Below are 56105 nucleotides of genomic sequence, written 5' to 3'. Positions count from 1 at the left end.
AACAGCAGGTACAATCCGCAAAAAATAAAATTGATGATGATGGCAAAAGGATTAGTTCGCCAATGATTTACGATTGTTTCCTGTACTACGATGAAGATATGCTTCTTGAGCTGCGTTTAAATACACTTTATGAGCATGTTGACCGCTTTGTCATCGTTGAGTCTCTCTATACTTTCACGGGCAAGCGACGAGAAAAACTTAATTTCAATATTGACCGGTTCGCCGCGTTTCGCGAAAAGATCATCTATGTGATAAATGATTCCGTTCCCACCATTTATCAACATGAATTCCTGTCCGGCAGTTCTGTGGTGAAAGCCGGGGAATCCGATCCGTGGGAAAATGAAACCATTGCGCGTAACAGCATTATGCATGGTCTGCGCCATGCTCAGGACGACGATATCATCATCATTTCCGACGTTGATGAAATTCCTCACCCTGCTGCCCTCACGCAGTTCAGTCGCCGTCATCTGTGCACGACGCTGTATCAGAACTTTTTTAACTATAAATTTAATGTTCAGGTACTCAACGATGATGGCTCGGCGCGCTTATGTCGCCTGCCGAAAATGACGACGATGAAAAACCTTAAGGGCTTTTTTCAGGGACAGCCAGAGTTGTTACGCAACGTGAAGCGTAAAGGCACCCCAATACGGGATAGCTGGTGGCGCTGGAGACTTCTTAAAATGCGCACCCGGATTGTCATGAACGCGGGCTGGCATTTTTCCTGGGTAATGACCGATGCACGCATCAGCGAGAAGATGGAGACAATTTCCCATACAGAAAATAATCTTCCCGAGTTCAATAATCCGGATCACATCCGGCGCTGTGTTGATAAAAATATAGATATCTGGAACCGGCCAAGGAAGATGGTCATCCGGCCTATTGATTATGAATATATGCCGGCCTGGCTGGTAGATAATCAGGAAAAATTCGAAGAGTTTATAAAACGATAAGACCTTTAACCTGACAGCCCGCTTTGAGCGGGCTGTTTTATCGCAACAACCAGCCAAAGGTGGCCGTTTCCAATGGCCTGAATCGTCGCGTTGCTCAGTATACTACTCTGACGCGAACTCAACGCTGAGTTTGCCGCAATCCAGCATGCCGTACTGCTTTCTGCCCGTAACGCGTTCTGCATAAAAAGGGACCAGCCATTGCTCAGCCGGGCCGCTTATCTCTGCGTCAATGAACCGTATGCCCTTCTGGCGGGCGACTTCGGCTGCTTCATGCCAGTTTTGCCAGTCGTTGGGCTGTCTCAGCCAGGCACTCAGCACGGTCTGTTTTGCCTGCTCAACCGTGTAATGTTTGCACGCCGCAAGGTTTTCCTCACTGTAGTACTGGTCACCCGTTTTCAGATAGATCAGCGTTCCTGTCCCTGTCAGGGCCAGCAGAACAAGCCCCGTAAAACCGAACACTGTACCCTTCACAACACTTCTGATCATAACGCCACGCATTGATTGATTTTAAGCAGCCACTCTCTGAGCAGGCGATAGGGGCATTACACCAGCAACTCTTCCAGGAACTGTGCCAGCGCTTTACGCGGATCATCCTCTTCCGAGACGATCACTTCGATCCCCCACTGCCCCAGCACCTCTTTTGCCACCGGGTTGTTGCGGTTGGTAAACAGGTACGATTTTGGCCGGGCCGTTGCCAGCCCGGTGCGGCCCCACATTTTCGTCAGGCGGTAAAAGAGCAGGCGAATGTTGAAGTCACTGATGCTGTAGCCGACAAACAGCACCGAATTGCCCATCACGTCGTGGGTGAGTTTGATGTCGAGCGGCGAGTCGAAATAGAGACGCTCAAAATAGCTGCTCTCATCCAGCACGATGGAGGTATCGTCGTCGAAATCGCCGTGAAGTTTGATGATGTGTCGCTTCTCTTCGGTCAGCGACACCAGATCGGCGGCATTCGCCACTTTATAATAGGGAACCCCGTGCGCCTCGTGCGCCGCTTCCAGCCAGCGATCGTAGTTAGTGGTGTAGATACGCGAGAAATTACCCTGCGTAATCATGGTGTGAATTTCAGAAGAGCGGACATCAATATCGGGCCGGTGCCATTCGCGATCCATCCAGCTGCGCAGCGGACCCAGCGAGCCTTTTTTCTGTTTGTAATACTCCGCCAGCGACAGATGCGTGCCGTAAGTATTGAAGATTTTAGGATCGTAGCCCAGTTCATGCGCGAGGTGCGCAATCAGCTCATGCCACTCCGGCAGGCCGAAATTGCGTGAGATACCGGCACCGGCAAACAGGATCAGTTTGCCGGAATCATAGGCGCGTTTGAGTTCAGGTTTCATGCCACTCCCCGGGCGGTTTTCAAAAAGGTGGCGAAGCGATCCAGCGCGATACGCCGCATGGAGATCTCATTCTTGAGCTCACCCATTTCGGCAAAGGTCTGCTCATAGCCTTCGGGAATAAAGACGCAGTCCCACTGAAAGCCGCGCGTGCCGGCGGGTTTTGCCGCGATGGTGCCGCGCAGCTCGCCTGAAAACTGATACATCTTGCGGCCGTCACAGTAACCCAGCACCGTTTTGGCCGTGACGGCCTGGCTGTCGAGTCCCTGCACCAGCGCCGTAAAGCGCTCAGCGTCGAGGCGATTCCAGAAGATGCGGGTCAGACCCGCGGGCAACCCATTCAGGCCATCCAGATAGAGGCCGGTGTGCTCAACAAACAGCGGCCGCCCGATCAGCGCGAAAGCCTTGGTCAGCTTGTCACGCACCAGGTCAAGCTCGTTTTCTGTCTGTATTTCTTCGATGCGACGGGCGATGGGCAGCACTTCGACTCCGACAGGTTCGAGTATCTTGCGCACCTCCGCCAGCTTTTGCTCATTGGCAGAAAGGAATCTGATTTTCATGGGCTTCCAGGGCTGGTACTCCGCCACACAACAGAATTTTTTATGAGTTTGAGGGGGCAGGATAAAACAGTCACGCCGGAGAGTGTAGTGCAATTATCGGGTTATCAGCATGCCGTGCACCAGACCGGTTAGCGCAGTGCAACCGGTCTGGCGGTGTCAGTAAACGATACCCGGCGGGTTTATCAGGGAGTGGTCGACGGCCTCATCCTGTTCACCCCAGCGGGCCAGCACCTGCTGATACTGGCCGCCCGCGATGGTGCCATCCAGCGCAGTCTGGAGTGCCGGGGCCAGGCCATTGCCCTTTTTGGTGGTGACGGCGACCCAGGCACGGAACGGCCCGTTGCCTACCAGTCGGGTCTGGCCGCGCGACGCGGCTTTCCAGGCGGCCATGGAGTGCGGGCCAAACAGGGCGTCGGCCCGTCCCGACAGCAGCGTCAGCGTCGCAGAGGCATCATCGGTCAGATAGATTGGCGTCACGGCAGGCAGGCCTTTTGCCCGGTTCTGCGCATCCCAGCTCAGCAGGATCCGCTCCTGATTGGTGCCGGACGACACGATAATGCGCTTCCCGGCAATATCAGCCGGAGCACTGATCTGTCTGATCGGACTCTCCTTTTTCACCGCGAAAGCGTGGTTGTCAGCACGATAGGTGGCAAAGTCGAACTTCTTCTTACGCTCTTCGGTGACGGCAATATTAAACATCGCCACATCATAGCGTCCGGCGCTGATCCCCAGCGGCCAGTCCTCCCAGGAGGCCGGCACCAGCTTCAGCTTTAACCCCAGACTGTCAGCCAGCAGCCTGGCGATGTCGGGATCGCTGCCGATGCGGGTCACGTTGTCAGAGGCCAGCAGCGCCAGCGGCGGCGAGTTTGTGGCTGAGGTCGCCACGGTCAGGGTACCCGGCTCGATAAAGTGATAGTTCACCGGAATTTTAGCGATCGCCAGCGGATTAGCCGGAGCATGGATGGGCGTTTCGTTGCGGCGGATGTCGGGCTTTTCCGGGGCGGCCATGGAGAGCGCCGGGATCAGCCCCGCGAAAGCCAGCGCCAGGGGCGTCAGGCGCCTCATAAGACGCGCGCCAGGAAGCGACGGGTGCGCTCGTGACGCGGATTGCTGAGCACCTGCTGGGTCGTGCCCTGCTCCACAATCCGGCCATCCACCATAAAGACCACATGGTCAGCCACTTCGCGGGCAAACCCGATCTCGTGCGTCACAATGACCAGCGTGGTGCCGGAGCGCGCCAGCTTCTTGATCACATCGAGCACTTCGCCGACCAGTTCCGGGTCCAGCGCCGAGGTGGGTTCATCGAACAGCATCACCCTGGGATTGAGCATCAGCGCCCGCGCGATAGCGATGCGCTGCTGCTGCCCGCCTGACAGGTGGCGCGGCCAGGCATCGGCTTTGTGGCGCAGGCCGACAATGTCCAGCAGTTCACCGGCCCGCTGAATCGCCGCCTGCCGGGAGAGCTGGCGATGCGCAATCGGTGCTTCAATCAGGTTATCCAGCACGCTCAGGTGCGGGAACAGGTTAAAGTTCTGGAAGACGTAGCCGACGTTTATGCGCTGCCGCAGAATCGCCTGCTCCTTCAGCTCATAGAGCTTGTTGCCGCGCTGCTGATAGCCGATATAGTCGCCATCAATCTGAATAAAGCCTTCATCGACCCGCTCCAGATGATTGATGGTGCGCAGCAGGGTGGATTTACCGGAGCCGGAGGGGCCGAGAATCACCGTGACCGAGCCAGGCGGCAGGGAGAGCGAGACATTATCCAGCGCTTTATGTTTGCCAAAACGTTTGCTGACGCCGGTGATGCTGATGGCCCCGCTGGTGTGAGAAAGACGATAATCAATGGCTTCGGACATGGCTGATCTCCTCGGTCGGTTGAAGTGGCGAGACGCGGTTGCGCCATTGACGCCAGCGAGAGGGTTGCGGTTCACGCGTTACGCTGCGGGCCATCCAGCGTTCTGCGTTGTACTGAATGACGGAGAGCACGGTGGTGATAATCAGATACCACGCAGCACCCACCATCAGCAGCGGGATGACCTCCTGATTGCGGTTATAGATCATCTGAATGGTGTAAAAGAGCTCCGGCATGGCCAGCACATAAACCATCGCCGTGCCTTTCGCCAGGCTGATGATCTCGTTGAACGTGGTCGGAATAATGGTGCGCAGCGCCTGCGGCAGAATAATGCGGAAGGTGCGGCGCGTGGCAGAGAGGCCGAGCGCCGAAGCCGCCTCCACCTGCCCCTGATCGACACCGAGAATACCGCCGCGAATGATCTCCGCGCTGTAGGCCGCCTGCACCAGTGTCAGGCCGATGACCGCGGCCGGAAATTGTCCCAGCACATTGATGGTCTGAAACGCGCCCCACGACAGGCCGGTAAACGGAATCCCTATCGAGAGCGTTTCATAGAGATAGGAGAAGTTGTAAAGAATAATCAGCACGACGATCAGCGGCAGTGAACGGAACAGCCAGATGTAGCCCCATGCCAGCGTGCTCAGCAGCCAGGAGGAGGAGAGGCGCGCCAGAGCCAGCAGACCGCCAGCCAGCAGGCTGAAGATCGTCCCCAGCAGGGTGAGCAGCAGCGTCTGTCCCAGACCGTGCAGGATCACCGGATCAAAGAACCAGCGTGCAAACACCCCCCACTCCCAGCGCGGATTAAAGGCCACCGACTGCACGACGCCTGCCAGGATAAACAGCGCAACGATTGCGCCAGCGGTGCGTGCCGGATAACGGGCCGGCACCACCTGTAACTGTTGATGCTGAGGTTTACTCATCGTCGATCCTTAACTCGCTTCCGCGACGTTATACACGCCAATCACTTTAATAAAACGCAGTCGCCCGTCGTGGGGCGGCTGACCGTAACGCTCCAGATCGCCGCTGAGGTCGAACTGAGGCTGATAACCGTGACCGGTGTAGAGCCGGACGGCCTCAGGCTGACGGAAGCCGGTGGTGAGAAACAGCCGCTGGTAGCCCGCCTGCAGGGCCCGACGCTCCAGCTCCTGCAGAATCACCAGCGCCAGACCCTGACGGCGCAGATCGCTGCGGGTCCAGATGCGCTTCAGCTCGGCGGTCTGCGGGTCATAAGGTTTGTAGGCACCCATCGCGATGATCTCGCCGTCGCGCTCCAGCACAATAAACAGCCCCTGCGGCGGCAGATACCACTCTGTCAGCTCCTGCTCCTTAAGCCGGGCAAAGTAGTCGCCATAGCGAGCGGCATATTCACCGAACAGGCCGCCCAGGATCGGTTGCAGCTCTGGCGCCTCAGGTGACACCTCGCGAAACGTTAATTCACTCATCTCAGCTCCTTAATCGCCCAGTCCGGCGGGATTAACTTCAGAATGACCAATCTGTTCAACGCCCTCGCCCCAGCGGTTAAGCACCTTCTGATAGTCGCCATTGCCGATCACGCCATTCAGCGCCGTGCTGATCGGTTCGGCCAGACCGCTGCCTTTTTTCACCGTCACCGCAATGTGAGCCGCTTTTGGCCAACCCCCATCCACACTCCCCACCAGCCGGGTTTTCCCGGTCAAAGCCGCCTTCCAGGCCCCGATCACATTCGGACCGAAATAGGCGTCTGCCCGACCCGACTGGAGCGCCAGCGTCTGCGCGGCATCATCTTTGGCATAGATCGGCGTAAAGGGTTTCAGGCCCTTAGCCTGATTCTCTTTATCCCACGCCAGCAGGATCGCCTCCTGATTGGTGCCGGATCCCACGATGATCCGCAGCCCGGCAATCTCCTCCGCTTTGGTCAGCGACTGAATCGGGCTGCCGGTCCGGACATAAAAGCCCAGCGAGTCTTTGCGGTAGGTTGCGAAGTCGAACTTCTCTTTACGTGGCTTCGTCACGGTGATGTTCGAAATCGCCGCGTCATACTTGCCCGAGGCGACGCCGAGCGGCCAGTCCTCCCAGGAGGTCGGGACAACATTCAGCTTCAGTCCCAGGCTGTCGGCGACCAGCCGGGCGATATCCACCTCGCTGCCGAGCAGGGTTTTGTTGTCGTCAGAAAAGACCGTAAGCGGCGGAGAGTTAAGCGCGGCCACCGCCACGGTAAACGCGCCCGGCACCACAAAATGGTGACCGGCGGGCAGCTGCGCGATGGCCTCCGCATTTTTCGCGGTGTTGATCGGCGCTTTATTGGCTTCCACGCTGACACGCTGGCCGTTGTAGGAGACGCTGGTGCCCTCTGCCAGAGCGTGGCTGCTGGCGGCCAGCATAAGCAGAGCGATGAGACGTAAGGGTTTTTGCATGATCCGGACTCTTATTGTGAGGTGAACTGATTAACGGGGGATTTCAGGGCGAAGCTGTCGCGCAGGGTGGTGCCCGGATAGTCACGGCGCGTCAGGCCGCGTGCCTGCAGAATCGGCACCACCCGATCGACAAAGCGTTCAAAGGTGTCAGGCGTGCCGCCATTGATGATAAAGCCGTCAGTGGCGTGGGTTTCAAACCAGAGCTGCAGGCCATCCGCCACCTCTTCAGGCGTGCCGTGAAACAGGGGGCGCGGGGTGGCCGCTTCCAGTGCCGCCTGACGCAGGGTGTGCCCCTGCTCTTTTGCTTTGCGTTTGATCTCGTCGGTGGTGCTGCGGAAGCTGTTCTGTCCGATGTCGCCGATATCGGGGAACGGCTGATCCAGCGGGTACTGAGAAAAGTCGTGATGGTCAAAGAAGCGTCCAAGGTAGTTCAGCGCATCAGTCACCGAAACCAGCGCCGCAGTGGTCTGGTACTGCTGTTCGACGTCATCGGCGTTATCGCCCACAATCACGCTGACACCCTGAAAGATGTGCAGATCTTCCGGCTGACGGCCATTGGCCACCAGTTGCTGCTTCACATCCTGATAGAAGGCCTGCGCCTCTTCGCGCGTCGGCTGATGGGTAAAGATGGCGTCGGCATGGCGCGCCGCCAGCTTTTTGCCGTCTGCAGATGCGCCCGCCTGGAAGATAATCGGACGCCCCTGCGGGGTGCGGCCGATATTCAGCGGTCCCTGCACCTGGAAGAAGTCACCGTGATGATCCAGGGTGTGCAGCTTCGCCGGATCGAAAAACTGCCCGCTCGCTTTGTCCCGCACAAACGCATCCTGCTCCCACGAATCCCACAGCCCTTTCACCACCTGCAGATACTCATCGGCAATGCGGTAGCGCAGCGCATGTTCCGGATGCTGCTGACGGGAGAAGTTTTTTGCCGATCCTTCCAGCGGTGACGTCACCACGTTCCAGCCTGCACGCCCGCCGCTGAGATGATCGAGGCTGGCGAACTGACGCGCCACGGTGAACGGCTCGCTGTAGGAGGTGGAGACGGTGCCGACCAGCCCCAGGTGCTCCGTGACACCGGCCAGCGCCGAGAGCAGCGTCAGCGGCTCAAAGCGGTTAAGAAAATGGGGAATCGATTTCTCATTGATAAACAACCCGTCGGCGACAAACAGAAAATCGAGTTTGCCCTGCTCCGCCTTACGGGCGATTTTTCTGGCGTAATCCAGGCTGATGCTGGCATCGGCCTGGGCCGCCGGATGGCGCCAGGCGGACATGTTGCCTGAGGCGCCATGCAGAATGGTGCCCAGCCGAAGTTGTCTTATGGTCATGATGTTCTCTCTTTTTTAGTCGTCGCGGTGCCTGACGACGCTGTTCAGCACCGTCGTGCGGTTACGGCAGCAGATAAAAGCTATTCAGAGTGGAAGGGACGCCTGACATCGCGCACTGAGATGTTGCAGCGCCTGGCGAGCCAGTTGAGCGAAGTAGTCAGCGGCGGGCGCAATCAGCGCCTCGTCGGGGGTAAAGCTGGCGTGATGCAGGCCAAACTCGCTGGCGCTGCCGATGCTGACAAAGGCGCCGGGCACCTGCTGCAGATAAAAAGCAAAGTCTTCACCCAGCAGATGCAGTTCGGCGGTCTGCACCCGGTAACCCGCCTGACGGGCCACATCGCTGCAGAATTCTGCCCAGTGGGGATCGTTGATCAGCACCGGCGGGCCAGGCTGCCAGGTCAGGGTCGCCTGCGCGCCATTAGCCGCGGCAAACTGCTCAACCAGGGTACGCACCCGCTGCTCCAGGTCGGCGCGCACCTGCAGATCGTGCGTACGCGCCGTGCCGCCAAACTCCACCCCGCCCGGCAACACATTCCAGCTTTTGCCGCCGTCGATGCGGGTGATGCTGAGCACCAGGCTGTCGAAGGCGTTAAAACTGCGGCTGGTGAGCCCCTGCAGTGCCTGAATAATCTGGCTGGCCGTCACGATGCTGTCGACGCCCTGCTCCGGGTAGGCGGCATGCGCACCTTTGCCGGTCACGCGGATGATGAATTTGTCGGCATTGGCGTAGAACGCGCCGCTGCGGGTGGCAAACGTACCAAGCGGCAGCGAAGGTTCGTTGTGCATCCCGAAGATAGCCTGCACCTCATCCAGCACGCCCGCCCCGATGAACTGCCGGGCACCACGCGCAATCTCCTCGGCGGGCTGAAACAGGATGCGCACCCGTCCGGACAGGGTGTCGGCCTGAGCGTGAAGCTGCAGGGCCGCGCCCAGCATCACCGCGCTGTGCAGGTCGTGACCGCAGGCGTGCATCACGCCGGGATGCCGGGAGTGAAAACGCACCCCGCTCGCCTCATGGATCGGCAGCGCGTCAATGTCGGCGCGCAGAGCAATCACCGTTTCACCCTGGCCGATTTCAGCAACCACGCCGGTTTCCAGCGGGTAATCGCGCAGCCGGATGCCTGCGGCCTGCAGCCAGTCGCGCAGCCGTGCGGTCGTCGCAAACTCCTGACCGGACAGCTCCGGCCAGGTGTGCAGTTCGCGTCGCCATTCAATCAGTTGTGATTCAGGGTACATGATGACTCTCCGCTGGCTGGGGATCAGGCCGCAATCAGATGGTGGGTGGCCAGCAGTTCCAGCGAGCGCTGGCGGGCAACCGGATCGGTGACGGGCGTATCGATGACGAACTCGTCGATAGCAAAGTGATGATGCAGGGCGTCCAGCTGAGCATGCACCTGCGCCGCCGTGCCTTTCAGCAGTGACGGGGTGCGAGGTTCAATCTGATAGTCGCGATAGCCCCCCTGACGCACGAAGCGCTCCGCCTGCTCCAGGCTGGCGACGTTCACACCCGGGCCCCCTTTCACCGCCACATGATAGTGGCGCAGAGAGGCAACCAGCAGGTCAGCTTCGGCGGGCGAGTCAGCCACCACCACCTGAACCGCAACCAGCGCGCGCTGACCGTGACTCAGGCGGGTGTAGGTACTCAGCGCATGCTCAAGCAACGCGCGGTCACCATTCAGATGCGCCGCAAAGACAAACTGCCAGCCCAGCGAGGCAGCCAGCCGAGCGCTCTCTTCGCTGGCCCCAAGCAGAAAACGGCTAGCCGGACGCGCAGGCAGCGGTGTCGCCGCCAGCCCCTCTTCATCCGGTTTCGGCTGATCCGGTTTCAGCCAGCTATCCAGCAGCTGAAGCTGTTCGGCAAAGCTGCCTTTGCTGGCGGTATCAATACCCCGCTGCAGCGCCTGGGTGGAGAGTGGTAATCCGCCTGGCGCTTTCCCGACGCCGAGATCGATGCGCCCCGGCGCCAGCGAGGCGAGCAGGTTGAAGTTTTCGGCCACTTTATAGGGGCTGTAGTGCTGCAACATCACGCCGCCCGATCCGACCCGGATATGGCGGGTCTGTGCAATGATCCAGGCGATCAGAAGCTCCGGTGAAGGGCTGGCAAGCTGTGCAGTGTTGTGATGTTCCGCCAGCCAGAAGCGGTGATAGCCCCACGCCTCTGCCCGCTGCGCCAGTTGCAGCGTGCGCTGAAGCGCCGCAGTGGGCGTCTCGCCCTGCAGGATGGGCGCTTTGTCTAACAGACTTAATTGATATGCCATTCACCTGGTCCTTATTGATTCCGGTTGCTGACCAGTGTGCTGCGCAGGCGATTATTGGTAAAACATCATATTGTTTTATGCTTTATTGAATTCGTCATATTGGCGGGGCGCGGCGAAATAAAAGACAAATAAGCGACGAAAGCCCCGAGGCCGGGCCTGTTATCGCCTTATCAGGGCGGGTTCAGAGTGAATAAAACGTGCAGAGTGGCAAAGGATTGCACAAAATCGTCTTATGTGAAGCGCTGAATTACCCGCTTTATTCAGGGGCGCTGAGAGTTCTGCTTCAGTGGAAAAAAGCGGGTGTTGATAATCGCCACATTAACCTCGCAGGGAACGCCATCATCGAGAAAAACCGTCTCATTAATCTGGATAACCGCATCCCCTGCCCCTAATTTCAGTAATGCCAGCGTCTCAGCCTGCGTCAGGTTAATGGCCGTTAAATGCTGGTCGCGCAGCTGCACTTTTTTTCCGGTCACTTCCTCGATATAGGCATATTTCGACACTTCCAGCTTGCTGAACTCCATGCTGTTAAACATATTCACCGGCAGATGAATATGTTCCAGCGCCACCGGCGTCTCATCGAAGCACATCAGTCGTAATATTTTGTAGATCGGATCGCTGGTTTTAATGCGCAGCGCCTGCGCCATCTCTGCCGATGGCACCCGGATAATGCTGGCAGAGATAATTTTACGGACGCCTTTGTGTCCGTTTCTCTGCGCCTGATAATCAAACGGGGAAAGCACGTGATATCGGTGAGCCTGGCTACTGATCTCCGTCGCACCCACAAATATCCCCGATCCCTTCACCCGATAAATACGCTGCTGCTCCACCAGAATTCGGGTCGCTTCACGCACCGTTGTGCGGGTGATACCGAGGCACTTTGCGATGGCTATTTCCGTATCCAGCTTTTCACCGGGTTGAAGGCCGTCATCTTTAATCCGGGTGAGGATGTAATCGACCACCTCTTTCTGCTTTTCAGTCATGCCATCAGCCATCGACGTTCTTCCCATTTGCGTGAAGGAGAGACTCCCTGTATCCGTGCCACTCCCTTTCTGCCTGACATTGCCGGAGAAGTACTACTCCGGTCAGGTGAATATGTGACCAACCTATCAAATTGGCACAGATGTTAAGCCTGTGTAGCCATATTTTAATTTTAGCGGTTGTGTCCCTACACGTCGAAGGACATCATCAGGATGACTAGACATCTTTAACCTGTACAGATGTGTTGCCGGGTCACTCATCCACCGGCTGGCCCCCTCACTGCGGGAAGTCGTCAGGGCGAATCTCCGGAAAGTGTCTGTACAGGTTCAGGGAGAGTTAACGAACGCAGCCATGCCGATGAGCGCGGCGACGCGCAAACGGCATCTGCGTGGCGTTAACTTTGAACGCGCAACGAGAGACAGGATTACAGCGATGTCACATCTGGCGAATTGGTTGAATAGCGAGCGAATTCAGTACGTGGAGCGCGTGGCTGACTGGCAGGAAGCGATTGTGCTGGCAGGGCGTCCTCTGCTCAGCGAAGGCGTCATCTCACAGGCTTACATTGATGCCATCATCCAGCAAAAGAAGGCGATCGGTCCCTTTTTTGTTATCGCTCCGCAGATTGCCATGCCTCACGCTCGTCCGGAACAGGGCGCGCTCGGACTGGGGCTGTCGGTGCTGCTGCTAGGAACGGCGGTGAAATTTGATTCTGAAGAGAACGATCCGGTGAAAGTGCTTTTTATGTTTGCCGCACCGGACAGTAACAGCCATATCGAAATGATTTCCCAACTGGCGGAAGTCCTCTCCGATGAGAACATCATGGCGCAGGTCTTTAATGCAGACAGCCATGAAGCGCTGCTGGCAATTTTGTCAGGCGTCTGATTTACCCGTTAACACGTTAATTTTGATCACCAGAGAATGAGGTCGGATATGAAGATGATGGCAGTGTGTGGTTCAGGTCTGGGCAGCAGTTTCATGATGGAAATGAACATCAAAAAAGTGCTGAAGACATTAGGGGTGGAGGCTGAGGTTGAACATTCCGATCTCGGCTCGGTAACGCCCGACGTGGCGGATATTTTTGTGATGGCAAAAGATATTGCCTACAGCGCCAATCTTCCGGAAGAGAAAATCATCATCATTAATAACATTATTGACCTGAAAGAGATTGAGCAAAAAATACGAGACTATTTTGAGAAAAACGGACAGTTATAAGCCGATAAACACTTACCCTCGAGGTTAATATGTTTACTCAAAATCTTTTGCAGTTCGTCGTCGACGTGCTGAAAGTGCCCTCTATATTAGTCGGACTGGTGGCATTTTTCGGCCTGGTTGCGCAGAAGAAACCCTTCCCGGATGTCATTAAGGGCACGGTAAAAACGATTCTGGGCTTCCTGGTGCTGGCCGGTGGCGCGACCGTTCTGGTCGGTTCCCTGACGCCGCTTGGCGATATTTTTAAACATGCGTTCAATGTTCAGGGCATTATCCCGAATAATGAGGCGATGGTCTCTATCGCACTGGCAAAATATGGTGCGCCGACCACGATGATTATGGCCTTTGGTATGGTCGCCAATATCCTCGTCGCCAGGTTCACCCGGCTTAAATATATTTACCTGTCAGGGCATGTGACCTTTTATATGGCCTGCATGATCGCGATCATATTATCGGTCGCGGGTTTTGAAGGCGTTCAGCTCATCTATACCGGTTCGCTGGCACTGGGGATGCTGATGGCCACGTTTCCGGCGATTGCTCAGCCCTATATGCGGAAGATCATTGGCGGTGACCAGGTGGCGCTGGCGCACACTGGCACCATCGGTTATGTCCTGTCGGGCTGGATCGGCTCTCTGGTGGGAAAAGGCTCGCGCTCGACCGAAGAGATGAACATGCCAAAAAACCTGAGTTTTTTGCGTGACAGTACCATCTCCATCTCGCTGACGATGATGATTATCTACTTAATCCTGTCGATCTCGGCCGGTAAAGCCTATGTGGAATCCACCTTCAGCAATGGTCAGAACTACCTCGTTTACTCGTTTATTCAGGCCATTACCTTTGCCGCAGGTGTCTTCATCATTCTGCAGGGAGTTCGCTTAATCCTGGCTGAAATTGTCCCGGCCTTTACCGGCTTTTCAGAAAAACTGGTGCCGGAAGCCCGCCCGGCGCTGGATTGCCCGATTGTCTTCCCCTATGCCCCGAACGCGGTTCTGGTTGGCTTCATCTCCAGCTTTGCCGGGGGGCTGGTGGGGCTGTTTGTCCTTGGCCAGCTGCACTGGGTTTTGATTCTGCCAGGTGTGGTTCCTCACTTCTTCTGCGGTGCCACCGCGGGGGTGTTTGGTAATGCGACCGGCGGCAAACGCGGGGCGATTTGCGGTGCCTTTGCCCATGGGCTGTTAATCACCTTCCTGCCGGTGGCGCTGCTGCCCGTGCTTGGACAGATTGGGCTGACCAACACCACCTTCTCGGACACCGACTTCGGCGTCACAGGCATTCTGCTGGGCAACATGGCTCACTTTATGGATAAGGGCACCATTACCCTGATCGTTACCGGTATTTTCGCCCTGTTAGTGCTCTATAACTTCACCGCCAGAAAGAAAATGCCTGCCGAAACCGATGCCGGTTAGTTTCCATTTTTGATCCCAACCAGAAAGGGCAAGCGTGACTTTCTGGTTGTTCCTTTTCAGGTGAGTGCCGCCCTTCTCAGACCCGTCAGACGCCCCTTTTTCAACCCCTCTCCGGTCTCTTCTGCTCCGCCTGCAGCCGCTATTTTGCCTGTTTCACTGCCTTCTGCTGGCCCTGAAAGCCGCAAAAAAAGGACTATTCCGATTCAGAAAAGTGATCTGAGTCACACTTTCAACATTAGATGCGCTAATAAATAAAATTTAACAACAAAACATTTGAATGATAATGATTAACATTTACACTCTCATCCGCATATAACAACGCGATAAACGCGGCCTAATCCACAAAAAATATGCGGTATTTACCTGTTTCAGGATGAAAACCCTGGTCCCCAGGATTGTCAGGGCTTTTATCTGGTTAGTCATTTTTATGTTTACTGGAGTTTTGAGCGGATATCCCACGCTGCTGATTCAGGTCGGCAGGGTTATGGTTTTAACGCACAGGAACTGAACATGCTTTTACGCTCATCTATTCAATCGGCACAGGACTTCGAACCGGCCTCCACTGCCTGCACGGCCGAAACGGCGATTTTCAACGATCGGCAACTGGCTGCCTGGTCGCAGCAGACGCAGGAGGTGCTGGCGCTGATGACCCGCACCGTCACCGGTGTTGAGAAGCCGTTCAGCGGCATCCTGCCTCATGAACTGGCGGCGGAATTCAGCGATGTCGATCTTGACCGTCCTCTGGGTAACAACGATGACGCTCTGGCGGAGCTGAGTCAGCTCTATCTGCGTGACGCCGTCTGGTTCCATCACCCGAAATATCTGGCGCACCTCAACTGCCCTGTAGTGCTGCCTTCGCTGATGGCTGAACAGATCATGGCGGCGGTGAACAGCTCAGTGGACACCTGGGATCAGAGCGCAGGCGGCACCCTCATTGAGCAGAAGGTGATCGACTGGACGCTGGGCCGCATCGGCCTGCCCGCCGGATCAGACGGGATCTTCACCAGTGGTGGCACCCAGTCGAATCTGATGGCGATGCTGCTGGCGCGTGACAGCTGGTGCGCGGCGCATCATCCCGGTCACCTGATCAAGCAGCGCGGCCTGCCAGAGACCGCACCGAAGTGGCGCGTCTTTACGTCGAAGCTCAGCCACTTCAGCATCCAGAAATCGATGGCGATCCTGGGGCTGGGTTACGATGCGGTGATCGCTATCGATCACGACGAGCAGTTCCGCATGGACCCGGCCCTGCTGGCGCAGGAGATTGAACGCTGCCGCAGCGAAGGGCTGATCCCGATTGCGGTTGTCGCCACCAGCGGCACCACCGATTTTGGCAGCATCGATCCGCTGCCGGAAATCGCCCGTCTCTGTGACGATTACGGTTTATGGATGCACGTTGACGCCGCCTATGGCTGCGGGCTGCTGGTCTCTGAGCAGCATCGCTCACGTCTGAACGGCATTGAGCGGGCGGATTCCGTCACCGTCGATTATCACAAATCCTTCTTCCAGACCGTCAGCTGCGGGGCCTTCTTCGTCCGGGATAGCCAGAACCTGAAGCATGTCACCCACCATGCCGACTACCTGAATCCGCTCAGCGCCCAGCAGGAAGGGACGCCGAATCTGGTTAACAAGAGCATTCAGACCACCCGCCGTTTTGATGCCCTGAAAATGTGGCTGACGCTGCGCGTCATGGGGCCGGCGGCGCTGGGTGAGGCCTTCGATACCCTGATCGCGCTGACGCAGACCGCGCATCAACTGCTGAGCGATCACCCGTCTATCGAAGTGCTGCACGCCCCGGAGCTGACCACCCAGATTTTCCGCTACGTGCCGGGCAAACACGCCAGTGATGCGCAGATTGACGAAATCAACGCCGCAATCCGCAAAGCGCTGTTCCGCTCCGGAAATGCTGTGATTGCCGGCACCAAAGTCGACGGCCGTCAGTACCTGAAATTTACCCTGCTAAATCCGACCACGACCCCTGCCGACCTCGAAGATGTGCTGAGCCTGATTGCGCACTATGGCCGCGAGCATGTCCGGGCGTCTGCGCTGCGCGCGGCGAACCAGGGAGAGATGTGAAAAATGAAGAGTCCTGTTTACGATTTTATTGGCATCGGCATCGGCCCTTTCAACCTGAGTCTCGCCTGCCTGAGTGAGCCGGTTGAGGGGCTGAACGGTCTTTTCCTGGATGAGAATCCGGGATTTGACTGGCACACCGGCATGATGCTGGAAAGCGCCCATCTGCAGACCCCGTTCATGGCTGACCTGGTGACGCTGGCCGATCCGACCAGCCCGTACAGCCTGCTTAATTACATGAAGGAGAAGGGGAAACTCTACTCGTTCTACATCCGGGAAGACTTCTTCCTGATGCGCAAGGAGTACAACCAGTATTGCCAGTGGGCCAGCTCAAAGCTGTCGAATCTGCGCTGGAACAGCCACGTCGAGTATGTCAGCTACGATGAGGCCTCTGGCCTCTATCAGCTGGAGGTCAGGGAGACCCGCAGCGGCGAGAAACAGCGTTATCAGGCGCGTCATCTGATTCTCGGCACCGGCCCGGTGGCCTGGATGCCGGAATGCAGTCAGCCGCATCGTCAGCGCCTGACCCACTCCAGTCACTATCTGGCGAACAAAGCCGCATTGCAGCAGAAGCGGTCGATTACCGTGCTGGGCAGCGGTCAGAGTGCAGCGGAGATCTACTATGACCTGCTGACCGATATCGATCGCTTTGGTTATCAGCTCAACTGGATCACCCGTGCGCCGCGCTTTTACCCGCTGGAGTACACCAAGCTGACGCTGGAAATGACCTCGCCGGAGTGGGTGGACTACTTCCACGCCCTGCCTGCCAGCACCCGCGACGAACTCAATGCCCGGCATAAGAACCTCTACAAGGGGATCAACAGCAGCCTGATTAATGACATTTACGATCTGATGTACGTTAAACAGCTCGATGGCGATCTGAACGTCAATCTCTTCACCCACTCGGCCCTGACCGCGATGCGCTGGCTGCCGGAGGGGGAATTTGAGCTGACGCTGCATCAGGAGGAGCAGGACTGCACCTTTACCCGCCGCACCGAAGGGCTGGTGATGGCAACCGGCTATCACTATCGGCCACCGATGTTTCTGGAGGGGATCACCGCGCGTCTGCGCTGGGATGAGAAAGGCCGTTACGACGTGCAGCGTAACTACAGCATTGACCATCACAATCAGGTCTTTGTCCAAAACGCCGAGCTACACACCCACGGCTTTGTCACCCCGGATCTGGGGATGGCCTGCTACCGCAACTCGGTGCTGCTGCGCGAACTGACCGGACGCGAGGTTTACCCGATCGAGCGTCAGATCGCCTTCCAGACCTTCCCGGCTAAAACGGAGCGCTGAAATGAGTTCATCTATTCTGTTCAGCGCCCGCCGTCCCGCGGGTCTGTTCACCCTCCGGCCGATGCAGGCCAGCGATGCGCCGCTCATCCACAGCTGGGTCACCCGCGACTATGCGCGCTTCTGGGGCATGCAGCAGCAGAGCCTGGAGCAGGTCGCGGCGTTCTATCAGACACTGACGGCACAGGATCCCAAAGCGGCACTGATTGGCTGCTGCAACGATGAGCCGATCTGTCTGATTGAGTGCTATCGCGCCTGTGATGATGAGATTGGAAAATTCTACCCGGCTGCGCCCGATGACTACGGCATGCACATCCTGATTGCCCCGGCCAGCAAGCCGATCCGCGCCTTCAGCTGGCAGGTCTTTTCGCTGGTGATGGACTATATGTTCAGCCGTCCCGAAGTGAACCGCGTGGTGGTCGAGCCGGACGTGCGCAACGAGAAGATCCACGTTCTGAACAGGCGTGCCGGTTTCCGCTATCAGCACACCCTCGACCTGGGCCATAAAACCGCCTGGCTGGCCTTCTGCCAGCGGGAAGATTATCAACACGCGTTACTGCAGGAGTCGCAGACTATGACCACCCCCTCTTCACTGATGAACGGCACGCATCTGACGGGCGACCACTGGGCGCAGGCAAACCGCATGCTGATCCGCAAAGCGATTGCCGAGTTTGCGCATGAAAAAATCATCGCGCCGCAGGAATCCGGCAACGGCAGCTATCAGCTGGCGGTACCGGGTGGCGAGGCGAGCTACCATTTCCGCGCGGCACGGCTGGCGCTGGATCACTGGGAGATTGACGCGGGTTCGCTGCGCAAGCAGGAGAATGGCCATGATCTGCCGCTGGATGCGCTGAAGTTTATCGTGGAGTTCAACGGAGAGATCGGCATTCCCCAGGCGCTGCTGGCTACCTACATGGAAGAGATCAGCAGCACACTCTGCAGCGCTGTCTATAAGCTGCAGAAGCACAATCCGGACAGTAAGGCGCTGGTCTCCGCGGATTTCCAGACCGTTGAAGCGGCCATGACCGAAGGTCATCCCTGCTTTGTCGCGAACAACGGCCGCATCGGCTTTGATGCGCAGGACTACCTGGCCTATGCACCCGAAGCCGCCGCGCCGGTTCACCTTATCTGGGTCGCGGTCCACCGCCGCAATGCCCATTTCGCCAGCCTGAGCGAGCTGAGTTACGAGCAGCTGCTGCGTGATGAGCTGGGCCAGAACACCGTTGAGCAGTTTAATGCGCAGCTGGAGCAAAAAGGGCTGGCGGTTGAGGAGTATATCCTGATGCCGGTGCACCCGTGGCAGTGGCAGAACAAACTGCTGACGGTTTTCGCCGCGGACATCGCGAATCACGATATTGTCTGGCTCGGCACGGGCGACGACGCCTATCAGGCGCAGCAGTCCATCCGCACCTTCTTTAACCGCAGTCAGCCGGAAAAGCGCTACGTGAAAACCGCGCTTTCGGTGCTGAACATGGGCTTTATGCGCGGTCTGTCGCCCTACTACATGGCGACCACACCGGCCATCAACGGCTGGCTGGAGCAGCTGGTGACAGGCGATGCCTGGCTGAAGAAGTGCGATTTCCGCATCCTGCGCGAAGTTGCTTCGGTCGGCTATCACAACCGCTATTACGAGCAGGCGATTAAAGGCGACTCCGCTTACAAGAAGATGTTTGCCGCCCTGTGGCGGGATAATCCGGCGGCCAGCCTGCAACCCGGTCAGCGTCTGATGACCATGGCCTCGTTCCTGCACGTCGATTACCATCAGCAGGCGGTGCTGCCCGCGCTGATTGCCGATTCCGGTTTACCCGCGAAGCAGTGGATTGATCGCTATCTGACCTGCTACCTCAGTCCGCTGCTGCACTGCTTCTATCAGCATGACCTGGTGTTTATGCCGCACGGTGAAAACCTGATTATGCTGCTGGAGAACAACGTACCGGTCAGCGCCTATATGAAGGATATCGGCGAGGAGATCGCGGTGATGAACCCGGATGCCGTGCTGCCGGAGGGTGTGCAGCGACTGGCGGTGGATGTGCCGGAGGAGCTTAAACTGCTGTCGATCTTTACTGACGTCTTTGACTGCATTTTCCGCTTTATCAGCGCGATCCTCGACCAGTCAGGCACACTGCCTGAGGAGCAGTTCTGGCAGTCAGTAGCGGAATGCGTGAAGGATTATCAGCAGGCGCACCCGCAGCTGGCGACGAAGTTTGCGCGCTATGACATGTTTGCGCCAGAGTTCACCCGCTCCTGCCTGAACCGTCTGCAGCTGGCCAACAACCAGCAGATGATCAACCTCACCGACCCGGCGGAGAACCTGAAATTTGCCGGCACCCTGGTCAATCCGATCGCGCGCTGGCGCTAAGCGTTACCCTGTCACGTAATGGTCAGGCGGTCACCTGGGTGGCCGCCTTTTTTTTAATGAGTTATCGCAGGAATCTGTAATGTCTTCTTTTATTCCGGTCGCAAAGCTGACCCGGCGGCATCTGATCTTTCCCCTGTCGCTGGTGCTGTTTGAGTTTGCGACCTATATCGCCCATGACATGATCCAGCCCGGGATGCTGCTGGTGACTCAGGAGTTTAAGGTGGGGCCGGAGTGGGTCTCCACCTCCCTGACTGCTTACCTGGCCGGTGGCATCCTGCTGCAGTGGCTGCTTGGCCCGCTCTCGGACCGCATCGGACGGCGTCCGGTGCTGATCGGTGGCGTGACCTTCTTTATGCTCTCCTGCATCGCAACGCACTGGGTACAAAGCATTGAGCAGTTCGTTCTGCTGCGCTTCCTGCAGGGGATCAGCCTCTGTTTCATCGGTGCAGTGGGTTATGCGGCGATCCAGGAGGCGTTCACCGAGTCGCTCAGCATCAAAATGATGGCGCTGATGGCCAACGTCGCCCTGCTGGCTCCGCTGGCCGGGCCGCTGGCGGGCGCGGCGTTTCTGACCGTGGGAGAATGGCGCACGCTTTTCTGGCTGATTGGCGCTGTTGCGGCGCTGGCGCTGGCCGGGCTCTGGTATGCCATGCCTGAAACGGCGGGCGATCGTCAAAAAGCGCTGTCGCTGCGATCGATTATCAGCGGTTACGCGGCGTTGCTGAAGGATCGTCAGGTGATGCGCGGTTCACTGGCTATCGGACTGGTCAGCGTCCCCTGCATTGCGTGGGTGGCGCTTTCACCCGTCATCCTGATCCACGGCGCGCAACTGAGCCGCATCGACTATGCCCTGCTTCAGCTGCCGGTCTTTGCCGCGATGATTGCGGGCAACCTGACGCTGGGCCGTTTATCCAGCCGTCTGCCGATTGAACAGCCGGTAAAGCTGGGTGCCTGGCCAGTGGTCTGCGGACTGACCGTTGCGGTGATCGCCACCCTGCTGAATCCGCAAAGCTATCTGTGGCTCACTGCCGGAATGAGTCTCTACGGCTTCGGCACCGGGCTGATTAACGCCGGACTTTACCGTATGACGCTCTTTTCCAGCAGCGCCGGAAAAGGCAGCGTCGCGGCACTGCTGGGCATGGTGAGCATCCTGATTATTGCGCTGGGCATTGAAGCCGCGAAAACGGCTTATTTCAGCTTCGGCACCGGCGGCTTTAGCCTGGTGAATCTGACCTGCGGTCTGCTGTGGCTCGTTCTGGTGAGTGCGTTTCTGCGCGAAAGTCAGTGTCGCCAGCAGGCACTCTGTACTGAGTAGCGTCTCGTCAGGGTAAGGGGCCGGACGCAGGCCTCTTGCTCTGACCTCATCACAACGCAGTCACTCAATCCTTATAATCTTTTGATTTGTTGTGCAATTCTGTTCACCTGTTCGACCGCGACAAACAGCGCATTCACCACCGGGACGGACAGATGCGTTGATATGCCTGCCAGCCAGACAGATTCAGGCGACACGCTGTGGGCCAGGTGCAGCTGTAAATGGTTATTCAGCCGGGGCGGTGCGGCTGAAGCGTCACGCGCATCCGCGAGGATCAGCCCATTATGGGTCATCGAATGTCTGGGCGGTGCGTAGCCGGTAGCACAGACAAGGGCGTCAAAGTGTGTGATTTCGCCCTGCAGGTTGCTGAGGGTCCAGCCCGAATCTGATTTCTGCAGAGAGTCAGCCCTCAGCTTTTCAACGCTTAATAACCCGCTATCAACATAACTAAGCAATTTTTCGGCATTCTTTAAGGGCATCGCGCTGATATAGCGTCCCGTTGCCCGCAGAAAGGCGCTCAGGGAGTGCTTAACCGCCTCGGGGAGTGTGTGCGAATGCTGATTGATCGCGTTAATCATTCCGACAATCCTGTACTGCCATTCCGTTTTGTCCTGACGCGCCAGTTCACTCTCTTCCCGCAGTCGCTGGATACTCTCCGCCTCTGCGACAAACTGCTCTCTGAGGGAGGTCGCCGAGGCGTGAGCCAGCAGCCGGATCACCCATTTTCTGATGTCCGGCCTGACCTGTTCACTGATTACCGCGCTGTCTGTAAGCCAGGCGAGTCGCGAAGCCTGGATGGGTCTGAGCATGACGGCAGAGCGCACCGCCGGCAGGTCGCCGGAGGGAGAAACCAGGCTGACCCGGCACCCCTGTCGGCAAAGAACTAATGCCGCATCTATCGCGGAGAGCCGTGTTCCCACGATGAGGACATGACTATTTGGCCGGATCTTTTCCAGCATCAGTTTTTCCGGATAGGGTGAAGCAAAAAACAGAGGATCGCCCTGATAGGATGACAGGGCCTCAGGAATCGCGGGATGCGTGTAACCGGTGCAGACGATTACCGCATCGGCAGCAATGGTGCCGCTCTGCCGGGTTTCGATCAGATAATCTCCGCCCGGCTGACGCATAATCTGTTTTCCCGCATCCCTGATAAAGGAGACGCTTATGCCCTGCTGATAAGCCAGGGAGAGATAACGGGTATATCGATCCTGAATATAATCTCCGATGATTTTACGGGAAACAAAATCTGCCAGCGTAATCTCGTTATTTGTATGCTCATGCAGGTAATGAAGTAAATCGTGATAGTGCGGCGGTAACAGAGACATTAATTCAACAGAGGTATTACAGAGGAGTTCCGGATGCTGACTGGCATAAACCTGCCCGATGGCGGGCCCCGACGCATCCAGCAGTGTAATGCGTTTGCAGGCCCCCTGTCGGACAAGAGCAATAAATGCGGCCACGCCGGTTGCGCCAGCACCAATAATAGCAACATGCAGATTATTCATAGAAACTCCATCGGGATAGGGTTATCTGTTAGCTACGAACAAAATATGCACAATTATAACCGCTATCATAAAGAGTGGCGGATGATTCGACTGGTAAGAATAGCTGACAGCAATCCGCATTTATTTTTTTCAGATAAGCTTTGACCAATTCGTTTCTTTATCTGCGCCCTGCGTCATTCGATGATGATTCCGCTTGCTGAGGCAATTAATAACAAAGGAATTTATCATGAAGACGTTATTTCACCCTGCGCCATGCTCTCCCTGCCCGCTCTGATTCATGCCCAACCTTTTTTGCCTGGGCCAGTCGCCTGATGCTGACGCCGGGCGAGCCTTTTCTGCCGGAACAACAGGGATAACCATGACATTGCCTTTAACCGAACAGCTGGTGCAGTGGCGGCGTGAACTGCACGAGCATCCTGAACTCTCCAATCATGAATTTGCCACCACGGAACGCCTGAGCCGCTGGCTCACCGAGGCCGGAATACGGCTGTTACCGCTGGGGCTGAAAACGGGCGTAGTGGCAGAAATGGGTCACGGTGAAGCGCTCATCGCCCTGCGTGCTGACATAGATGCGCTACCGATTGAGGAGATCACCGACCGCCCGTGGCGATCCCGTCAGCCGGGTGTGATGCACGCCTGCGGTCATGACGTTCACAGCGCCGTCATGCTGGGCGTTGCCCTGCAGCTGAAGCAGCAGGAAAGCACGCTGCCAGGCCGGGTGCGAATTCTGTTTCAGCCTGCTGAGGAGACCTTCGATGGCGCGCAGCAGCTGATCGCGGCGGGTGCGCTGGAGGGCGTGAAGGCGATATTTGGCCTGCATAATGCCCCCGACCTGCCGCTGGGCACCCTGCGCAGCCGCCCGGGCGCGTTTTATGCCAATGTGGATCGCTTTGTGATCCGCGTTGCGGGCAAAGGCGCGCATGCTGCCCGCCCCCAGGAGGGCATCGATTCCATTGTGGTGGCCAGCCATATTGTGACGGCCCTGCAGACCCTGCCGAGTCGGGTGTTCAGCTCGCTGGAAACCGTCGTGCTGAGCGTCACGCGCTTTACCGCCGGGAATACCTGGAATGTGCTGCCCCAGACCGTCGAACTGGAGGGAACCGTGCGCACCCACAATAGCGCGATCCGCGAGCAGATCCCGCATCGCATCCGGGCGCTGATTCAGGGTATTGCTGGCGGATTTGGCGCGACCGCAGAACTGGTGTGGACGGCTGGCCCGCCTGCGCTGATCAATACCCCGGCGTGGGTGGAAGTGGCGCTGGACGTCGCCCGCGAGAGCGGCTATCTCGCTGAACAGGCGGAGACGCCACAGATGGGTGGCGAAGATTTTGCTTTCTACCTGCAACAGGTGCCGGGCGCCTTTGTCAGCATCGGCAGTGCCAGCGAGTATGGTTTGCATCACGCCGCTTTCGATCCGGATGAGGCGCTGATAGGTCCGGCCGTGGCGTACTTTACCCGGCTGGTGCCGCGCGCGCTGCAGAGAGTGGTAGCGCAATGACGAAAAAAAAGCGTACGACGATCGCTGTTCCGGTGCCGCAACCGGTTCTCGACCACGCGGTCATTAATGTGGCCGACCAGCTGGATAACGCCAGCGCCCGCTTCCGGCGGCTCGGCTTTCAGCTCACCGAGCGGGGCCACCACTCGCTGGGATCGAGCAATCATCTGGCTATTTTTGGCGAAAATTATCTGGAGCTGCTCGGCTATGAGCCCGGCAAAGGCAGCCAGCGTGCCGACCAGTGGAATTCTCCGCTGGGACTAAGCGGACTGGTGTGGAAAAGCAGCGATGCAGAGAGTGAGTTTCTGCACCTGGAAAGACAGGATCTGGATGGCGATCCGCCTGCTGCCTTCTGGCGGCCGGTGACCCTGCCGGATGGCTCGGTCAGTGAAGCGCACTTCCGGACCGTGCGGCTGCGTGCCTCACTGATCCCCAATGGACGATCCTTTTTCTGCCAGCATCTGACGCCGGACACGGTGTGGCAGCCCGCCTGGCAGCGCCATCCCAATGGGGTGCAGAATATCAGTGAGTTTGTCATCGTCGCGCAGGACCCGGCGCACGCGGCGCAGGTCTACAGCCGGCTTTTTGGTGCCGCAAAGGTTCTCGCCTGTCCGGAAGGCGCTTTCGTGCTGCGCGCCGGGGCTGCCACGGTACGCTTTGCCTCCGCCGACTATGCGCAACAGCGCTTCGGCCCATTGCCGGAGGATTATGATGGCAGCGCCCGGATGGTGGCGCTGGGGTTTGTCACAACCGATCTCGCCCTGGTGAAAAACGCGTTGCTGGCAGGGAATATTCTGTTCCACGAGCAGGCTGAGGCGATTGTCGTGGCGTCCGGAGAGGGCTTTAATCTGGCGCTGCGTTTTGCCTGAAGGCGGCATGATCCGAAAAAAAACGCCCCGTCTGAGGCGTTTTCATGGAGTGCGATCAGAAGGTGTAGCTGGCGGTGACCGAGAAATTACGCGGCTCGCCGTAGACCACCGAACTGGCGACGCTGGTGTCATACGCCTTGTCGAACAGGTTATTCAGGTTACCCTGCAGCGACAGATTTTTATTCACCTGATAGCGGGCAAAGAGATCAACCAGCGCGTAGCTGCCCTGACGCGCCCGCCAGGTGCCATTGCCTTCCGGTGCACCGACATCGTTCCAGATATGCGTCTGCCAGTTGACGCCGCCGCCCAGCGTCAGCGCCTGCAGAGCAGGCAGACGGTAGCTGGTGAAGAGGTTGAAGCTGGTCTGTGGCAGTTGCGGATTGAACGTCGTGCCATCGCGGTTTTCTGCGATGTAGCGCGTGCCGCCAAAGGTCATCTGCCAGTCATCGGTTAATGCGCCGTTGACCTCAAACTCCACGCCGCGACTTACCACGCCTTTGCGGCCAATATAGGCCACATCGCCGGAACCCTGAACGATCTGCGTGGTGGCTTCACCGACATTATCCAGTTCGGTGCGGAACACGGAAAGTGAGGTGGTGAAGCGGCTATTCATCCAGTCTGATTTCAGACCGGCCTCATAGTTTTTGCCGATCACCGGCGACAGGTACGCCCCGCTGACATCGCGATAATCCTGCGGCTGGAATACCGAGGTGTAGCTGGCGTAGGCAGACCAGTTTTCGGCGAAGTCATAAATCAGACCGCCATACGGCGTGGTGTTGTTCTTCTCCATCTCACCGCCGGGTGTTTCGCGATTCCAGTTGGTGTAACGGGCGCCGAGGATCAGATGCAGCGGATCGGCCAGCGACAGGCGGGTCGCCATATAGGTCGACTTCTGGTGCACCAGCTGGGTATCGCTGGCCGGCAGGCGCGGTGTCCAGGCCGATTCCGGATACTGGCCGTTAAAATCGTTGAAGTTGCCCAGCGATTCAGGGGAGATGTTCTCAAACGTACTGAAATATTTATTATCCTGACGGCTGTAACTGACGCCCACCATCAGCTCATGCTGACGTCCCAGCAGCTCATACGGGCCGCTGGCAAAGGCATCGACCGCATCCACCTTGCGTTTTCCGGTGTTGTAACCGGTCCCGCCCACCACCGGGTAGTTGGCATAGGAGGAGACACCCGCGCCGCTGTTGCGATCGAAGAAGCCATCGAGATAGATCTGCTTACTGTCCAGACGCATCTCATTGTGCGTGCCGTTCAGCGTCAGGTTCCAGCCGTTAGCGAAGTCCTGTTTCAGGTTGACGAAGAGCTTGCGGTTCTCTTTGTCGTTGTAGGCCCAGTCAGGCGCGGTGTTATAGCCGCGACGGGCGTGGATCTGCGTCCCGTCGGTATACCAGCGCGGCGCGCCCCCCCACATCGTGGAATCGGTGTTAACCTGGCTGAACTCATACCCGACCGAGAGCGTGGCAGAGTCGGTCAGATCGGCATCAACCACGCCATAGATAAACTGTTTTTTAGCGCCGTAGCGCTCAATGAAACTGTTGTTATCCTGCCAGCCCGCGATCAGGCGGCCACGGACATTGCCGCTGTCACTGAGCGGTGCCGAGAGATCGGCCACATAACGCTGTTTGTTCCAGCTGCCGTAGCTGGCAGAGACGGTGCCGCCGAACGTTTTGCTGTCCGCATGTTTGCGCACCATGTTAATGGCGGCCGAGGGATTGCCCGGACCGGTCAGCAGACCGGTTGCCCCGCGCACCACTTCAACACGCTCATAGAGCGCCATGTCAGTCTGCGCGTCACCCAGATTCCAGCGCTCGGCAAACGCGGTCGGAATACCATCGACCATATAGTTGTCGATCAAAAAGCCGCGGGAGTAGTAGCTGGTGCGATCCATATCGACACTGACGCCGCGGATACCGGTGGTGTTAGCCAGAACGTCATCCAGCGACTGCAGTTGCTGGTCAGCCATCCGTTGCGAACTGACGATGCTGACAGACTGTGGCACATCCCGCACGGTACCCAGCATTTTTGTGCCCGCGCGGGTAACCGGAACGCTGTAATCGGTGGCAGGTGACGTTGTCACGCCGTCATCGGCAGAGGCGCTGACGGTGAGGGTCTGCTCATCGCTGACGGCGGGTGCCGCGCTTTCTGCGGCACGGGCCACGTTCTGTCCCAGTGAGGTGGCGACCAGGGCAGCCAGCAGGGAGAGGCGGAACAGGCGGTGCGAAGCCGTCGCGCCCGTTTCCCCGGCACGCTGAAATTCAAATGCGTTCATTTATTCCTCAGTTATCTTTATGATTTTTATCTGCCACTGTCACGACCGTGCATCCTGCGGGCATCGCTGCCCTGCTTTTGGTTTGAGGAACCAGAAACGTTTTCCCTGTGCGCCTGAGGCGGGTGTGATAAACCTTTAAAGCAAATGAGAAATATACGCATTGCGATTTTCATTGCAAGATTTTGTTAACAGATGATGCCGCTTTTTTCAGGAGATGATCGGTGCCGGAGAAGCCGGGAAGAGGGAGATGGGAAAAGCTGCCCGATAAATCCCGGCGGCTTTATCAGAAAAATTCGGGTGCCGTTTCGCTTACCGTCACTATAATATCCCGTAAGGGCCGTTCATTGACCTGAAGTTGTCACTCTTCATGCCACAATACCCGCCTTAACCCTTTTATTACCTTATTAAACACCAGAGATTGCAGGAATTCGCACATGCGCAAAACATCCCTTTTCAATGCGCTGATGACGACGACCGTTTTGAGTCTGTTTTCAGCCCCTTCTGCCTGGTCTGCCACGCTGGTGCAGAATGTCAGTGCTGGCTGGAACACCTTCAGCAATAACGTTGCCACGACCTGGCAGCAGCCACAGGGTATCGATTTTTACCTGCCCGCTATCACGTGGCACAACCGTGCGACCTACGACCGGGAACATATTGATAAATATAATGAAAGACCCTGGGGCGCCGGTGGCGGTATCTCCCGCTACGACGAGAAAGGCAACTGGAACGGTATCTACTTAATGGCGTTCAAGGACTCCTTTAATAAGTGGGAGCCCTTTGGCGGCTACGGCTGGGTGGCGACGTGGCGTCCGCTGGCCGATCAGAATTTCCACTGGGGTGCGGGTTATACCGCCGGTGTGACGGCACGTCACAACTGGGATTACATCCCGGTGCCGGCGATACTGCCGCTTGCCGCCATCGGCTATGGCGATCTCGATTTCCAGATGACCTACATCCCCGGCACGCACAATAACGGCAACGTCTACTTTGCCTGGCTGCGTTACCACTTCTGACGGTCCGGTCAGCGCGCCATCGCCATGATGGCGCGCTCGTCGAGTAACAGGGTTTCACCCTCATAGCGGTGTTGCAGCTGATGATAACTTTCGCAGGCGATGATCTGTTCAACGGCAGCAGAAAAACGGTTCATGGCGATGCGCATCTGGCTCAGGTAGTCATGCGTGTCATAAACCCGATCGATCCCTTCCAGCGCATGGTTCATGATTTTGCGGGCAACGTCGTTGGGCGTGTCGAGCGCAGAGAGTTTGGATCGCGCAGTGCGGCGCAGGTCGCGCGGCGTGAAGGTTTCCAGTCCCAGCCCGCGCGGGGCGCGGATCATCCGGCGCAGCGCCTGATTGAGCGCACCTTTAGAGAGCGGCTGCTGCGGATCGCGGGGTGCGGGCACCAGCCAGGGGGAGTCCGGATCGGCGGCCTGTAGCAGAGCCTCGATGCACTGATGCATCAGCGGTGAGATTGGCAGCACATGCTCCCGCTGCGATTTATTACGGGTGCCCTGCTTCCAGAGTTCCAGCTGCAGATCAAACTCCGCTTTCTGCGCCTGCACAATCTCATCCGGTCGCCGGGCGCTGACCAGACACAACCGCAGCGCCCAGCGCGCCTGTTCCGACAGTGCCCAGTTGTCCAGCCCGTGCCAGAAAACCCAGATCTCCGCATCGCTCAGCTGGCGACTGCGCGGCGGTGATGTCCGGCCCGCCACATCGCGCTTTTTCATTGAGGCAATCGGGGAGTGATCGAGATAGCCCTGCATCTCGGCCCAGGCCAGAAACTGTTTCGTCAGTGCAAAGACCCGCCGCGCCTCCTCCTTTTTCCCTTCCGCAATCAGGATGTTATAGAGCCGGTTGAGACGCAGACGCGTCAGGTTTTTCAGCGGCTGAGAACCGATACCGGGCAGAACATGTTTCAGCAGGGAAGAAACGGCGATCTCCGGGCGGCGGCGGCTGATCAGCAGCGACAGTTTGACCCAGACCTTCATAACCTGCTCTACGGTTCCTTCATCCCCGAAGTTATCCAGCTCACCTAACGAGGCGGCTTTAACCTGCTCCAGCCAGATCATGACGTGCTGGCCGACATGCGCGGAGCGCACCGGGCTGGATGTCCGATCGATCACATGACTCTCCCTTTCACTCTACAGGCGGGCCATTCTACTGACTCAGTCGCTGTGACTCCAGACCTATTAAGTCTGGAGTCACGGAAACGCATTCTGATGAAATCTGAGAATTAAAACGGGCCATGACACAGAATCAGATACCTCCCGGCTGTACGTTTTCCGCACGAATTTGCCGCTCTCTGAGGTGACAGCACGATCGCGAATGCGGGAATGTAAAGATCCCCTGCTGCGATATACAATGCGAACTATTATCATTATCATACGCATTTGCTTACATACATTAACGATTCAGGGAGAACTTCTAAGTGAATGTAACCATGCGTGTCCATAAACGCCCTGCTGCGCTGCTGCTGGCTGGCGTATTAAGTACTTCTGCCAATGGGGCGAGTCAGGAAGAGACGGAGAAGCTGGCTGACGATCAGACCATGCTGGTCACCGCCGAAGAGGAGTTAAAGCAGCAGCCGGGGGTATCGGTGATCACCGCACAGGACATCAGAAAGAATCCGCCGGTCAATGACCTCTCCGATATTATCCGCAAAATGCCGGGTGTTAATCTTACCGGCAACAGTGCTAACGGCGTGCGCGGCAACAATCGCCAGATCGACATTCGCGGCATGGGGCCGGAAAACACCCTGATTCTGATCGATGGCGTTCCCACCACGTCGCGCAATTCGGTTCGATACAGCTGGCGCGGCGAGCGTGACTCCCGCGGTGACTCTAACTGGGTGCCACCTGAAATGGTCGAGCGGATTGAAGTCATTCGCGGACCGGCGGCAGCCCGCTATGGTTCTGGCGCGGCCGGCGGTGTGGTGAACATCATTACCAAACGTCCCACCGATCACTGGAGCGGTTCGCTGTCGCTCTACACCAACCAGCCGGAAGATAATAAAGAAGGCGCAACGCGCCGCGCCAACTTCAATCTGAGCGGGCCGCTGGCAGGCGATGCGCTGACCATGCGTCTCTATGGCAATATCAACAAAACCGACAGTGATGCCTTCGATATTAACCAGTCGCAGAACGGCTCGGCTGCCGCCGGTCGTGAAGGTGTACGCAACAAAGACATTAACAGCGTGCTCTCCTGGAAGATCACGCCGCTTCAGGTGCTGGATTTCAGTTACGGCTATAGCCGCCAGGGCAATATCTATGCCGGTGATACGCAGTACAGCAACGGGGCCGGTAATGCGCTGATCGAATCGCTCGATGGCGCGGAGACCAACCGGCTCTACCGTCAGACCTGGGGGCTTGCCCACAATGGGATCTGGGACTGGGGACAGTCGAAACTCACCTTCAACTATGAAAAAACCAACAATACCCGCCTGAACGAAGGCACAGCCGGTTCAGGTGAAGGCCGGATCAACAGCAGAACCTTTTCGACCAGCCGTTTCGACAGTTATCGTGCAGGCGGAGAGATCAGCTTCCCCCTAGAACTGCTGCGTGAGCAGACCGTGACGCTGGGCGCCGAGTGGAACCGGGATGAGCTGAACGATCCCAACTCCATGAACGGCACCCGTGCGCCAGGCGTGTCGATCAATGGAGTCAGTGGTGACCCCGGCAGTCGAAACAGTAAAAACAGCGCCACGCTCAGCTCCCTCTACGTTGAAGATAACATCGCCCTGACGGACAGCACTGAAGTGATCCCCGGATTGCGCTTTGATTATCACGATACGTTCGGCGCTAACTGGAGTCCGTCGCTGAATATCTCGCAGGGACTGGGCGACAGTTTTACGCTGAAGGCGGGTATTGCCCGTGCTTTTAAAGCCCCCAACCTCTATCAGTCCAGTGAAGGGTATTTACTGGCGACCCGGGGCAACGGCTGTCCGGTCAATGTTGCGCGCGGCAGCTGCTATCTGCTGGGTAATGAAAATCTTGATCCCGAAGTCAGTGTTAATAAAGAGCTGGGTATTGAGTACAGCCAGCAGGGGTATATTGCGGGGATCACCTGGTTCCGCAATGACTATAAAAACAAAATCGTCTCCGGTACCGAGGTGCTGGGCTACGCCTCCAATGGCAATAATATTCTGCAATGGAGTAACGGCGGCAAAGCGGTGGTTGAGGGGCTGGAGGGTAACGTCACGATCCCACTGGTCCGGGACACACTGGAGTGGCGCACTAATGCCACCTATATGATCGAGTCTAAGGATAAGGAGACAAGAAACCCGCTGTCGATCATCCCGAAATATACCATTAATACCCTGCTCGACTGGCAGGTTACGCAGGATTTCTCGACTGACCTGAACTGGACCATGTATGGGCGTCAGAAGCCGCGCCGCCATGCCGAGTCGCGGACGGAAAACGGATCGATGTCTGATCGTGAAGTGGGTGCTTATTCCGTCTTTGGCATTAACTTTAATTATGATATTACTAAAAACCTGCGCGCCAATGCCGGGATTAATAACCTGCTGGATAAACAGCTGTATCGCGAAGCTGACGGGGCTTCAACGTATAATGAACCGGGTCGTGCCTATTATGCCGGTCTGACGTTCACCTTCTGAAAATAACGCGCTTCCCTCCGGAAGCGCTTTTTCAGTGTCACATCAACTCCTGAGCTCAATACCCCAGCCATGCACGCCCGGACTCTGCTATTTAAAGTCCACCTGCATCAGTTCTGCAATCGTTGAATTGCGCGTCGTCACCACACAGCGATCCAGATAATCGGTGAAGCGTGAAGGCCTGCTCATTCCCAGCTGCAGTAATTTTGAATTATCAAAGACCACATTCAGATTGGAAAAATGACCATATAAATTCATGGCTCGCAGCATGATGCGTTCGTTACAGGGCCCGAACAGATCTTTAAAGGTTCTTCTGCTCTCCGCCAGGTGTTTATAGGAGACCTTCTGATAATCCGGTCCCAGGGCTTTTTCACCGGATGCTCTGGCCATCGCCTCGTCAATTTCCGCGAAGGTGACACTGCTCTGCGCCCCGGCAGAAATGTGAATGACCTCATTGATCACCGCTTCCGCATCAAGCAGCAGTACCAGTGCCTCTGCGCAGTAATCAACCGGCACCACATCAATCCGATCGCCAAGTTCGCAGGTGAATTTACCCAGCGCCAGCACCATCCGGAACACCCAGAAAATGCTGGCTGAGGGCAGACAACCCTGATCGGAATGGCCCACGACAATCGAAGGACGCGCGATAACCAGCGGCAGCCCGGGCAGCTTTTCCGTCATCAGTTTTTCAATTGAGGCCTTACTCCAGGTGTACTCGACAACGTGCTGATCGCGGCTGGAGTTCAGCTCGCTCTCGGTCACCAGCGATCCCGGTTCCGGGGCGCAGGACATGGCCGTACCCACGTGGATAAACTTCTTCAGCCCCGCAACCCGGCTCATGCGCTCGGCAAACTGAAACGTGCCCTCAACATTCACTTTCCAGATAAAGGGGTTATTGCCAAAGGATGCGACGGCGGCGCAGTTAATCACGTGCGTCACGTCGTCAAGGCGCGTGTCGTGGATAAAGTTTTCCGTGAAGGCGAGGTCGCCCAGAAGAATGTTGTCACTCTCTATCGTGCTGATTAATGACTCATCTAACCCAAAGTTTTTCAGGTTTGTTTTAACGCGGTTTACCCCCTCCTCAACATTTTCGCCTCTGACAAGGAGCAGCAGTCTGTCCCTGGGACTGTTCTGCAATAAACGGGCGACGACAGCGCCGCCTAAAAAACCTGTTGACCCGGTAATGAGTATATTTTTCATGATAGTGTCATTCGTTCTGGTTAATCACAGGAAAGCATTAAAGAATGTTTTCCAGAACAGGAGTGAAATTCAGTTCAGTGAACTCCCCTGCATGGCGTTAAATAATTTCACCGCGCTCATCTATTTAGATTTTGTTTATCTTTCAGCTGAGAAAACTAAACAATAATTAAATAGCCGCCGGCTAAACCTGCCGCCTGATTTCAACAATCTTTGCCATATGGGATCAACTCATTTTTTAATTTTTTTTCGCTGAACTAATAAACATTTTCAGGAATGAAAATAAAAACGGACTATTTATTTTTTTTGGTTCATTACAGTCTTCAATATTCTCACCACGGGTTAAACAGAGAGAAAAGAGATGATCGCATTCTGCTTTCGTTTATCTGGCGTTTAATTATGATCCAGTATGACACCCGTTGAAATAAATCACGCATTGCGGTCAGGAACGACAAAAGCGTAACGACCGGTAACTAACTTCGCGATAACTCTGACCGGGCCAGCCTGAAGTGAAAAAAAGTGGCTATGCTCTGTTGGCATGAACATACAACCACGATCACCAGGACAGGAAGAGATGAAAAAATTATCAGTTATCGTTATGGCTACCGGTCTGTTTTTGTCCGTCAACCTGCAGGCTAACGCTGCCGGATGTCTGAAGGGTGCCGTAGCAGGCGGCGTGGCAGGTCATCTTGCCCATCATGGTGTGGCTGGCGCCGCAGCCGGATGCGCAGTCGGTCATCATATGGCGAAGAAAAAACAGAAAGAGGCTGAGCAAAACACGCAGGCACAAAAATAAACTGACCGCACGCCGCGTAATCAGGACGTCGCGCACAACAAAAGTTAATGCGTTGAGATAGCGATTATTCTTAATCTTATCCTAATATTTCTCCTGTACGATGGCGGAAGCAGACAAATATCAGATTGTGTGCATACATTCTGCTGGAACGATTAGCCTGCCTCGCGCAGGCTTTTTATTAACCCAAATCCGCCCCCGCCAGGCCTCCTCTTTTCGCGCTTCGCTTTCTGGTAGTGCCAGCCAGAACTGGAATAAAAATCACGGACGTTACAGTATCCTTAGATATCTATATTTCTCATTAAAAAACAGTAACTTCTCCTCTGGTTACAGTTCACCTATGCTGGGGGCTCACACCGTTCCGCGTCAGAGGGATCTGTTATGTTTGATATGCCGTTATCCTACAGTGCAAAGACAGTTCAGGGCCTTTATGAGGTGCTTCATACTTTCAACCTTAACGGCGCACGCTGCCATGTCATCTATGACGGAAAAGCCACCCGCGCAGCCGTGATAGAGGCTAAATCGAGCGTTAAAGGGGGAGAGATGCGGCATCAGGTGCTTGCCGTGCTGGAGATGGAACGCGTCGCCAGGATCAACACCACACTGCGTATTAAATCGTTCTGGGCTGATTCCGACGGCGAGCAGTCGGAATGTGGCGTGGTGGAACCTGACCGTCTGGCTAAAGCGCTGTATGAAACGCTGACCGCCCGGAAACGCATTACGCTGGTCGGCCTGTAGGCGTATTCAGCCCGCCCGGTGCGGGCTTTATGATGATACGTCTATGGCTTCAGGCTATGCCGCCTTCGTTGTAAACCTCTCCCAGACTTTCAGCGCAGCCGTCACGGCTGCATCCAGTTCCTCTCCCGTTGCCCCATCCCGCGCTTCCGTCGAAAGTCCTGTCTCAAAACTGTGAAAGGTCTGTGCCAGCGCGCGCGCATCGGTGTCGGCAGCCAGCTCGCCCGCCTCTTTGGCTCTGACGACACAGCGCAAAAACCCCGACCGGGTGCGCTGGCGTTGGATTGCCAGTAAGGTGCGGATGTGCTCGTTTGAAGGGGAACAGGTATTTACGGACAAGGCGATCAGACAGCCGCTGGGATGCCCCGGATCGGTCTGCATCTTTGCGGAAGCGCGCAATGCCTGTTCTATGGCATCAAACGGCCTGAGCTCGTCGTCCCAGAGACAGTCGTTAACCTGACCATATGAGGAGAGATAACAGTCGACAACCTCTTCAAACAGCGCCTCTTTTGAGCCAAATGCAGCGTAGAAACTGGGTGCGGTAATGCCGTTGCCGAGACTGGCCTTGAGCAGAGCAAGCGAGGTGGACTCGAAGCCATGCTGCCAGAAAAGAAACATTGCCTGACGAATCGCCTCGTCCCGGTCAAACGAACGTGGACGTCCCATCTGAGCCATAGCCCCTCCTGTTCATGCCTGTGAGACTTAAATACTAATCGATACATATGTGCTTGACAAGTGACGATCCGATCTCTAGCTTCGATAAATATACCAATCGATACAAATGTCATGAAGTCCGCTGTCAGCGGCTTCTTTCCTTCAGTGAGATTAAAAGAGGTTACCGTGTCCGCCCATATCGAACCCCGTGAAGTCACCGCTCAGGCGGGTCTGCCGCTCGCCTCCCTGCTGGCCTTTGCCATGACCGGCTTTATCGCCATTCTGACCGAAACCCTGCCGGCCGGTCTGCTGCCGGACATCAGTCAGGGACTTGGCGTCTCTCAGGTGATGGCAGGACAGTTAGTGAGTCTCTATGCTCTGGGGTCACTGCTGGCGGCGATCCCGCTGACCGTGCTGACCAGCGGCTGGCGCCGCAAAAAAGTCCTGCTGCTCGCTATCGGGATCTTTGTGATTTTCAACACCATCACCACCTTTTCTGCCAGCTACTGGCTCACGCTGGCGGCCCGTTTTATGTCCGGTGTGGCGGCCGGGCTGGCCTGGGGAATGCTGGCAGGCTATGCGCGGCGTCTTGTTGCGCCAGATTTACAGGGTCGCGCCCTAGCCATTGCGATGGTCGGCATTCCGGTTGCGTTATCCCTGGGCACACCCGCAGGCTCCTGGCTGGGAAACATGCTGGGATGGCGGGTCGCCTTTGGCGTGATGGCTGCCCTGGCGATTGTGCTGTTTATCTGGGCATGGGTTGCCGTTCCTGATCTGCCGGGACAGAAGGCAGACCGCCGTCTGCCCGTCTGGCAGGTTTTCAGGATGCCGGGTGTTCGCCCGGTGCTGGCGGTCATCTTTCTCTGGATGACCGCCCACAATATTCTTTATACCTTTATCGGGCCCTTTCTGGCGCTGTCGGGCTTGAGCAACGCTGTCGGTCTTATCCTGCTGGTGTTCGGACTGGCCGCATTAACCGGGATCGGGATAACCGGCATCTGGGTCGATCGCCACCTGCGCAGGCTGGTGCTGCTTAGCCTGGCGGCACTGGCTGCGGTCTCTGTGGTGCTGGCTATGGGCATGCGGGAACAGGTTGTTATATTCCTGGCGGTTATCGTCTGGGGATGGTCATTCGGTGGGGCATCAACCCAGATGCAGACGGCCGCCGCTGATTCGGCAGGCAACCATGTGGATGTGGTTCAGGCGATGGTGACGACCGCGTGGAATCTGGCGATCGCCAGTGGCGGCATTCTCGGCGGACTGTTGCTCAATCGTGCCGGTGCCGCTTCATTTCCGTGGGCGCTGATGGCGCTGATGGCTGTGGCGTTTGTAATCGCCTTGCTGGCTAAACAGCAGGCTTTCCGCCCTGGTGCCAGACATCACTGACCGGTTGCAGCGTTCACGCAGGCATAATCATGGCGCAGAGAACAAAACAGATGCGGTCTGCGCAATACGCAGCGGTGAACAGAAAGACTAAAGCAGATAAACGAATGACGATGCGGGCCTGACTATTTCCGTCTTCTTCCCGCACTTATTAGCGCCCTCGCCTCAGCCCGCGACGATCGTTTACAGGATATTTCCCTTTTCTGTCGGGTCACTATTCAGCACGCCGCTTCGGGTTTTCTGATTATCCTGGCGGGCAATAAGAGGTGCTGACTTCTGTTATTTCACTCATCGCTGACCTGAATCCTGATGTCGTCACGGGATTGACTTAGTACAGCGTGTTCATTTTTCCAGATAAAAATATTTTTCTTGTACTTTCTCTTTTTTGTGTGAAACAGGAACTCGGTTTCTCAACGCATTCAGGCAATTGAATTTTAAGCAGAAAATAACCATTAAGCCTGACGGCAACCCGACAGCCGATCGGAAAACGAAACGCTAAGAAACAGAACGTAACATCACCGTTCTTTTTTAAATCAGATAACGAAGGCTTTTCACCCTCTTTATTTTAATCCGCAGGCGGAAATCGTCCTGACAATGAGCAGGCTGCTGAAATCGCCATATACTGAATGCATATTCTTTTCGGAATATAAACGCATTCAATTTATGGCAACGCAGCAGGCGGCATTTCCGCGCTACTGCTCAGGAGAGATTAACATGGATCAAACCGCATTTTTGATCGGGTTTTCGGTCATGGCAATTGCGTCACTGGTTATTTACGCCACCGGCGGCAAAACATTTCCTTCCCGTCATCATACCCTCATGCATGCATCCGTCCCTTTTATCGCCGCCACCGCCTATCTGGCCATGGCATTCGGGTTCGGTAATCTGACGCTGGACAGCGGCAGCACCGTCTATCTGGCGCGTTACGCTGACTGGTCGATTACGACGCCGATTTTACTGGCAGGCCTGGTTATGCTCGCCTTCCACGAACACGGTAAGCCCGGTGAAATGGGCGGTTTTCTCACTGCCATCATCGTGCTGGATGTCATGATGATTATCACCGGTCTGGTTTCGTCACTGGCTGAAACGGCGGCGGCGAAATGGGTCTGGTACCTCTGGTCCTGTGCCGCGTTTCTGGGAGTGGTTTACCTGCTGTGGGGACCGCTTCGCACCATGGCGGCCAATCGCGGCAGTGCACTGGCGGGTGCCTACAATAAAAATGTCGCACTGCTGACCGTCGTCTGGTTCATCTATCCGATTGTGTTCCTCGTCGGTCCGGAAGGCCTGAAAATCATTACCGATCCCTCATCGGTCTGGGCATTTTTAGTACTGGATATCATCGCGAAGGTCTTCTATGCCTTTTACGCGGCGGCTAACCTGGAAAAAGCGCTCGATCATACCCGCCGCACGGGTACCGTGAAGTGATAACACGATCAGGGGCCGGATGGATGGCTCTGTGGGGGGCAGCCCTGGCTGCCTCCTTCTGCCCGCTGTCCGTACAGGTGCTGTTTGCGGTTATCGCTATCGGGATTATCGGCATGGCGCACGGCGCCAGCGATCTGGACGTGGTTCAGCGTCGCCGCCGGCTGCCGTTTCTTGCCCTGTATGGCGCAGTGATTGCGCTCTGTCTGCTCTGGTGGCACCGCGCGCCAGGGCTGGCGTTGCCCGGCTTTCTGATCGCCTCAGCTGTCCATTTTGCCCTTGAGGATGCACCGCACGGCGGACTGACAGAACGTCTGGCGCGGGGGATCACGATGATAGCGGCCCCGGCCACCCTTCATCTGCCCGCGTTCAGGTCTATCCTGCATCAGGCCGGGCTGGCATCCGTGATGCCGGGGTCTGTGACGGCGGCCCTTGCGATCCTCGGTGGCATCGGTGCGCTGGGGCTGACCCTCACCGGGCTTCTTCGGCGGGATGGACATCTTATCGCGGGCATACTGGCGCTGCTGCTGCTGCCGCCTTTCGTCGGCTTTTCGATGGGATTTTTGATTCTGCACGCGCTGCCGCAAACCCGACTGCGTCGTGACCAGCTGGGCTTTACCACGTACGCGGGCTATCTCCATCTGACCTGGCCGATATTGACCGCGGCCATAGTGCTGGCCTCGCTGATCATTTATATGATGTTACCCGGTGACGCTGCGGGCATCCGGTCACTGTTTGCCGCCCTTGCCGCGCTCGCCCTTCCGCATATGCTGGTGACACCCTGGTTTGAACCGCCGCAGCAGGCGTGACGCGTTCTTAAAGGGCCAGTCCCGATTCAGCACTAAAATCGATAAAGCAGCGGACCCGGGCGGAGAGGTAGCGGCCGGAGGGCCACACGGCGGAGAAGTGCCCCTGCTGTGTACAGCAACCCTGCATTACTTCTTTTAGCTGTCCCTCAGCCAGCGCGTCGCGAACGGCGAAGTCGGGCAGATAGCTGATACCCATTCCCGATAAGCTCAGGCCAATCGCCGCTTCAATGTTATTCACCGTCAACACCGATGCCGCTCTGGGTTCAGCGCCGGGCCGCAGCCCCTGAAGCTCCCACGTCTGTAGCAAGCCGGTGGCGGGCAGGCGGAAAAAAATGCACCTGTGCTCAGCCAGATCATCCGCTGACGCCGGAACCCCGGAATTGTTCAGATAAGCGGGACTGGCGCAGAGGAGGAAGCGGAAATGACCCAGCCTTTTTGCCGTCAGCCTGGAATCAGCTAACTCGCCGCTGCGGATCGCCACGTCAAACCCTTCGTCGATGATATTCACCAGCCGATCGCTGAAATCCAGATCCAGTTCGATCTGAGGATAACGGCGGGTAAATGCGGGGAGCGCAGGAAGCAGTAATCTGTAGCCCGCTGCGGGGAGTGAGACCCGGAGTCTGCCAGCAGGTTCTGCGGCACTGCTCGCCAGTGCTGACTCAGCTTCCTGAAGCTGTTCCAGGATCGCTTTGCATCGGGTGAGTAGTGCCGCCCCTTCCGTCGTCAGGCTCACATTTCTTGTGCTGCGGTTAAAAAGCCGCACGCCCAGTTTTTGCTCCAGTCTGGCGACGTTTTTACCGACTGCTGACGCTGAAATCCCCAGCAGTCGCGCAGCCTGAACAAAGCTCAGCGTCTCGGCTGTCCGTACAAAAGAGGTAAGAGAAGTCAGGCTATCCATCGATTATCAACTTTATGTCCATTGAGACCGTCCATCCAGTCTATTTATCCGCTCAGATGTCCGCAATAACATCGCAGCAGTTTCCACTCATTCGCTGTCAGGATAAAAGGTCTTGTTATGTCATACAGAGCCCGCGCGCTTTTTCGCCACACCAGAACCCCAGCCGCCCTTACCGTTTTTATGGCGGCGCTGCTTTTGCCCTTGAGTTTCACCGGCGGTGTGGTTACCACGCCTGCCATCCAGCACATGCTGGGCGGTTCCCCTGCCGAGCTGTCATGGCTGACGAATGGATTCATGCTGACGTTTGGCAGTTTTCTGCTGACAGCAGGCATTGCTGCAGACGCCCTCGGCAGAAAACCTGTTTTTATCGCTGGCGCAGCGCTGTTCTGTCTCAGCAGTCTCATCATCGGCGTGATGAACAACCTGATAATGCAGGGCCTGCTCAGGTCCCTGCAGGGGATGGCCGCGGCCATGCTCTTAGCCAGCGGCAGCGCGCTGCTGGCCGGGATCTATGAGGGCACAGAGCGGACGCGGATGTTCAGCCTGCTCGGCACCCTCTTCGGCGCTGGCTTAGCGTTTGGACCGCTGGCGGTGGGCTTTATTACCGATACCCTCGGCTGGCGCTGGGTCTATATCCTGTTTGCGCTGCTTTCAGGCGGCGTGCTGCTCGCCGGCAGGGCATACCTGCCGCTATCGGCGCTGAACGCCTCTCATCCGGCAGATAAAGCCGGGCTGACGCTGTTTACGGGGGCGCTGATTCTGTTTACCACTGCGATGATGCTGTTACCCACGTTCGGGTTTTTATCCCCTCTGCCGCTGGTGCTGTTCCTCTGCGCCATACTGTTTCTGGGTGCATTTATTGTGCGTTGCCAGCGCATTGCCCATCCTGTGCTCGATATTTCCCTGCTGCGCAGCCCGCGCTTCGCCGGGATTCTGCTGCTGCCGGTGGCAACCTGCTACTGCTACGTAGTGCTGTTGATCATCGTTCCGCTGCACTTTATGGGGGGCAATGGATTCAGTGAGTCGCGAAGTGCGCTTTTCCTTATGGCCCTGACTGCACCGATGCTGGTTCTTCCCGCCTGCGCCGCCGTGCTGACGCGCTGGTTTTCACCGTCCGTGGTGTCAGCATCCGGGCTGATGATCGCGGCAGCCGGGTTACTTTTCCTCGGGCAGGCGTTACAGGGTCACAGCGCCCTGCTGCTTATCGTCGCATTGCTGATAACCGGGGCAGGCGCGGCGCTGCCGTGGGGACTGATGGATGGACTTGCCCTTTCTGCGGTTCCGGTTGAAAAAGCCGGGATGGCGGCCGGCCTGTTCAACACCGTTCGTGTAGCAGGAGAAGGCATCGCGCTGGCGATGGTTTCCGCCTTTCTTACCAGAATGAACGCTATGAACCTCAGCAAAACCGTTCAGGGGCTGACATCAGCGGAGATTCACCAGGCGGCAGCCTGGCTGGGAGGCGGCAATCTTCAGCAGGCAATAACACTTTTACCCGGCGTTTCCCGCACAGTGGTCCAGAATAGTTATGACAGCGCCTATCTGTGCCTTTTCCGGGTGCTGGCAGCCATCACACTGTGTTGCGCGCTGGCTGTGCTGGCCCTGTCGGGCCAGCCGCGCCGGGAAAACACCTTTTCTGAGGAGAGTGAATAACCTATGCGAATCCCTGACTATCCCTCGACAGATTCAGATAAGTGGGCACAGGTGGATGCCTGGTTTTCTGAAAAGCTTGCGCCCGAAGATACTGAATTAAATTTCGCGCTCTCTAACAACGCAAAGCAGGGCTTACCTGCTCATGATGTGTCTGCTTTGCAGGGAAAAATGTTGTCACTGTTCGTCCGGATGTCTCAGGCCGTCCGGGTTCTTGAAATCGGCACGCTTGGTGGATACAGCACGATCTGGATGGCCAGAGCGCTTCCTCAGCATGGAAGCGTGACCACCATCGAATACAGTGCGCATCATGCAGAGGTCGCCCGCCAGAATATCCATCAAGCCGGGCTGACGCACTGCGTTACGCTGCACACTGGCGCAGCGCTTGATATCCTGCCTGACCTGGAGGCGCCCTTTGATCTGATTTTTATTGATGCCGACAAGGTGAACAATCCACGTTATCTGGAATGGGCCATCAGACTCTCTCGCCCGGGCACGGTTATCGTCGGTGATAACACGGTGCGTGGCGGACAGGTGCTTGATGCGGAGAGTCACGATCCTAATGTCCGGGGCCTGCGGGAGTTTGTCCGGATGATTGCTGAGGATGAGCGGCTTGACGCCACCGCCATTCAGACGGTGGGTGAGAAGGGATGGGATGGTTTTGTGCTGGCCCTGGTTAAGGCCGGGCGCGCTGTCAGTCCAGGCTGATAACAATCTTCCCGAATGCGCCCCGGTCAAGATGCGCCAGTGCCGCAGGCAGTTCATCGAACCGGTAGGCTTTATCGATGACCGGCTTCAGGTTTATGACATCCACCGCCCGGACCAGATCCTCCAGCGCCCGCCGGTGCCCCACGCCGATGCCCTGAACCGTCGGAGACTTGAGCAGCAGCAGTCCGCCAGAGGCTGACGTATCGTTTGTGTCCATCATCCCGATCAGAGAGATGCGGCCATGAGAGGCGACAGCGCGGACAGAATCGGCGAAGTTACGCCCGCCGACGGTGTCTATCACATGGTCAATACCCCGATCGTGAGTCAGGCGGTAAACGGCTTCGACCCACTCTTCCTTTTGACGGTTAATGCCATGGGTTGCCCCCAGCGCGGTTGCTGCCGCCAGCTTCTCATCGCTGGAGGAGGTGATAAAGACCTCTGCACCCATCGCACGGGCGATCTGAAGTGCAAACAGAGCCACCCCACCGGTTCCCTGCACCAGAACGCTTTCGCCCGCTTTAAGGCCGCCGCGTTCAATCAGTGCAAACCAGGCGGTCAGCCCCGCACAGACCAGGGTGCTGGCTTCCGCATCGTTCAGCGTTTGCGGCGCGTTGACCAGCCACGCTTCGTTCATCACCACATATTCTGCCAGCACGCCCTGCAAGGCGTAGCCGAGGGTGTTGTAGTGCGGATTTCTGGCGTTGTTAACCGCCTTTCCCTCGATCCACTCTGCGTTGAACGAGGAGATAACGCGGTCACCCTGTTTAAAACGAGACGTGCCCGGACCGACAGCCTCAACCACGCCGGCCATATCGGAACCCGGCGTAAAAGGCATCGGCATTCCTTTTCCCATCCCACCTTCAATAATGACCTTATCCCGGAAGTTAAGGGCAACGGCACTCACCCGGACCAGCACTTCGCCCGGACCCGGCTGCGGGATGGCTGTCTCGGTGAGTGTCAGATGCTGACGGCCAATCTCATTCAGTGTCCAGCGTTTCATGGTGTGATTCATCGCGATTCCTGTAGGGGTTAAGAGCAGAGATCAGAATCGTAGCATTGCCTTTTAAGATACGACGGCGATACTATTTCTCTTCATTGATTCCGCTGAGGCGACAATATGAAAAGCGAAATGAACACCATTCCGGTATTTGTGGCCGTGGCTGAATCCATGAGTTTCTCTCAGGCAGCTGAGCGGCTGCACGTTACGCGCTCTGCCGTCGCAAAAACCATCGCCCGTCTCGAAGAGAGACTTGGCGTCACACTGTTTAACCGCACCACCCGCAAACAGAGTCTTACCGATGAAGGCGCGCTCTATTATGAATATTGTCGCCGGGCGATGAACGAACTTAAGGCCGCCGAAGATCTGCTGGAGAGCGGCAAGCTGCAGGCAAGCGGTAAACTTCGCGTATCGGTGCCGGTGCTGCTGGGGCACCTCTGTGTCTCGCCTGTCTTCTCCGCGCTGGCGAAAGCGCACCCGAAGCTGGAACTGGAGATATCTTTCAGCGATCGTCAGGTCGATTTGTCCGGGGAGGGGTTCGATCTGGCAGTCAGGATTGGCGCGCTGGCTGACAGTAGCAGCCTGATAGCCCGGCGGCTGGCTTATCACAGGATGGTCTTCTGCGCGTCACCGGACTATCTCAGCCAGGCTGGCGAACCGGCTTCCCCGGATGAACTCCGGCACCATGCGGCAGTGGCCTACATCCGTAGCGGACAGGTGCTGAAGTGGCAGGTCAAAAATGAACGGGGTGACGCGGTGGAGATTTCGCCGCCTGCCCGATTCACCCTGGATGATATGCAGGCGGTAAAAGATATGACGCTGACGGGGGCGGGTATCGCCTGGTTACCTTACTGGCTGGTGCGGGACGACCTCATTAGCGGCAGCCTGAAACAGATACTGAAAGAACATACCTCCGAAAGCTGGCCGGTTTCTGTCGTCTGGCTGCGCACGCCGCATCAGTCGCTGAAAGTCAGGCTGGCTATTCAGGCGCTGTTCAGCGCCCTGCCGGCGATGATGGACGCCGCCGAAGCGCAGGTCTGATGGCGTGCCATAAACATCAGACACAAACCTGATGCGTAATGACAGCGCCGGGGCTGTAGTGCTGTAGGTTAGGGGCTTTATGTCCTGGCGAGTCATTGAGCTGAGCAGACTGAAGAGATCCAGCCAAAAAAAAGCCCTGACAGGATTGCCAGGGCTGAATAAAAAATCTCTCGAGGGTCATCTACCCATCGTTAAAGCCAATCTACCACAAAAAATGCCAAAGTAAATAGCAAGCGATAAAATCGCTGATTTATTTATAGCTTGCTATTCACATAGCCGCATAACCGCTTTTTCTCTGACACGACGCTGACGTTTCTTCATGCTGTTTCAGCCGCCTTACCATCCCCCCTCCCCCGCCGTCAGGAGGAAAAAATCAAATTCCGCCAGGAACTGCCGATAACAGCAGATAGCGACATTGCCTACGCAGGAGAAAGCACCCATGTCATTACCCGATACCCATAGTGAGCAACAGGAAATCACCGAGATCACGGCGCGTGCGGGCGCTATCCTGCGGACGCTTCGGGACAGTCTGCAACAGCTGGGACTGGATAAAACCATTGCCGAGGTTGCGGGAAGCATCCCCAACGCGCGTGAAAGGCTGGGCTACGTGGTCACCCTGACCCGTGAAGCCGCAGATGAGGTTATTAACAGCGTTGAAATCACTCAGCCGGTGCAGACTCAGCTGACAGAAAAGGCGGATCGATTACTGCAGCGCTGGAATGCCACGTCAGCAGAGCCCCTGACGAAAGAGCAAACACATCTGCTAGCGGCAGATACCGTAGCCCTGCTGGACGATGTCCCTCATGCCACGAATCTGACACGTCAGCATCTGCACGCCATTATGATGGCGCAGGGATTCCAGGATATTACCGGACAGATCGTGCAGGCGATGATGGCGGTGCTGAATCAGGCAGAGCAGCAGTTAATCCAGGTGATCCGCGATAAATCAGCTTCGCCAGCCAGCGCCGCGCGCGCTACGCCGCCGGCACCTGCGTTCTCAGCTGAACCAGCCGCCAGTCAGGATGATGTCGATGATCTGCTGGCCAGTCTGGGGATTTAGACCGGCTGCATGAAGACGTATGGCGGCCATCAACGCCGCCAAAGGTCCTTCCTGTCAGTGATTGTGATCCCGCAGAAAAACGGTCAGCACATCTTTGGGCGGAACACCGCCGCACTCCGAGATTAACCAGCCTGTTGCGCCGCGGTGGTAGCTTCCATGCAAAAGCATGTGATTCAGCATATCAACGGCCCTCATTCTGCCCTCGCCTCCATCGACAAAACGGAATGTAATTGTTTCGTCTAAATCGGCGGGAGAGAGTGCGCTGACATATTCAATATAGCCGTTGGTACAGGCGGCCATTTTAACTTCAAGCTCTTCTGCTGTGGGTGTTTCAGGCGTGTTCAGGGCCGTATAGCCGTGCGGCTTGCCCGAAATATTGGCGCTGAAAATCATGTCTGTCACATAGATGTGGTTCATCAGCCTTAACATCAGATGACGTTTATGTGCATCAGCATTGTCGCTGAGGCCTTTAATCGTTTTGAGGGTTTCGGCATCAATCCAGCGTTTGAATTTCAAAAGTGTAACCAGTGTGTCCCTGTCCATGCTTTTTCCTGATTAGCCTGTTCTGATAGCCTGACAATAATACACAACTTATCGCAGCGTTTAATCTCTCAGGTATTACCTGCCCCTGATAAGACTCCGCCAGCATTGAGCGGAGTCTCTGTTACGGGGTTAATCAAACACACCGTTGATGACGGCGGTCACGATTGCCGTACTCAGGGCAATCAGCACTAAATCGTCGCCCACGGCTCGCCACTCGTAGCCCGGATAGTAAGGCAGATCGTTTAGCATGGAAGCGGGCAACGCTTTTTTCGCAATGCCGGGCGGCAACGGTTTACCGCGTGCCACTTTCTTCGCGATGCCCGGTGGCAGGGACTGATAGCCGACCAGGCCATAGTTGACGGCAAGGCTCCGTGCACGAGAGAAGTTGATGTCGGCGTCTACGCGATCGGGTTTCCCGGCATTTTTACGATGTCCATGTTCGTTTTTTGATTTTGCGTTACCCGGCCCTTTATTGCCGTGCGCGCCATTGTTCCCGTGATTCCCGTTACCCTGACCACCGCCGTGACCGTTGCCATTGCCATTGCCATTGCCATTGCCAGGATTTGCATAAACCGGTGCAGCACAGACGGCAAAACCTATAACCAGCGCAACGGCTGCTTTAAGAGTACGTTGCTTAAGCATGATGGAATTCCTTAATTTCGATTGCGTCTCTGAAATATTAGCTAACGCGGCAAAGTTAACAATCTCACGATCTCTCAAAGCCGCGTTTCCTGCTTTAAGAAAAAGATTATTTTAATGATCGGACAGACATTGAAGAAATGGTGTTTTAACGCAAACTGGCCGCATAAAATAGTCATTCTGATTCTGTCTGAGGATTTAATTCACCGCCACTTCATGGTGACAGATGCCGGTATTAAGGCAGCAAGTCGAATCGCCTTTTTCAGCGCTTATTAACGCATGCAGACTTATTCAGAGAAGAATGATTCCAAATCGCTTCAGTAATATTGCCCAGAGGGCAAAGAGCACGACGGTTATCGCGCAGGCGATGAGCAGTGTCAGCCAGAAGCCAGCACGCGGGTAAATAAAGGGGAACAGGATAAACATCGGCAGTGTCGGCACCACGTACCAGAAGGTATACCAGGCGTGAGCGGCAATTTTTTCCTGTGCCTGCCCTTCCAGCTTCATCCAGATAAGCACCAGCAGGGTCACCAGCGGCAGGGCCGCGAGCAGGCCGCCGAGCCGGTCGCTGCGCTTTGCCACTTCTGAGATCAGTACAACCATAAAGGCCGTTATCGCATATTTTGTCACGAGCCAGATCATCACACTCTCCTGAATCTTAAACCCACAAGTCAGCCCTGCGGGTTTAATAAAGCACCAGCAACGGCAGCAATATTCCCTGGCGGTAACGTTGTGAAGATCATCACGTGAATGCGCTTCACGCCATCGCAGCCATTATTTCTGCAGCCATTTTTCCAGCTGTTCGATTTCACCCTTCTGCGCTTTGATGATCTCCTGCGCCATCTTTCTCATTTCAGGATCTTTACCATATTTCAGCTCCGTTTCAGCCATGGCAATCGCTCCTCTGTGATGCTCGGCCATGCCGCTGGCAAAGGCCCTGTCAGGATCCTGCTCCTTCATTGCCGCCATCATGTTGTGATGCATCTTCTGCATGCCCGCCATGTACTCTTTTGATGCGGGAGAATCCGGCATATCGTGCGTCATTTTCATCTCTGCTTTCTGCGCCATGGCCGTCACCGGCAGAACCACCAGCAGTGATAGCAGGGCCATCTGTGACTTTTTCATGTTCTTTTCCTTTTGCGGGTTAAGAATTCTGAGTGTAGCTGACGGCAACCTTCATTTGCGCTAACCTGGTGATTAAGCCGGTCTGAGCGGATTTGACCTCTGAGCAGAGATCGGGATGCAGAACAGACCTGAACCATTAAGCTCATCAGCGTGAGAGATCATGAAAAAACCCATCGTCCCTGAAGACTTTAAACACTATTACCATGACTGGCACTTCTCTCCGGTTATCGAATCCGATGGCACATTCTATCTCTCAGGGGTTACCGCTGCGCGTAAGGACAAACCGATAAGCACAGATCCTGGCGAGCAATTTCATGATGCGTTTTATAAGCTGGGCGTCTACCTGAACGCTGCCGGTCTAACCTATGACAACATTGTGGAGATGACCACTTTTCATATCGACCTGAAAAAACATATCGCCGTGTTTTCCAGCGTGAAAGATGCCTATATCAAGGCCCCCTATCCGGCATGGTCCGCGATCGGCGTGTCGGAATTCATTCCGGAGAATGCGCTGGTGGAAATGCGGATTGTGGCCAGAAAATAGTGCCAGCCCGGCGTCAGTGTGAAGAAACGAAAACTGAGGCGTCCTGCGCAGGCGGAACAGCGAAGTGTTTCTGCATGCGTTTGATCTCCTCTGCCGGAGGCAGACCAAACAAGCGTTTAAATTCACGATTGAACTGCGAAGGGCTCTCATAGCCCACGGCGAAACTGGCCGAGGCCGCGGTCATCTGCTGACGAACCATCAGCATTCGCGCCTGGTGAAGGCGCACCGATTTCACATACTGCATCGGTGGCAAGCGGGTGATCGCTTTAAAATGAAGATGAAAGGTCGGCACGCTCATGCCCGCTTCATGAGCCAGCTCACTCAGCGTCACGGATTCTGCATAGGTGGCATGAATACGCTGCAATACTTTTCCTATTCTGCTGAACTGCCCCTGTAACGCCAGCGCGGCTCGCATGGCGTTACCCTGCGCACCGGTCAGTACGCGAAAATAGAGCTCCCGCAACCGCGCCTGGCCAAGAATCTCAGCTTCAAGCGGATTGTTCAGGACCTTAAGCAACCCCTCTACAGCTGACCTCACCGGCTCATCCATCGGGCTGGAGATCATGCTCTGTGGCGCGGTTGCAGGGTGCAGCGCCTCATGCTGATCGATCTGCAACATAAGCTCAGCGGCCAGCTGAAAATCCAGATGCAGATAAATGGCCAGCAGGGGATGCGCTGCTGAAGCATCGGTTTCCATCGTAAACGGAACCGGCACGGACACCGCCAGATAGTGCTGTTCATCATAGATGTAGGTCTGCTGGCCAAAATAACCGCGTTTGCTGCCCTGACAGACAATCACGATCCCGGGGTCATACAGCACCGGCGTTCTGGCCAGCGGGCGATTGGACCGCAAAATGCGCACACCCGATAACGCGGTCAGGTTGTAGCCCTCCTGCGGGGCAAGGGCTTTTATCAGGGTGATCATGTCGGACATCGCTGCACCTCATAAGATCAGGCAAGAAAACGAGAAGAAAGGGCCTGAAAATCCGGCTCCACAGAGAATACCATGCAATTCCGACAATTCATGGAGGTTCTGGTTATGACAACGGCAAAAACAATCCTGATCACAGGCGTCAGCAGCGGGTTTGGTCTTGCTCTGGCACAGGAGGCACTCAGGGCCGGGCATCGGGTCATCGGCACGGTGCGTAACCGTGCCGCGCTGGAGGCATTTGAGGCGCTGGATCCTGCGCGTGCGGCAGGCCGTCTGCTGGATGTGACAGAGGCTAAGCGTATTGATGAGGTGGTCAGGGAGATTGAGTCTACCTTCGGTGAAGTTGATGTGCTGGTAAACAACGCCGGTTACGGCCACGAAGGCATCATGGAGGAGTCTTCTCTGGAAGAGATGCGCCACCAGTTTGACGTTAATGTCTTTGGCGCGGTCGCGATGATCAAGGCTCTGCTGCCGGGCATGCGTCAGCGCCGTCGCGGCCATATCATTAACATCACCTCGATGGGCGGTTTTATCACCCTGCCCGGCATCAGCTACTACTGCGGCAGCAAGTTTGCATTAGAGGGCATTTCAGAAACCTTAGGCAAAGAGCTGGCACCCTTTAATATCGCGGTTACCGCTGTGGCCCCCGGCTCATTCCGCACAGACTGGGCGGGGCGTTCGATGGTAAGAAGCGCGCGCACGATCCCGGACTATGACGCATTATTCGACCCCATCCGTCAGGCCCGTGAAGAAAAGAGCGGAAAGCAACGCGGCAACCCCGCAAAGGCTGCCCGGGCCATACTGGCGCTGATTGAAAGCCACAATCCCCCCGCTCATCTGTTGCTGGGCAGTGATGCCCTGGACTTAGTGCGCCAGAAGCTGACGGCACTCAGTGAGGAGATCGATCGCTGGGAAACGGTTACGCGCTCGACGGATGACTAACCGGTTCCGCGACGGCGGGATGGAAGGGAAACGCTGGCTGAGACGTTCGTGCGCCCGGAGGTGCGGCGGATTAAGCGGATACTCAGCCCTGCCCCCACTGCCAGGCAGCTGGCCATCGTCAAAAGCGCAACGATAAACGCCTGAGAAATCCCGGCTGCACTTTTATCACTGCCGAGCAGGCTGTAGAAAAGTCCGCCGATGACTGCCACGCTGAGCGCCGTGCTGATTTGCAACGCGGCGCTGGTGACGCCAGCAATCATCCCTGAAAACGGCGCCGCAACCTGGCCTGTCACCATCCGCACCAGCGTTGGCATGGCCAGCCCCTGACCCAGCCCCGTCAGGAAAAGGAGCGCCGCGAGCGGCAGCATGGCGGGAGAGTGGCCTGTCTGCGTCGTGGCGATCAGCCAGGCCAGCCCCGCCAGTCCCGCGGTCTCGCATCCCATCCCGATGGCGCTGAGCAGATTGCCGACAAAGCGTCTCAGGTAAGGGGTGAGCAATGGCCCGATCAGAAATCCCAGACCAAAGGGCAGAAAAAGCGTGCCTGCTGTCAGCGCGTTCAGATGCAGCGCGCCCTGCAGATAAACTGAAAACAACAGAAAGAAGGTCCCAATCGAATAGAACAGCAGAACGATGACCAGTCCCTGCCCCAGGCCCGGCGCGCGCAACACAGTCGGATTCAGCAGTGGCGTTCCGCCCTTCAGGCTGAGGCGATGCTCATAACGCCATAATGCCGAGGCCAGCAGCGGGACCGTCACAAAGAGCAGCCACGTCCACCAGGGCCACCCTGCCTCCCGGCCTTCAATCAGCGGAACAATCAGCGCGCTCAGCGTCAGCGTTGCCAGCAGTGTGCCAACAGGATCGAGTCGCTGAGCGGAGGATGCACGCGTTTCCTTCAGTAGCGGCAGGCCAAAAAGAACAACCAGCAGCGCTACCGGCAGGTTAACCAGAAAAATTGCCCGCCATCCGAGATGAAACAGATCGGCCTGAATCAGAATGCCCCCCAGCACCTGTCCGATAACAGAAGCCAGCCCAAACACGGCACCATAGATACTCAGCGCCAGCGGTCTCTCCGCTTCAGGAAAAATAGCCTGAACGGAAGCCAGCGCCTGCGGGGCCATAATGGCGGCTGTCACCCCCTGCAGTAGGCGTCCGGCAATCAGAACCCAGGGTGACCAGGCAAAACCACACAGCACAGAGGCAGCGGCAAAACCGATCAGCCCCAGAAAGAACATCTTTCCACGACCATAAATATCACCCAGACGTCCTCCGGTAATCAGCGTCACCGCATACACCGCGGCATAGGAGGAGATCACCAGCTGCTCCGCCGAGGATGACGTACCCAGTTCATGCTGAATCGCGGGCAGTGCCACGTTGACGATAAAGAAATCGAGCGGCGGCAGGAAAGCGCCGACAAGTAAAATGATAAACATGGCCCAGCGACGTGGCTCGGCCTGCGGGATGTGATGTATGGACATTAATCACTCCTTAGAAAATGGAAACGTCCCCCGTCAGGGACATGAAGCAAGGGATCGGAAGGGGCGTGTCGCCTCTGTCAGCCCAGCGGCGCGACAATCAGCGCATACCGCCGGAGGCCAGTATCACTTCACCGTTTATCCAGCCCGCTTCCTCTGGAGCGAGAAAAGAGACGATCGGTGCAACATCGTCCACCTGACCGATACGGCCGAGCGGCGTCTGCGCTTCATTCCACGTCTGAAACACTGAATTCATTGCGCCAGCGCTGTGACTTCCTTCTGTTTCGATCAGACCGGGATTGACCGCATTTACCCGGATGCCGCGCGGGCCGAGCTCTTTTGAAAGAACCCCTGTGATGGCATCTATCGCGCCTTTAGCCCCGCTGTAGATGGCGCTTTCGGCGATGAAGACGCGGGTGACAAACGAACTGATGTTGATGATGCTGCCTCCCCTGCCCATGTAAGGGACGGCCGCCGCGGTGACTAACAACGGCCCCAGAACATTGATGTCGAACTGGCGGCGATAGAGCGCTTCGGTGCTCTCCTCAATGGCAGCGAACTGATAAACACCGGCGTTGTTCACCACAATATCCAGCTGTCCGTAATGCGCGAGCGTGGTGCTGACCAGAGCTTCAACGCCGGCCTGGCTGGTGACATCGGCCGCCACAGCCAGCGCCTCACCCGCGGCCGCGTCGATAGCGGCGACCACCTGCTCAGCCCCCTCTCTGTCTGAGAGGTAACTGACAACCACTTTCGCCCCCTCGGCGGCCAGCTGACGGGCTATTGCGGCTCCGATACCTTTTGAACCACCGGTAACAAGAGCGACTTTGTCTTTTAATCTCTTCATAGTTAGCTTCCTGATAAAGACGCCTGCGGCGACCCGATAAAAGCTATGTTGATACCTTCAAAGTTGTTTGAGAACTGACACTTTTGTATATTCGATGTTCATTTTTGTACGGAGGGGCGCGGCTGTGGAGTGGAGTGATGTTCAGGTATTTCTGGCCGTCATGCGTAACGGCTCTTACGGGAAAGCGGCCCTGAGTCTGGGCGTGAGTCATCCGACGGTAGGACGCCGCATAAAGGCCCTGGAGGATGAGGCGCAGCAGGCACTGTTTCGCCGGACACAGGATGGCCTGGTGCTGACCGATGCCGGTGACGGCGTGATGAAACTGGCCGAAGCGATGGAAAATTCGGCGCTGGCGATGGAGCGACGCCTGGCCGGAAATCATGAACGCCTTGAAGGGATTTTACGTATCTCAGCGGCAGAGTGGTTTACTAACTACGTGCTGGCACCGGTTCTGAGCGAACTGACGCGCCGTCATCCGGCGATCGTGCCGGAGGTGATCGCCAGCTTTCGCCTGCTCGATCTGTCGCGCCGCGATGCCGACGTCGCATTTCGAATTGTGCCTTTTACCGATCCCGACATCGTTCAGCGACGTCTGATGAGCGTGCCTTATGCCCTTTACGGGACGCCAGAGAAGGCGGAGGCGCTGTTAAGCGCCCCCTCTTCGGTGGGGCTGATCCTGATGAACAGCGCACAGTCATACTTTCCTGACGTTTCCTGGCTTCTGGAACGGTTTCCGCAGTCGGCCCCGGCATTCAAAAGCACCAGCCGGGCTGTTCAGGCGCAGATGTGCCTGCGCGGGATGGGCGTCGCCGTGCTGCCTCAGCCACTGGGGGACGCCACGCCAGGCCTGCAGCGCATTGCCACGCCAGATATGCCGCCTTCAAGGGATATCTGGGCAGGCTATCATCAGGACCTCCGTCATATGGACCGGCTGCGTGCCCTGCTTGATCTTGCAGAAACGATGCTGGCCCCGGAACCCGACTGACAGTGCATGACGGCGTCAGGTAGCTACACCGTCACTTTACGCCTGCGACCATTTTTAAGAGTCAGCGTGATGGCGGAAATCAGGAAATAGAAGACGCCAAACGCCGCGTAGGGGGCAACCGTGGTGACATCCAGATGCATATCACTGCTCGCCTGCCTGAACATAAAAATGCCCGCCAGCGCAGATTGCGCACCACTTAAAATCATCGCCCACTGCCCATTGGAAGAGTTCCAGCGGCGGAGGGACGCCGAAAGCTGAAGCAGGCCCGAAAATATTGCCCAGATACCAAAGACTTTGATGGTCGCATTTATGCTGACGGAGAGTGACCAGATAATGGCCGCCGCGACAATCAGGCTCACAATCAGGTTAAATTTCTGCGGTGGATTTACCGCTAATCCGCCTGACTTACTGGCATCTAAATAATTTGCCAGGGCATCCCAGGCCGGATAGAGAATAAAGAGAACGGCTCCGATGCCGGGATGATCTTTACCAATCAACACCGCGAGTAAAATCCAGATAACAGATGCGGTCGCACGGATATAGTAATAAGACTGAAGCCATTGGTTCTGGGCGTGCGTAATAGATGGTTGAGGGGTCTGCATAATAACTCTCCGGTTTGATATGAAGGTAAATACTTTCACAGGCGCTGACTGACTCAGAGCCAGGCGTTTCAGTGAGACGGGGCAATATCATTCAGGTCGTTTTCGCTAATTTCTCTCCGGCGATAACCGGCTTTGTTTATCAGACGAACACTGCGTATTCGCAATGGCCCTCCTCTGGGGCTCAAAGCAGGGAACCGGACGATCTCAGGCGCAGTCCAGATAACAATCGGCGTTAACGGGCTCACACTCCCTGGCGGGTAAGGTGGCGGGCAGACAAACGGCTCGTCCGGGATCAGTGAATAAACGTCAGCGTCACATCTCAACGCGAGTTCATTTTTATTCATCAGCTGGCACGGCAATGAAGCAGATTCACGATGCTCATTCGCATGGCAGACGGCCTCTGTGACTCGCTTTCTGTCCGCCAGCAGTTGCGCAAGAAGGGCATCAATGTGCGTACGCTGGGGAGTGGCAGCGATTGCTATTTTTTGCCCGGCGGGCAGTGGGACCTTTTGAGCCAGTGAAAGCCGGACCTGATTCTGCAACTGCGTCTGAAAACCGGCTGCAATGGCGTCAGGCTGGTTACTCATTCTAAAACAGAATGAAGAGAGAACAGGTAATGATGGCAGAGCACGAACTGTCGTCATAAATAACTTCCTCGTGTTTGCTGAGACAAAAGCGATCTGGTCCGCCAGCGGATGAATGGCAGAGATTCCGGATAATGTAATTACCGGGGATAATTAACCGTTCTTCTGGATAGCCCGCAATAAAATTCAGCAGCAGCGCGCTGAATTTAAATGAAAGCTGGAAAATAGTAACAGGTGCCGCAAAAGCGGCTATTTACCCGGACGCGATTAGTGACTTTTCAGTAATCGTTTTATTACCGGTTCGACAATTTGCAAAAATATGTCGGGATTATTAAAAGCGCGTGCAGCAATAATCGCACCATGTACCGTCGCCATAACCGATTTCGCTTCTGCTGCTGCACTTTCCTGCAGGTTAAAAACGTGGCTCTTATTTCCCCTGTCGAGCACGGCGGTCAGCCATTCCGTGAGATCGCTAAAATGTCCGGTCACTTCCTGAGCGACCTCTTCAGGTAAAACCGGTAACTCCACAGCCAGCATCACACAGATACAGAAAGGCGAGTTGTTCTCTTTTATGCAGGTGGCCCAGAAGTTCACATAGCTGTTAATCTCCCCCAGGGCATCTCCGGCGAAGTGCTGACTGATTGCCGCCATGCCTGTCTGTGCCTGCTGACGATAATCACTCACCACCGCCTGCACCAGATCCGCTTTGGCGGGGAAATGGTGATGAATACTGGATTTGCGGATTTTTACCCGCTCAGCCAAATCAGCATAGCTGAAGCTGTTATATCCGCCGGAGGTGAGCAGCATTCGGGTATGGTGCATTATTTCTTCGGCTTTCTGTGAACGTTCGGTACTCATGCATGCTCCGGCAGTTGAGATCAATTAACGGCAAATCGGTAAACGGCCCTGAACCTACTGACCGCCATGCGGGTTGTCAAGCGAGCCTGGCGCGCCTCCTTTACGCTTACTCAGGCCAGCCATACTGCTGAACACCCCATCGCGGAGTATCAATCCATGGAACAGGGCAGCGGCAAGATGCAACATCACCGTCATGAAAAAGGCCAAAGCAACCCAGCTGTGAAGCGGCCGCAGCACAGCATAGGCGTCGTTGCTGACAGGAAAAATGGCCGGCAGCACCCGGTCACCCAGGGTAATGGGATAACCAGCGGCCGACTGCATCGCCCAGCCGATGAGTGGCTGAGCCAGCATCATGGCATACAGCGCCCAGTGGGACAGATGCGCTAACCCCTTCTGCCAGCCCGGTAGCGTGGCCGGCAGCGCAGGTTTAGCGGTAGTGAAGCGCAGCCAGAGCCGCACAATCACCAGCAACAGAATCATCAGGCCCAGCGGTTTATGTATGGCCACCAGCAGGCTGTGCCATGACGACACCGTGGAGACCATGGCGACACCCATAAACAGCATTGCCATGATGGCCGCGGCCATCAGCCAGTGGATGATGCGCAGTGCCGGGTGAAAAGTGT

54 protein-coding genes (2 of these 54 running past the window's edge) are annotated in these 56105 nt (G+C 56.5%); 24 read left to right on the top strand and 30 right to left on the bottom strand.

What is annotated here, in order from left to right:
* Nucleotides 1-950: the 3' portion of a glycosyltransferase family 17 protein gene (locus AC1V0D_RS14560; RefSeq protein WP_111208740.1), read on the top strand. Its footprint begins 13 nt before the window's first position; 950 of the gene's 963 nt are visible here — the last part of the coding sequence; its start codon lies beyond the left edge, outside the window; its stop codon occupies nt 948-950.
* Between the two features lie 102 nt (nt 951-1052).
* On the opposite strand, the gene AC1V0D_RS14555 is transcribed toward AC1V0D_RS14560, so the two are convergent.
* The 12 genes from AC1V0D_RS14555 to AC1V0D_RS14500 all read right to left on the bottom strand — a co-directional run bounded on the left by AC1V0D_RS14555 (nt 1053) and on the right by AC1V0D_RS14500 (nt 11667).
* Nucleotides 1053-1436, bottom strand: coding sequence for a hypothetical protein (locus AC1V0D_RS14555; protein WP_482907652.1), 384 nt, complete (start codon nt 1434-1436; stop codon nt 1053-1055).
* Between the two features lie 56 nt (nt 1437-1492).
* Nucleotides 1493-2287 carry an SIR2 family protein gene (locus tag AC1V0D_RS14550; protein WP_140923419.1) on the bottom strand — a complete coding sequence of 265 codons (795 nt, stop codon included), beginning with the start codon at nt 2285-2287 and terminating at the stop codon, nt 1493-1495.
* Complete coding sequence (locus AC1V0D_RS14545) at nt 2284-2844, bottom strand: non-canonical purine NTP pyrophosphatase (RefSeq protein WP_009092945.1); 561 nt, start codon at nt 2842-2844, stop codon at nt 2284-2286. The genes AC1V0D_RS14550 and AC1V0D_RS14545 overlap by 4 nt, the downstream gene beginning before the upstream one ends.
* Nucleotides 2845-3000: 156 nt before the next feature.
* The gene (locus tag AC1V0D_RS14540; RefSeq protein WP_482907734.1) at nt 3001-3852 is read right to left on the bottom strand and encodes an ABC transporter substrate-binding protein; all 852 of its coding nucleotides are present in this window, start codon (nt 3850-3852) and stop codon (nt 3001-3003) included.
* Nucleotides 3853-3905: 53 nt separating this feature from the next.
* Nucleotides 3906-4700 (bottom strand): amino acid ABC transporter ATP-binding protein, encoded by a 795-nt coding sequence (locus AC1V0D_RS14535; protein ID WP_009092943.1) that lies wholly within the window; start codon nt 4698-4700, stop codon nt 3906-3908.
* On the bottom strand, nt 4684-5616 hold the full coding sequence (locus AC1V0D_RS14530; RefSeq protein ID WP_046102680.1) for an amino acid ABC transporter permease: 933 nt from the start codon (nt 5614-5616) through the stop codon (nt 4684-4686). Before AC1V0D_RS14530 ends, AC1V0D_RS14535 begins: the two co-directional genes overlap by 17 nt.
* A 9-nt stretch (nt 5617-5625) precedes the next feature.
* The gene (locus tag AC1V0D_RS14525; RefSeq protein WP_058958192.1) at nt 5626-6138 is read right to left on the bottom strand and encodes a GNAT family N-acetyltransferase; all 513 of its coding nucleotides are present in this window, start codon (nt 6136-6138) and stop codon (nt 5626-5628) included.
* A gap of 9 nt (nt 6139-6147) precedes the next feature.
* A complete protein-coding gene (locus tag AC1V0D_RS14520; RefSeq protein WP_058958193.1) occupies nt 6148-7089 on the bottom strand; it encodes an ABC transporter substrate-binding protein in 942 nt (313 codons plus the stop codon).
* An 11-nt stretch (nt 7090-7100) separates the two neighbouring features.
* A complete protein-coding gene (locus AC1V0D_RS14515; protein ID WP_482907651.1) occupies nt 7101-8414 on the bottom strand; it encodes an LLM class flavin-dependent oxidoreductase in 1314 nt (437 codons plus the stop codon).
* A gap of 84 nt (nt 8415-8498) precedes the next feature.
* Nucleotides 8499-9650: an amidohydrolase gene (locus AC1V0D_RS14510; protein ID WP_482907650.1), complete on the bottom strand. Its 1152-nt coding sequence runs from the start codon at nt 9648-9650 to the stop codon at nt 8499-8501.
* Between the two features lie 23 nt (nt 9651-9673).
* Nucleotides 9674-10672 carry an MsnO8 family LLM class oxidoreductase gene (locus AC1V0D_RS14505; RefSeq protein WP_482907649.1) on the bottom strand — a complete coding sequence of 333 codons (999 nt, stop codon included), beginning with the start codon at nt 10670-10672 and terminating at the stop codon, nt 9674-9676.
* 260 nt (nt 10673-10932) lie between these two features.
* Nucleotides 10933-11667 (bottom strand): GntR family transcriptional regulator, encoded by a 735-nt coding sequence (locus tag AC1V0D_RS14500; RefSeq protein ID WP_009092935.1) that lies wholly within the window; start codon nt 11665-11667, stop codon nt 10933-10935.
* Between the two features lie 418 nt (nt 11668-12085).
* Between AC1V0D_RS14500 and AC1V0D_RS14495 the strand changes: the two genes are divergently transcribed.
* From AC1V0D_RS14495 to AC1V0D_RS14465, 7 genes are all read left to right on the top strand, one after another.
* Nucleotides 12086-12535, top strand: a complete 450-nt coding sequence (locus AC1V0D_RS14495; protein ID WP_111208746.1) for a PTS sugar transporter subunit IIA — start codon at nt 12086-12088, stop codon at nt 12533-12535.
* A 48-nt stretch (nt 12536-12583) separates the two neighbouring features.
* Nucleotides 12584-12865 carry a PTS sugar transporter subunit IIB gene (locus tag AC1V0D_RS14490; protein ID WP_009092933.1) on the top strand — a complete coding sequence of 94 codons (282 nt, stop codon included), beginning with the start codon at nt 12584-12586 and terminating at the stop codon, nt 12863-12865.
* A 29-nt stretch (nt 12866-12894) separates the two neighbouring features.
* The gene (locus AC1V0D_RS14485) at nt 12895-14268 is read left to right on the top strand and encodes a PTS ascorbate transporter subunit IIC (protein WP_482907648.1); all 1374 of its coding nucleotides are present in this window, start codon (nt 12895-12897) and stop codon (nt 14266-14268) included.
* 510 nt (nt 14269-14778) lie between these two features.
* Nucleotides 14779-16341: a pyridoxal phosphate-dependent decarboxylase family protein gene (locus AC1V0D_RS14480; protein WP_482907647.1), complete on the top strand. Its 1563-nt coding sequence runs from the start codon at nt 14779-14781 to the stop codon at nt 16339-16341.
* Between the two features lie 3 nt (nt 16342-16344).
* Nucleotides 16345-17637, top strand: coding sequence for a lysine N(6)-hydroxylase/L-ornithine N(5)-oxygenase family protein (locus AC1V0D_RS14475; protein ID WP_046102688.1), 1293 nt, complete (start codon nt 16345-16347; stop codon nt 17635-17637).
* A 1-nt stretch (nt 17638) separates the two neighbouring features.
* Nucleotides 17639-19993, top strand: coding sequence for a GNAT family N-acetyltransferase (locus AC1V0D_RS14470; protein WP_482907646.1), 2355 nt, complete (start codon nt 17639-17641; stop codon nt 19991-19993).
* A gap of 79 nt (nt 19994-20072) precedes the next feature.
* Nucleotides 20073-21308, top strand: coding sequence for an MdfA family multidrug efflux MFS transporter (locus AC1V0D_RS14465; RefSeq protein WP_482907645.1), 1236 nt, complete (start codon nt 20073-20075; stop codon nt 21306-21308).
* Nucleotides 21309-21379: 71 nt separating this feature from the next.
* Here AC1V0D_RS14465 and AC1V0D_RS14460 read toward each other — a convergent pair whose 3' ends face one another.
* Nucleotides 21380-22810: an FAD/NAD(P)-binding protein gene (locus AC1V0D_RS14460; protein WP_482907644.1), complete on the bottom strand. Its 1431-nt coding sequence runs from the start codon at nt 22808-22810 to the stop codon at nt 21380-21382.
* 358 nt (nt 22811-23168) lie between these two features.
* On the opposite strand from AC1V0D_RS14460, the gene AC1V0D_RS14455 reads away from it, so the two are divergent.
* On the top strand, nt 23169-24308 hold the full coding sequence (locus tag AC1V0D_RS14455; RefSeq protein WP_471803749.1) for an amidohydrolase: 1140 nt from the start codon (nt 23169-23171) through the stop codon (nt 24306-24308).
* A 20-nt stretch (nt 24309-24328) separates the two neighbouring features.
* Nucleotides 24329-25174 (top strand): VOC family protein, encoded by an 846-nt coding sequence (locus AC1V0D_RS14450; RefSeq protein WP_482907733.1) that lies wholly within the window; start codon nt 24329-24331, stop codon nt 25172-25174.
* 55 nt (nt 25175-25229) lie between these two features.
* Here the strand turns inward: AC1V0D_RS14450 and fhuE are convergent, their stop codons facing one another.
* Complete coding sequence (gene fhuE, locus AC1V0D_RS14445; RefSeq protein ID WP_154928809.1) at nt 25230-27452, bottom strand: ferric-rhodotorulic acid/ferric-coprogen receptor FhuE; 2223 nt, start codon at nt 27450-27452, stop codon at nt 25230-25232.
* Nucleotides 27453-27886: 434 nt separating this feature from the next.
* On the opposite strand from fhuE, the gene pagP reads away from it, so the two are divergent.
* A complete protein-coding gene (pagP, locus tag AC1V0D_RS14440) occupies nt 27887-28465 on the top strand; it encodes a lipid IV(A) palmitoyltransferase PagP (RefSeq protein ID WP_276047261.1) in 579 nt (192 codons plus the stop codon).
* A gap of 8 nt (nt 28466-28473) precedes the next feature.
* Here pagP and AC1V0D_RS14435 read toward each other — a convergent pair whose 3' ends face one another.
* On the bottom strand, nt 28474-29523 hold the full coding sequence (locus tag AC1V0D_RS14435) for a tyrosine-type recombinase/integrase (RefSeq protein ID WP_482907732.1): 1050 nt from the start codon (nt 29521-29523) through the stop codon (nt 28474-28476).
* A gap of 371 nt (nt 29524-29894) precedes the next feature.
* On the opposite strand from AC1V0D_RS14435, the gene AC1V0D_RS14430 reads away from it, so the two are divergent.
* Nucleotides 29895-32069 (top strand): TonB-dependent siderophore receptor, encoded by a 2175-nt coding sequence (locus tag AC1V0D_RS14430; RefSeq protein WP_482907643.1) that lies wholly within the window; start codon nt 29895-29897, stop codon nt 32067-32069.
* 87 nt (nt 32070-32156) lie between these two features.
* Here the strand turns inward: AC1V0D_RS14430 and AC1V0D_RS14425 are convergent, their stop codons facing one another.
* Nucleotides 32157-33266, bottom strand: coding sequence for an SDR family oxidoreductase (locus AC1V0D_RS14425; protein ID WP_307745113.1), 1110 nt, complete (start codon nt 33264-33266; stop codon nt 32157-32159).
* Nucleotides 33267-33837: 571 nt separating this feature from the next.
* On the opposite strand from AC1V0D_RS14425, the gene AC1V0D_RS14420 reads away from it, so the two are divergent.
* Both AC1V0D_RS14420 and AC1V0D_RS14415 read left to right on the top strand, forming a co-directional pair.
* On the top strand, nt 33838-34059 hold the full coding sequence (locus AC1V0D_RS14420; protein ID WP_009092919.1) for a hypothetical protein: 222 nt from the start codon (nt 33838-33840) through the stop codon (nt 34057-34059).
* Nucleotides 34060-34437: 378 nt separating this feature from the next.
* A complete protein-coding gene (locus AC1V0D_RS14415) occupies nt 34438-34794 on the top strand; it encodes a hypothetical protein (RefSeq protein WP_167428600.1) in 357 nt (118 codons plus the stop codon).
* Between the two features lie 54 nt (nt 34795-34848).
* Here AC1V0D_RS14415 and AC1V0D_RS14410 read toward each other — a convergent pair whose 3' ends face one another.
* Nucleotides 34849-35466, bottom strand: a complete 618-nt coding sequence (locus AC1V0D_RS14410) for a TetR/AcrR family transcriptional regulator (RefSeq protein ID WP_167431642.1) — start codon at nt 35464-35466, stop codon at nt 34849-34851.
* A gap of 165 nt (nt 35467-35631) precedes the next feature.
* On the opposite strand from AC1V0D_RS14410, the gene AC1V0D_RS14405 reads away from it, so the two are divergent.
* From AC1V0D_RS14405 to AC1V0D_RS14395, 3 genes are all read left to right on the top strand, one after another.
* Nucleotides 35632-36831, top strand: a complete 1200-nt coding sequence (locus AC1V0D_RS14405) for an MFS transporter (protein ID WP_482907642.1) — start codon at nt 35632-35634, stop codon at nt 36829-36831.
* 711 nt (nt 36832-37542) lie between these two features.
* Complete coding sequence (locus AC1V0D_RS14400; RefSeq protein ID WP_058957156.1) at nt 37543-38253, top strand: bacteriorhodopsin; 711 nt, start codon at nt 37543-37545, stop codon at nt 38251-38253.
* A gap of 23 nt (nt 38254-38276) precedes the next feature.
* A complete protein-coding gene (locus AC1V0D_RS14395; protein WP_150029090.1) occupies nt 38277-39059 on the top strand; it encodes a Brp/Blh family beta-carotene 15,15'-dioxygenase in 783 nt (260 codons plus the stop codon).
* 7 nt (nt 39060-39066) lie between these two features.
* Here AC1V0D_RS14395 and AC1V0D_RS14390 read toward each other — a convergent pair whose 3' ends face one another.
* A complete protein-coding gene (locus AC1V0D_RS14390) occupies nt 39067-39957 on the bottom strand; it encodes a LysR family transcriptional regulator (protein WP_482907641.1) in 891 nt (296 codons plus the stop codon).
* Nucleotides 39958-40074: 117 nt separating this feature from the next.
* On the opposite strand from AC1V0D_RS14390, the gene AC1V0D_RS14385 reads away from it, so the two are divergent.
* Both AC1V0D_RS14385 and AC1V0D_RS14380 read left to right on the top strand, forming a co-directional pair.
* The gene (locus AC1V0D_RS14385; RefSeq protein WP_482907640.1) at nt 40075-41607 is read left to right on the top strand and encodes an MFS transporter; all 1533 of its coding nucleotides are present in this window, start codon (nt 40075-40077) and stop codon (nt 41605-41607) included.
* A 3-nt stretch (nt 41608-41610) separates the two neighbouring features.
* Complete coding sequence (locus tag AC1V0D_RS14380; RefSeq protein WP_046102701.1) at nt 41611-42312, top strand: O-methyltransferase; 702 nt, start codon at nt 41611-41613, stop codon at nt 42310-42312.
* Here the strand turns inward: AC1V0D_RS14380 and AC1V0D_RS14375 are convergent.
* On the bottom strand, nt 42299-43324 hold the full coding sequence (locus AC1V0D_RS14375) for a zinc-dependent alcohol dehydrogenase family protein (RefSeq protein ID WP_482907639.1): 1026 nt from the start codon (nt 43322-43324) through the stop codon (nt 42299-42301). The two genes, AC1V0D_RS14380 and AC1V0D_RS14375, sit on opposite strands and share 14 nt — an antisense overlap.
* Before the next feature lie 105 nt (nt 43325-43429).
* Between AC1V0D_RS14375 and AC1V0D_RS14370 the strand changes: the two genes are divergently transcribed.
* Both AC1V0D_RS14370 and AC1V0D_RS14365 read left to right on the top strand, forming a co-directional pair.
* A complete protein-coding gene (locus AC1V0D_RS14370) occupies nt 43430-44350 on the top strand; it encodes a LysR family transcriptional regulator (RefSeq protein WP_482907638.1) in 921 nt (306 codons plus the stop codon).
* A 439-nt stretch (nt 44351-44789) separates the two neighbouring features.
* Entirely contained in the window at nt 44790-45410 is a 621-nt protein-coding gene (locus AC1V0D_RS14365) for a protein phosphatase CheZ (protein ID WP_009092907.1), read from the top strand.
* A 54-nt stretch (nt 45411-45464) separates the two neighbouring features.
* Here the strand turns inward: AC1V0D_RS14365 and AC1V0D_RS14360 are convergent, their stop codons facing one another.
* The 4 genes from AC1V0D_RS14360 to copM all read right to left on the bottom strand — a co-directional run bounded on the left by AC1V0D_RS14360 (nt 45465) and on the right by copM (nt 47702).
* On the bottom strand, nt 45465-45953 hold the full coding sequence (locus tag AC1V0D_RS14360; protein WP_140029137.1) for a DinB family protein: 489 nt from the start codon (nt 45951-45953) through the stop codon (nt 45465-45467).
* Nucleotides 45954-46082: 129 nt separating this feature from the next.
* Entirely contained in the window at nt 46083-46595 is a 513-nt protein-coding gene (locus AC1V0D_RS14355) for an anti-virulence regulator CigR family protein (protein WP_046102707.1), read from the bottom strand.
* Between the two features lie 288 nt (nt 46596-46883).
* Complete coding sequence (locus AC1V0D_RS14350; protein ID WP_009092904.1) at nt 46884-47234, bottom strand: DUF3147 family protein; 351 nt, start codon at nt 47232-47234, stop codon at nt 46884-46886.
* 132 nt (nt 47235-47366) lie between these two features.
* The gene (copM, locus tag AC1V0D_RS14345) at nt 47367-47702 is read right to left on the bottom strand and encodes a CopM family metallochaperone (protein ID WP_476640354.1); all 336 of its coding nucleotides are present in this window, start codon (nt 47700-47702) and stop codon (nt 47367-47369) included.
* Nucleotides 47703-47877: 175 nt separating this feature from the next.
* On the opposite strand from copM, the gene AC1V0D_RS14340 reads away from it, so the two are divergent.
* Nucleotides 47878-48261 carry a Rid family hydrolase gene (locus AC1V0D_RS14340; RefSeq protein WP_058957130.1) on the top strand — a complete coding sequence of 128 codons (384 nt, stop codon included), beginning with the start codon at nt 47878-47880 and terminating at the stop codon, nt 48259-48261.
* Between the two features lie 13 nt (nt 48262-48274).
* Here AC1V0D_RS14340 and AC1V0D_RS14335 read toward each other — a convergent pair whose 3' ends face one another.
* A complete protein-coding gene (locus AC1V0D_RS14335) occupies nt 48275-49195 on the bottom strand; it encodes an AraC family transcriptional regulator (RefSeq protein WP_325974276.1) in 921 nt (306 codons plus the stop codon).
* Between the two features lie 105 nt (nt 49196-49300).
* On the opposite strand from AC1V0D_RS14335, the gene AC1V0D_RS14330 reads away from it, so the two are divergent.
* Nucleotides 49301-50134: an oxidoreductase gene (locus AC1V0D_RS14330; protein ID WP_482907637.1), complete on the top strand. Its 834-nt coding sequence runs from the start codon at nt 49301-49303 to the stop codon at nt 50132-50134.
* Here the strand turns inward: AC1V0D_RS14330 and AC1V0D_RS14325 are convergent.
* Entirely contained in the window at nt 50131-51609 is a 1479-nt protein-coding gene (locus AC1V0D_RS14325; protein ID WP_140029131.1) for an MFS transporter, read from the bottom strand. The genes AC1V0D_RS14330 and AC1V0D_RS14325 overlap by 4 nt on opposite strands.
* A gap of 97 nt (nt 51610-51706) precedes the next feature.
* Complete coding sequence (locus AC1V0D_RS14320) at nt 51707-52453, bottom strand: SDR family NAD(P)-dependent oxidoreductase (RefSeq protein ID WP_482907636.1); 747 nt, start codon at nt 52451-52453, stop codon at nt 51707-51709.
* Between the two features lie 124 nt (nt 52454-52577).
* On the opposite strand from AC1V0D_RS14320, the gene AC1V0D_RS14315 reads away from it, so the two are divergent.
* Nucleotides 52578-53438 carry a LysR family transcriptional regulator gene (locus AC1V0D_RS14315; protein WP_337025669.1) on the top strand — a complete coding sequence of 287 codons (861 nt, stop codon included), beginning with the start codon at nt 52578-52580 and terminating at the stop codon, nt 53436-53438.
* Between the two features lie 23 nt (nt 53439-53461).
* Here AC1V0D_RS14315 and AC1V0D_RS14310 read toward each other — a convergent pair whose 3' ends face one another.
* The 4 genes from AC1V0D_RS14310 to AC1V0D_RS14295 all read right to left on the bottom strand — a co-directional run.
* Nucleotides 53462-54079: a DUF308 domain-containing protein gene (locus AC1V0D_RS14310; RefSeq protein WP_267370839.1), complete on the bottom strand. Its 618-nt coding sequence runs from the start codon at nt 54077-54079 to the stop codon at nt 53462-53464.
* Between the two features lie 29 nt (nt 54080-54108).
* A complete protein-coding gene (locus tag AC1V0D_RS14305; protein WP_267370837.1) occupies nt 54109-54684 on the bottom strand; it encodes a hypothetical protein in 576 nt (191 codons plus the stop codon).
* 207 nt (nt 54685-54891) lie between these two features.
* A complete protein-coding gene (locus AC1V0D_RS14300) occupies nt 54892-55482 on the bottom strand; it encodes a TetR/AcrR family transcriptional regulator (RefSeq protein ID WP_150029102.1) in 591 nt (196 codons plus the stop codon).
* Nucleotides 55483-55536: 54 nt separating this feature from the next.
* A protein-coding gene (locus AC1V0D_RS14295; protein WP_337025667.1) for a cytochrome b crosses the window boundary here: on the bottom strand, nt 55537-56105 show its 3' portion. It continues 13 nt past the right edge of the window; only the last 569 of its 582 coding nucleotides appear in the window; its start codon lies beyond the right edge, outside the window; its stop codon occupies nt 55537-55539.

This window comes from Pantoea sp. PA1 (assembly GCF_056856975.1).
Note: the sequence above shows the minus strand (reverse complement) of the source record. Positions and strands in the feature narration are given on the sequence as shown.

What these genes read in the sequence shown, in the direction of transcription:
- AC1V0D_RS14355 (WP_046102707.1), bottom strand. Translation starts at nt 46,595, where the DNA reads ATGCTTAAGCAACGTACTCTTAAAGCAGCCGTTGCGCTGGTTATAGGT.
- fhuE (WP_154928809.1), bottom strand. Translation starts at nt 27,452, where the DNA reads ATGAACGCATTTGAATTTCAGCGTGCCGGGGAAACGGGCGCGACGGCT.
- AC1V0D_RS14320 (WP_482907636.1), bottom strand. Translation starts at nt 52,453, where the DNA reads ATGAAGAGATTAAAAGACAAAGTCGCTCTTGTTACCGGTGGTTCAAAA.
- AC1V0D_RS14375 (WP_482907639.1), bottom strand. Translation starts at nt 43,324, where the DNA reads ATGAATCACACCATGAAACGCTGGACACTGAATGAGATTGGCCGTCAG.
- AC1V0D_RS14420 (WP_009092919.1), top strand. Translation starts at nt 33,838, where the DNA reads ATGAAAAAATTATCAGTTATCGTTATGGCTACCGGTCTGTTTTTGTCC.
- AC1V0D_RS14415 (WP_167428600.1), top strand. Translation starts at nt 34,438, where the DNA reads ATGTTTGATATGCCGTTATCCTACAGTGCAAAGACAGTTCAGGGCCTT.
- AC1V0D_RS14480 (WP_482907647.1), top strand. Translation starts at nt 14,779, where the DNA reads ATGCTTTTACGCTCATCTATTCAATCGGCACAGGACTTCGAACCGGCC.
- AC1V0D_RS14385 (WP_482907640.1), top strand. Translation starts at nt 40,075, where the DNA reads ATGTCATACAGAGCCCGCGCGCTTTTTCGCCACACCAGAACCCCAGCC.
- AC1V0D_RS14520 (WP_058958193.1), bottom strand. Translation starts at nt 7,089, where the DNA reads ATGCAAAAACCCTTACGTCTCATCGCTCTGCTTATGCTGGCCGCCAGC.
- AC1V0D_RS14495 (WP_111208746.1), top strand. Translation starts at nt 12,086, where the DNA reads ATGTCACATCTGGCGAATTGGTTGAATAGCGAGCGAATTCAGTACGTG.
- AC1V0D_RS14470 (WP_482907646.1), top strand. Translation starts at nt 17,639, where the DNA reads ATGAGTTCATCTATTCTGTTCAGCGCCCGCCGTCCCGCGGGTCTGTTC.
- AC1V0D_RS14430 (WP_482907643.1), top strand. Translation starts at nt 29,895, where the DNA reads ATGCGTGTCCATAAACGCCCTGCTGCGCTGCTGCTGGCTGGCGTATTA.
- AC1V0D_RS14340 (WP_058957130.1), top strand. Translation starts at nt 47,878, where the DNA reads ATGAAAAAACCCATCGTCCCTGAAGACTTTAAACACTATTACCATGAC.
- AC1V0D_RS14505 (WP_482907649.1), bottom strand. Translation starts at nt 10,672, where the DNA reads ATGGCATATCAATTAAGTCTGTTAGACAAAGCGCCCATCCTGCAGGGC.
- AC1V0D_RS14555 (WP_482907652.1), bottom strand. Translation starts at nt 1,436, where the DNA reads ATGATCAGAAGTGTTGTGAAGGGTACAGTGTTCGGTTTTACGGGGCTT.
- AC1V0D_RS14380 (WP_046102701.1), top strand. Translation starts at nt 41,611, where the DNA reads ATGCGAATCCCTGACTATCCCTCGACAGATTCAGATAAGTGGGCACAG.
- AC1V0D_RS14335 (WP_325974276.1), bottom strand. Translation starts at nt 49,195, where the DNA reads ATGTCCGACATGATCACCCTGATAAAAGCCCTTGCCCCGCAGGAGGGC.
- AC1V0D_RS14410 (WP_167431642.1), bottom strand. Translation starts at nt 35,466, where the DNA reads ATGGCTCAGATGGGACGTCCACGTTCGTTTGACCGGGACGAGGCGATT.
- AC1V0D_RS14455 (WP_471803749.1), top strand. Translation starts at nt 23,169, where the DNA reads ATGACATTGCCTTTAACCGAACAGCTGGTGCAGTGGCGGCGTGAACTG.
- AC1V0D_RS14535 (WP_009092943.1), bottom strand. Translation starts at nt 4,700, where the DNA reads ATGTCCGAAGCCATTGATTATCGTCTTTCTCACACCAGCGGGGCCATC.
- AC1V0D_RS14525 (WP_058958192.1), bottom strand. Translation starts at nt 6,138, where the DNA reads ATGAGTGAATTAACGTTTCGCGAGGTGTCACCTGAGGCGCCAGAGCTG.
- AC1V0D_RS14300 (WP_150029102.1), bottom strand. Translation starts at nt 55,482, where the DNA reads ATGAGTACCGAACGTTCACAGAAAGCCGAAGAAATAATGCACCATACC.
- AC1V0D_RS14490 (WP_009092933.1), top strand. Translation starts at nt 12,584, where the DNA reads ATGAAGATGATGGCAGTGTGTGGTTCAGGTCTGGGCAGCAGTTTCATG.
- AC1V0D_RS14465 (WP_482907645.1), top strand. Translation starts at nt 20,073, where the DNA reads ATGTCTTCTTTTATTCCGGTCGCAAAGCTGACCCGGCGGCATCTGATC.
- AC1V0D_RS14485 (WP_482907648.1), top strand. Translation starts at nt 12,895, where the DNA reads ATGTTTACTCAAAATCTTTTGCAGTTCGTCGTCGACGTGCTGAAAGTG.
- AC1V0D_RS14395 (WP_150029090.1), top strand. Translation starts at nt 38,277, where the DNA reads ATGGCTCTGTGGGGGGCAGCCCTGGCTGCCTCCTTCTGCCCGCTGTCC.
- AC1V0D_RS14435 (WP_482907732.1), bottom strand. Translation starts at nt 29,523, where the DNA reads ATGATCTGGCTGGAGCAGGTTAAAGCCGCCTCGTTAGGTGAGCTGGAT.
- AC1V0D_RS14400 (WP_058957156.1), top strand. Translation starts at nt 37,543, where the DNA reads ATGGATCAAACCGCATTTTTGATCGGGTTTTCGGTCATGGCAATTGCG.
- AC1V0D_RS14425 (WP_307745113.1), bottom strand. Translation starts at nt 33,266, where the DNA reads ATGAAAAATATACTCATTACCGGGTCAACAGGTTTTTTAGGCGGCGCT.
- AC1V0D_RS14305 (WP_267370837.1), bottom strand. Translation starts at nt 54,684, where the DNA reads ATGACGACAGTTCGTGCTCTGCCATCATTACCTGTTCTCTCTTCATTC.
- pagP (WP_276047261.1), top strand. Translation starts at nt 27,887, where the DNA reads ATGCGCAAAACATCCCTTTTCAATGCGCTGATGACGACGACCGTTTTG.
- AC1V0D_RS14515 (WP_482907651.1), bottom strand. Translation starts at nt 8,414, where the DNA reads ATGACCATAAGACAACTTCGGCTGGGCACCATTCTGCATGGCGCCTCA.
- AC1V0D_RS14510 (WP_482907650.1), bottom strand. Translation starts at nt 9,650, where the DNA reads ATGTACCCTGAATCACAACTGATTGAATGGCGACGCGAACTGCACACC.
- AC1V0D_RS14545 (WP_009092945.1), bottom strand. Translation starts at nt 2,844, where the DNA reads ATGAAAATCAGATTCCTTTCTGCCAATGAGCAAAAGCTGGCGGAGGTG.
- AC1V0D_RS14330 (WP_482907637.1), top strand. Translation starts at nt 49,301, where the DNA reads ATGACAACGGCAAAAACAATCCTGATCACAGGCGTCAGCAGCGGGTTT.
- AC1V0D_RS14475 (WP_046102688.1), top strand. Translation starts at nt 16,345, where the DNA reads ATGAAGAGTCCTGTTTACGATTTTATTGGCATCGGCATCGGCCCTTTC.
- AC1V0D_RS14370 (WP_482907638.1), top strand. Translation starts at nt 43,430, where the DNA reads ATGAAAAGCGAAATGAACACCATTCCGGTATTTGTGGCCGTGGCTGAA.
- copM (WP_476640354.1), bottom strand. Translation starts at nt 47,702, where the DNA reads ATGGCCCTGCTATCACTGCTGGTGGTTCTGCCGGTGACGGCCATGGCG.
- AC1V0D_RS14350 (WP_009092904.1), bottom strand. Translation starts at nt 47,234, where the DNA reads ATGATCTGGCTCGTGACAAAATATGCGATAACGGCCTTTATGGTTGTA.
- AC1V0D_RS14390 (WP_482907641.1), bottom strand. Translation starts at nt 39,957, where the DNA reads ATGGATAGCCTGACTTCTCTTACCTCTTTTGTACGGACAGCCGAGACG.
- AC1V0D_RS14530 (WP_046102680.1), bottom strand. Translation starts at nt 5,616, where the DNA reads ATGAGTAAACCTCAGCATCAACAGTTACAGGTGGTGCCGGCCCGTTAT.
- AC1V0D_RS14540 (WP_482907734.1), bottom strand. Translation starts at nt 3,852, where the DNA reads ATGGCCGCCCCGGAAAAGCCCGACATCCGCCGCAACGAAACGCCCATC.
- AC1V0D_RS14500 (WP_009092935.1), bottom strand. Translation starts at nt 11,667, where the DNA reads ATGGCTGATGGCATGACTGAAAAGCAGAAAGAGGTGGTCGATTACATC.
- AC1V0D_RS14550 (WP_140923419.1), bottom strand. Translation starts at nt 2,287, where the DNA reads ATGAAACCTGAACTCAAACGCGCCTATGATTCCGGCAAACTGATCCTG.
- AC1V0D_RS14325 (WP_140029131.1), bottom strand. Translation starts at nt 51,609, where the DNA reads ATGTCCATACATCACATCCCGCAGGCCGAGCCACGTCGCTGGGCCATG.
- AC1V0D_RS14365 (WP_009092907.1), top strand. Translation starts at nt 44,790, where the DNA reads ATGTCATTACCCGATACCCATAGTGAGCAACAGGAAATCACCGAGATC.
- AC1V0D_RS14360 (WP_140029137.1), bottom strand. Translation starts at nt 45,953, where the DNA reads ATGGACAGGGACACACTGGTTACACTTTTGAAATTCAAACGCTGGATT.
- AC1V0D_RS14460 (WP_482907644.1), bottom strand. Translation starts at nt 22,810, where the DNA reads ATGAATAATCTGCATGTTGCTATTATTGGTGCTGGCGCAACCGGCGTG.